55 protein-coding genes and 1 pseudogene (1 of these 56 running past the window's edge) are annotated in these 56006 nt (G+C 67.4%); 43 read left to right on the forward strand and 13 right to left on the reverse strand.

Annotated features, from left to right (window positions below):
- Positions 1–198: 198 nt before the first annotated feature.
- Together C6W92_RS11490 and C6W92_RS11495 are read right to left on the reverse strand one after the other, a co-directional pair.
- Positions 199–642 (reverse strand): MaoC family dehydratase, encoded by a 444-nt coding sequence (locus C6W92_RS11490; protein ID WP_129433240.1) that lies wholly within the window; start codon positions 640–642, stop codon positions 199–201.
- Positions 643–743: 101 nt separating this feature from the next.
- Positions 744–1616 (reverse strand): TIGR01459 family HAD-type hydrolase, encoded by an 873-nt coding sequence (locus C6W92_RS11495; protein WP_129433243.1) that lies wholly within the window; start codon positions 1614–1616, stop codon positions 744–746.
- Between the two features lie 99 nt (positions 1617–1715).
- Here C6W92_RS11495 and C6W92_RS11500 point away from each other — a divergent pair, with 99 nt between their 5' ends.
- Both C6W92_RS11500 and C6W92_RS11505 read left to right on the forward strand, forming a co-directional pair.
- Positions 1716–2345 (forward strand): DNA-3-methyladenine glycosylase, encoded by a 630-nt coding sequence (locus tag C6W92_RS11500; RefSeq protein WP_129433246.1) that lies wholly within the window; start codon positions 1716–1718, stop codon positions 2343–2345.
- The gene (locus C6W92_RS11505) at positions 2342–3007 is read left to right on the forward strand and encodes an alpha/beta fold hydrolase (RefSeq protein ID WP_129433249.1); all 666 of its coding nucleotides are present in this window, start codon (positions 2342–2344) and stop codon (positions 3005–3007) included. Before C6W92_RS11500 ends, C6W92_RS11505 begins: the two co-directional genes overlap by 4 nt.
- A 27-nt stretch (positions 3008–3034) precedes the next feature.
- Here the strand turns inward: C6W92_RS11505 and C6W92_RS11510 are convergent, their stop codons facing one another.
- Both C6W92_RS11510 and C6W92_RS11515 read right to left on the reverse strand, forming a co-directional pair.
- Complete coding sequence (locus C6W92_RS11510) at positions 3035–6826, reverse strand: efflux RND transporter permease subunit (protein WP_129433251.1); 3792 nt, start codon at positions 6824–6826, stop codon at positions 3035–3037.
- Positions 6823–8067 carry an efflux RND transporter periplasmic adaptor subunit gene (locus C6W92_RS11515; protein WP_129433254.1) on the reverse strand — a complete coding sequence of 415 codons (1245 nt, stop codon included), beginning with the start codon at positions 8065–8067 and terminating at the stop codon, positions 6823–6825. The genes C6W92_RS11510 and C6W92_RS11515 overlap by 4 nt, the downstream gene beginning before the upstream one ends.
- Positions 8068–8264: 197 nt before the next feature.
- Here C6W92_RS11515 and C6W92_RS11520 point away from each other — a divergent pair, with 197 nt between their 5' ends.
- From C6W92_RS11520 to der, 3 genes are read left to right on the forward strand one after another with little or no spacing between them, the layout of a single operon-like run.
- Positions 8265–8951 (forward strand): tetratricopeptide repeat protein, encoded by a 687-nt coding sequence (locus C6W92_RS11520; RefSeq protein ID WP_129433257.1) that lies wholly within the window; start codon positions 8265–8267, stop codon positions 8949–8951.
- 14 nt (positions 8952–8965) lie between these two features.
- The gene (locus tag C6W92_RS11525) at positions 8966–10321 is read left to right on the forward strand and encodes a PQQ-like beta-propeller repeat protein (RefSeq protein ID WP_241691145.1); all 1356 of its coding nucleotides are present in this window, start codon (positions 8966–8968) and stop codon (positions 10319–10321) included.
- A gap of 48 nt (positions 10322–10369) precedes the next feature.
- A complete protein-coding gene (gene der, locus C6W92_RS11530; protein ID WP_129433260.1) occupies positions 10370–11824 on the forward strand; it encodes a ribosome biogenesis GTPase Der in 1455 nt (484 codons plus the stop codon).
- A 28-nt stretch (positions 11825–11852) separates the two neighbouring features.
- On the opposite strand, the gene C6W92_RS11535 is transcribed toward der, so the two are convergent.
- The 3 genes from C6W92_RS11535 to moaA are packed head-to-tail and all read right to left on the reverse strand — an operon-like array spanning position 11853 to position 15227.
- Entirely contained in the window at positions 11853–12881 is a 1029-nt protein-coding gene (locus C6W92_RS11535; protein ID WP_129433263.1) for a glycosyltransferase family 4 protein, read from the reverse strand.
- 43 nt (positions 12882–12924) lie between these two features.
- The gene (locus C6W92_RS11540; protein ID WP_129433266.1) at positions 12925–14220 is read right to left on the reverse strand and encodes a 3-deoxy-D-manno-octulosonic acid transferase; all 1296 of its coding nucleotides are present in this window, start codon (positions 14218–14220) and stop codon (positions 12925–12927) included.
- Positions 14220–15227 (reverse strand): GTP 3',8-cyclase MoaA, encoded by a 1008-nt coding sequence (gene moaA, locus C6W92_RS11545; RefSeq protein WP_129433269.1) that lies wholly within the window; start codon positions 15225–15227, stop codon positions 14220–14222. The genes C6W92_RS11540 and moaA overlap by 1 nt, the downstream gene beginning before the upstream one ends.
- Before the next feature lie 83 nt (positions 15228–15310).
- On the opposite strand from moaA, the gene C6W92_RS11550 reads away from it, so the two are divergent.
- Positions 15311–15727: a hypothetical protein gene (locus tag C6W92_RS11550; RefSeq protein ID WP_129433272.1), complete on the forward strand. Its 417-nt coding sequence runs from the start codon at positions 15311–15313 to the stop codon at positions 15725–15727.
- 18 nt (positions 15728–15745) lie between these two features.
- Here the strand turns inward: C6W92_RS11550 and glmS are convergent, their stop codons facing one another.
- Together glmS and glmU are read right to left on the reverse strand one after the other, a co-directional pair.
- Positions 15746–17569, reverse strand: coding sequence for a glutamine--fructose-6-phosphate transaminase (isomerizing) (gene glmS, locus C6W92_RS11555; protein WP_129433275.1), 1824 nt, complete (start codon positions 17567–17569; stop codon positions 15746–15748).
- A complete protein-coding gene (gene glmU / locus C6W92_RS11560; protein ID WP_129433278.1) occupies positions 17569–18924 on the reverse strand; it encodes a bifunctional UDP-N-acetylglucosamine diphosphorylase/glucosamine-1-phosphate N-acetyltransferase GlmU in 1356 nt (451 codons plus the stop codon). The genes glmS and glmU overlap by 1 nt, the downstream gene beginning before the upstream one ends.
- A gap of 146 nt (positions 18925–19070) precedes the next feature.
- Here glmU and C6W92_RS11565 point away from each other — a divergent pair, with 146 nt between their 5' ends.
- The 4 genes from C6W92_RS11565 (at position 19071) to C6W92_RS11580 (ending at position 24024) form a co-directional block, all read left to right on the forward strand.
- Positions 19071–19736 (forward strand): HAD-IA family hydrolase, encoded by a 666-nt coding sequence (locus tag C6W92_RS11565; RefSeq protein WP_129433281.1) that lies wholly within the window; start codon positions 19071–19073, stop codon positions 19734–19736.
- An 81-nt stretch (positions 19737–19817) separates the two neighbouring features.
- On the forward strand, positions 19818–21017 hold the full coding sequence (locus tag C6W92_RS11570; RefSeq protein ID WP_129433284.1) for an aminotransferase class I/II-fold pyridoxal phosphate-dependent enzyme: 1200 nt from the start codon (positions 19818–19820) through the stop codon (positions 21015–21017).
- 163 nt (positions 21018–21180) lie between these two features.
- Complete coding sequence (locus C6W92_RS11575) at positions 21181–22344, forward strand: isovaleryl-CoA dehydrogenase (RefSeq protein ID WP_129433287.1); 1164 nt, start codon at positions 21181–21183, stop codon at positions 22342–22344.
- A 111-nt stretch (positions 22345–22455) separates the two neighbouring features.
- Complete coding sequence (locus tag C6W92_RS11580; RefSeq protein WP_129433290.1) at positions 22456–24024, forward strand: AMP-binding protein; 1569 nt, start codon at positions 22456–22458, stop codon at positions 24022–24024.
- A 68-nt stretch (positions 24025–24092) separates the two neighbouring features.
- Here C6W92_RS11580 and C6W92_RS11585 read toward each other — a convergent pair whose 3' ends face one another.
- Entirely contained in the window at positions 24093–24704 is a 612-nt protein-coding gene (locus C6W92_RS11585; RefSeq protein WP_104019169.1) for an OmpW family outer membrane protein, read from the reverse strand.
- 137 nt (positions 24705–24841) lie between these two features.
- On the opposite strand from C6W92_RS11585, the gene C6W92_RS11590 reads away from it, so the two are divergent.
- The 32 genes from C6W92_RS11590 (at position 24842) to C6W92_RS11745 (ending at position 53233) form a co-directional block, all read left to right on the forward strand.
- On the forward strand, positions 24842–26446 hold the full coding sequence (locus C6W92_RS11590; protein ID WP_129433293.1) for a carboxyl transferase domain-containing protein: 1605 nt from the start codon (positions 24842–24844) through the stop codon (positions 26444–26446).
- Between the two features lie 57 nt (positions 26447–26503).
- Entirely contained in the window at positions 26504–28441 is a 1938-nt protein-coding gene (locus C6W92_RS11595) for an acetyl/propionyl/methylcrotonyl-CoA carboxylase subunit alpha (RefSeq protein ID WP_129433296.1), read from the forward strand.
- Positions 28438–29097, forward strand: coding sequence for a glutathione S-transferase (locus C6W92_RS11600; RefSeq protein ID WP_129433298.1), 660 nt, complete (start codon positions 28438–28440; stop codon positions 29095–29097). The genes C6W92_RS11595 and C6W92_RS11600 overlap by 4 nt, the downstream gene beginning before the upstream one ends.
- Complete coding sequence (locus C6W92_RS11605) at positions 29097–29963, forward strand: hydroxymethylglutaryl-CoA lyase (protein ID WP_129433301.1); 867 nt, start codon at positions 29097–29099, stop codon at positions 29961–29963. The genes C6W92_RS11600 and C6W92_RS11605 overlap by 1 nt, the downstream gene beginning before the upstream one ends.
- 53 nt (positions 29964–30016) lie before the next feature.
- A complete protein-coding gene (locus tag C6W92_RS11610; RefSeq protein ID WP_129433304.1) occupies positions 30017–30802 on the forward strand; it encodes a crotonase/enoyl-CoA hydratase family protein in 786 nt (261 codons plus the stop codon).
- A gap of 217 nt (positions 30803–31019) precedes the next feature.
- A complete protein-coding gene (locus C6W92_RS11615) occupies positions 31020–31385 on the forward strand; it encodes an NADH-quinone oxidoreductase subunit A (protein ID WP_104018769.1) in 366 nt (121 codons plus the stop codon).
- Positions 31376–31996: an NADH-quinone oxidoreductase subunit B gene (locus C6W92_RS11620; RefSeq protein WP_241691146.1), complete on the forward strand. Its 621-nt coding sequence runs from the start codon at positions 31376–31378 to the stop codon at positions 31994–31996. The genes C6W92_RS11615 and C6W92_RS11620 overlap by 10 nt, the downstream gene beginning before the upstream one ends.
- Entirely contained in the window at positions 31993–32598 is a 606-nt protein-coding gene (locus C6W92_RS11625) for an NADH-quinone oxidoreductase subunit C (protein ID WP_129433306.1), read from the forward strand. The genes C6W92_RS11620 and C6W92_RS11625 overlap by 4 nt, the downstream gene beginning before the upstream one ends.
- The gene (locus tag C6W92_RS11630; protein ID WP_241691147.1) at positions 32595–32801 is read left to right on the forward strand and encodes a hypothetical protein; all 207 of its coding nucleotides are present in this window, start codon (positions 32595–32597) and stop codon (positions 32799–32801) included. The genes C6W92_RS11625 and C6W92_RS11630 overlap by 4 nt, the downstream gene beginning before the upstream one ends.
- Positions 32801–34021 (forward strand): NADH-quinone oxidoreductase subunit D, encoded by a 1221-nt coding sequence (locus C6W92_RS11635; RefSeq protein ID WP_129433309.1) that lies wholly within the window; start codon positions 32801–32803, stop codon positions 34019–34021. The genes C6W92_RS11630 and C6W92_RS11635 overlap by 1 nt, the downstream gene beginning before the upstream one ends.
- Positions 34018–34383, forward strand: a complete 366-nt coding sequence (locus tag C6W92_RS11640; protein WP_129433312.1) for a hypothetical protein — start codon at positions 34018–34020, stop codon at positions 34381–34383. The genes C6W92_RS11635 and C6W92_RS11640 overlap by 4 nt, the downstream gene beginning before the upstream one ends.
- The gene (locus tag C6W92_RS11645; RefSeq protein WP_129433315.1) at positions 34380–34664 is read left to right on the forward strand and encodes a hypothetical protein; all 285 of its coding nucleotides are present in this window, start codon (positions 34380–34382) and stop codon (positions 34662–34664) included. The genes C6W92_RS11640 and C6W92_RS11645 overlap by 4 nt, the downstream gene beginning before the upstream one ends.
- A gap of 1 nt (position 34665) precedes the next feature.
- Complete coding sequence (locus C6W92_RS11650; protein WP_129433318.1) at positions 34666–35832, forward strand: NADH-quinone oxidoreductase subunit E; 1167 nt, start codon at positions 34666–34668, stop codon at positions 35830–35832.
- 36 nt (positions 35833–35868) lie between these two features.
- Positions 35869–36588, forward strand: a complete 720-nt coding sequence (locus C6W92_RS11655) for an NADH:ubiquinone oxidoreductase (RefSeq protein ID WP_129433321.1) — start codon at positions 35869–35871, stop codon at positions 36586–36588.
- A 12-nt stretch (positions 36589–36600) separates the two neighbouring features.
- Positions 36601–36822 (forward strand): DUF5337 domain-containing protein, encoded by a 222-nt coding sequence (locus tag C6W92_RS11660; RefSeq protein WP_129433326.1) that lies wholly within the window; start codon positions 36601–36603, stop codon positions 36820–36822.
- Between the two features lie 4 nt (positions 36823–36826).
- Positions 36827–38125: an NADH-quinone oxidoreductase subunit NuoF gene (nuoF, locus tag C6W92_RS11665; RefSeq protein WP_129433330.1), complete on the forward strand. Its 1299-nt coding sequence runs from the start codon at positions 36827–36829 to the stop codon at positions 38123–38125.
- Entirely contained in the window at positions 38122–38475 is a 354-nt protein-coding gene (locus C6W92_RS11670; RefSeq protein ID WP_129433333.1) for a hypothetical protein, read from the forward strand. Before nuoF ends, C6W92_RS11670 begins: the two co-directional genes overlap by 4 nt.
- Before the next feature lie 125 nt (positions 38476–38600).
- Positions 38601–39005 (forward strand): DUF5333 domain-containing protein, encoded by a 405-nt coding sequence (locus tag C6W92_RS11675; RefSeq protein WP_129433336.1) that lies wholly within the window; start codon positions 38601–38603, stop codon positions 39003–39005.
- Between the two features lie 6 nt (positions 39006–39011).
- Positions 39012–41024 (forward strand): NADH-quinone oxidoreductase subunit NuoG, encoded by a 2013-nt coding sequence (gene nuoG, locus C6W92_RS11680; protein ID WP_129433338.1) that lies wholly within the window; start codon positions 39012–39014, stop codon positions 41022–41024.
- A 2-nt stretch (positions 41025–41026) separates the two neighbouring features.
- The gene (locus C6W92_RS11685) at positions 41027–41404 is read left to right on the forward strand and encodes a hypothetical protein (RefSeq protein ID WP_104018781.1); all 378 of its coding nucleotides are present in this window, start codon (positions 41027–41029) and stop codon (positions 41402–41404) included.
- 13 nt (positions 41405–41417) lie between these two features.
- Positions 41418–42455 (forward strand): NADH-quinone oxidoreductase subunit NuoH, encoded by a 1038-nt coding sequence (nuoH, locus tag C6W92_RS11690; protein WP_129433340.1) that lies wholly within the window; start codon positions 41418–41420, stop codon positions 42453–42455.
- 3 nt (positions 42456–42458) lie between these two features.
- The gene (nuoI, locus tag C6W92_RS11695; RefSeq protein ID WP_129433344.1) at positions 42459–42953 is read left to right on the forward strand and encodes an NADH-quinone oxidoreductase subunit NuoI; all 495 of its coding nucleotides are present in this window, start codon (positions 42459–42461) and stop codon (positions 42951–42953) included.
- Positions 42950–43363, forward strand: coding sequence for a carboxymuconolactone decarboxylase family protein (locus C6W92_RS11700; RefSeq protein ID WP_129433348.1), 414 nt, complete (start codon positions 42950–42952; stop codon positions 43361–43363). Before nuoI ends, C6W92_RS11700 begins: the two co-directional genes overlap by 4 nt.
- Positions 43360–43968 (forward strand): NADH-quinone oxidoreductase subunit J, encoded by a 609-nt coding sequence (locus C6W92_RS11705; RefSeq protein WP_129433351.1) that lies wholly within the window; start codon positions 43360–43362, stop codon positions 43966–43968. The genes C6W92_RS11700 and C6W92_RS11705 overlap by 4 nt, the downstream gene beginning before the upstream one ends.
- A gap of 89 nt (positions 43969–44057) precedes the next feature.
- A complete protein-coding gene (nuoK, locus tag C6W92_RS11710; protein WP_129433354.1) occupies positions 44058–44363 on the forward strand; it encodes an NADH-quinone oxidoreductase subunit NuoK in 306 nt (101 codons plus the stop codon).
- 8 nt (positions 44364–44371) lie between these two features.
- A complete protein-coding gene (gene nuoL, locus C6W92_RS11715; protein ID WP_129433410.1) occupies positions 44372–46456 on the forward strand; it encodes an NADH-quinone oxidoreductase subunit L in 2085 nt (694 codons plus the stop codon).
- Positions 46456–48003: an NADH-quinone oxidoreductase subunit M gene (locus C6W92_RS11720; protein ID WP_129433357.1), complete on the forward strand. Its 1548-nt coding sequence runs from the start codon at positions 46456–46458 to the stop codon at positions 48001–48003. The genes nuoL and C6W92_RS11720 overlap by 1 nt, the downstream gene beginning before the upstream one ends.
- Before the next feature lie 17 nt (positions 48004–48020).
- Positions 48021–49454 carry an NADH-quinone oxidoreductase subunit NuoN gene (gene nuoN / locus C6W92_RS11725; protein ID WP_129433360.1) on the forward strand — a complete coding sequence of 478 codons (1434 nt, stop codon included), beginning with the start codon at positions 48021–48023 and terminating at the stop codon, positions 49452–49454.
- Between the two features lie 37 nt (positions 49455–49491).
- Positions 49492–50250, forward strand: coding sequence for a biotin--[acetyl-CoA-carboxylase] ligase (locus C6W92_RS11730; RefSeq protein ID WP_129433363.1), 759 nt, complete (start codon positions 49492–49494; stop codon positions 50248–50250).
- Positions 50251–50264: 14 nt separating this feature from the next.
- Positions 50265–51035 (forward strand): type III pantothenate kinase, encoded by a 771-nt coding sequence (locus C6W92_RS11735; RefSeq protein ID WP_129433366.1) that lies wholly within the window; start codon positions 50265–50267, stop codon positions 51033–51035.
- A 6-nt stretch (positions 51036–51041) separates the two neighbouring features.
- Positions 51042–52709, forward strand: a complete 1668-nt coding sequence (locus C6W92_RS11740; RefSeq protein WP_129433369.1) for a ribonuclease J — start codon at positions 51042–51044, stop codon at positions 52707–52709.
- Positions 52710–52720: 11 nt separating this feature from the next.
- The gene (locus C6W92_RS11745; protein ID WP_129433372.1) at positions 52721–53233 is read left to right on the forward strand and encodes a DUF2478 domain-containing protein; all 513 of its coding nucleotides are present in this window, start codon (positions 52721–52723) and stop codon (positions 53231–53233) included.
- A 53-nt stretch (positions 53234–53286) separates the two neighbouring features.
- On the opposite strand, the gene C6W92_RS11750 is transcribed toward C6W92_RS11745, so the two are convergent.
- Together C6W92_RS11750 and C6W92_RS11755 are read right to left on the reverse strand one after the other, a co-directional pair.
- Positions 53287–54306: a fatty acid desaturase gene (locus C6W92_RS11750; protein ID WP_129433375.1), complete on the reverse strand. Its 1020-nt coding sequence runs from the start codon at positions 54304–54306 to the stop codon at positions 53287–53289.
- Between the two features lie 88 nt (positions 54307–54394).
- On the reverse strand, positions 54395–54805 hold the full coding sequence (locus C6W92_RS11755) for a SufE family protein (RefSeq protein WP_129433378.1): 411 nt from the start codon (positions 54803–54805) through the stop codon (positions 54395–54397).
- Between the two features lie 125 nt (positions 54806–54930).
- Here C6W92_RS11755 and C6W92_RS11760 point away from each other — a divergent pair, with 125 nt between their 5' ends.
- The gene (locus tag C6W92_RS11760) at positions 54931–55467 is read left to right on the forward strand and encodes a hypothetical protein (protein WP_129433381.1); all 537 of its coding nucleotides are present in this window, start codon (positions 54931–54933) and stop codon (positions 55465–55467) included.
- Between the two features lie 339 nt (positions 55468–55806).
- Here C6W92_RS11760 and C6W92_RS11765 read toward each other — a convergent pair.
- A pseudogene (locus C6W92_RS11765) lies at positions 55807–56006 on the reverse strand (hypothetical protein) (it continues 699 nt past the right edge of the window).

Raw genomic sequence — 56006 nt, forward strand, 5'->3', positions numbered from 1 at the left:
CAACGCTGCAAGTGGCGGAAATAGAAGAGGTATCTTGCACCATAAATCGCAGAGCGTAGCCGGGTTTGCGCCCACCCGGCGGTCGGGCGCTGCGCGGCTCATCGCTAAATGCCCAACGACCGCTCCAAGCCAATCGCACCCCTAACGACGCAACCAGCCTTAGCGGTTCCGTCCCACCCGGGCCGACCTCCGGCCCGCTCAGTCGAACTTGCGCGACGGTGCCAGCACGGTGGCCTCGCCGATCAGCACCTTCTTGCCCTCGACCAGACAACGGCAATCCAGTTGAACCCGGCGCTTGCCGTGGTCGATGCCGACCACTTCGACCTCGGCATGAACCATGTCGCCGGGGCGCACGGGGCCGAGGAATTTCAGCGTCTGCCCCATGTAGACGGTGCCGTGGCCGGGCAGTTGCTCGCCGATCACCGCCGAAATCAGCCCGGCGGTGAGCATCCCGTGGGCGATGCGCCCCTCAAAGATCGTGTCCTGCGCGTAATCATCATCCAGATGCACCGGGTTGCGGTCGGTCGAAACCTCGGCAAACATCTCGATATCGCGGTCGGTCACCACCTTTCGCAGATGGCGCGTCATGCCCATCTCGATATCCTCGATGCAGATCGTGCCGCGCGGCATGTTGTCCAACATTCGCCCCTCCGGGTGGTTTGGTGCGTAATTATGAGGCGAAGTCAGGCCCCGCTTTGGAATTTTATTACTTTGCGGGCGCAGAAAGATCAACCCCTAATCCATCACCTCAGATAGCCGATGGCATAGTTGGCATAGACATTTTCCTTTTCGAGGTATGCCTTTAGCGCTGCCTCATCGGGCTGCTGCGACGTTTTGGTCTCCTTCGCCGCGAGTCCGCCGGTGATGAAGAGGGAATCGATATCCTCGCCCATCGCGCCCAGGATGTCGGTCTGCGCCCCGTCGCCGATGGCGAGGATACGCGCGTTGTCGGAGTCGTGCCCGACCTCGGCGAGCCGTCGATGGGCGAGGTCGTAAATCGGCGGGTGTGGCTTGCCGAAATAGAGGCTTGTCCCACCCATCTCGGTATAGAGCCGCGCCAGCGCCCCCGCGCACCATTCGCGCACCTCGCCCCGGTCCACCACGATATCGGGGTTGGCGCAAAGCAGCTTGAGCCGCTTCTGCTTGGCATAGAGGAACGTCGGGCGCATCTCGGCGGGGTCGGCCATCGGGTCGAACGGGCCGGTGCAGACGATGCCCTCGGCTTCTTCCAGCGGCACCATCGTGACGTGCACCGGCGCGTCGACCACCCTGATCGGCTCGAAGAACAGCTCTTCATGCGGCTGGCCGATGAAATACACCCGTTCGCCCACCGCGCCCTCGAACATCGCCGCGCGGGCGCTGTCGCCGGAGGTGGCGATGGTGTCCCACGCGGCATCCGGCACGCCGAACGCGCGCATCTGCCGCTCCACGTCGCCGCGCGGGCGGGGCGAGTTGGTCAACAGCACCACCGCGCCCCCGGTTTCGCGATAGCGCACCAGCGCGGTGCAGGCATCGGGCAGGGCGCGCACCCCGTCATGGACACAGCCCCACAGATCGACGAACAGCGCGTCGTAGCGGGGGGCGATCTCCGAAAGGGCGGTGATGAGGCGGGTCATGGGCGTCTCCGTGCTTGGGTCGCGCGCAGATATGGCAGGGCCGCCACGCTTTGGCCAGCGCGCATGGCCAACCGCCGCGATGCGATCTATGCTCGCGCCATGACCGAACGGATCATCCACACCGAGGCCGATATCGCCGAGGGCGCGGCGCACCTCGCGGGGCTCTGCCCGCGCATGGCCCATGCCCGCGATCTGGTGGGCGAGGTGCCGCTCAGACGGCGCGAGGACGGGTTCGCGGCGCTCATGGGGGCCATTGTCAGCCAGCAGGTGAGCGTCGCCGCCGCCCGCGCGATCTGGGCGCGGCTGGAGGCGGCGGGACTGACCGCGCCGCAGGCCATCGCCGCAACGGACGAGGACGGGCTGCGCGCCGCCGGTCTCAGCCGGCAAAAGGCGCGCTACGTGCGCGCGTTGGCCGAGGCCGATCTCGATTACGCCGCGCTGCGCACGGCCCCCACCGACGAAGTGGTGACGAGACTCACCGAGGTGCCGGGAATCGGCGTCTGGACCGCCGAAATCTACGCCATGTTCAGCCTCGGGCGCGCCGATGTCTTTGCCCCCGGCGACCTCGCCTTGCAGGAATCGGCGCGGCTGCTCTACCGCCTGCCCGAGCGACCGAAGCCCGCGGCGCTGCGCGCGATGGCCGCGGACTGGTCGCCGTGGCGCGCGGTTGCGGCACGGCTCCTGTGGGCCTATTACCACGTCGCCAAGGACAGGGAAGGGATCGCATGACACGAGTTTTGCAGGCGGGCCGCAAGGACCCGCAATCGGGACAGGCGCGCTCGGCGGTGGTGTTCCTGCACGGCTACGGCGCCAATGGCGACGACCTCCTCGGCCTCGCCGATCCGCTGGCCGAGCATCTGCCCGACACTCTGTTCGTCGCCCCCGACGCGCCCGAGAGCATCCCCGGCATGCCCTTCGGCCTGCAATGGTTCCCGATCCCGTGGATCGACGGCTCAAGCGAGGAAGAGGCCGAGCGCGGCCTGATGGCCGCCGCCGCCGACCTCGACGCCTTTCTCGACGCGCTGATGGTGGACGAGGATCTGCTGCCCGAACAGGTGGTGCTGTTCGGCTTCAGCCAAGGCACGATGATGGCCCTCCACGTCGCCCCCCGCCGCGAGGACGAGGTGGCCGGGATCGTGGCCTTCTCGGGCCGCCTGCTGCGCCCCGACCTGCTGGCCGACGAGACCCGCAGCCGCCCGCCGGTCCTGCTGGTGCATGGCGATGCCGATGACGTGGTGCCGGTGCAGTCGCTGCCGCAGGCGGCCGAGGCCTTGCAGGAGGCGGGCTGGAAGGACGTCTATGCCCACGTGATGGAGGGCACCGGCCACGGCATCGCGCCCGACGGGCTGTCCGTGGCGCTGGCGTTCATGCGCGACAAGCTGGGGCTCTGAGCGGCGCGGGCCGTGCGGCGCGCGGGCTCACTCCGCCGCGCGCAGCGGTGAACGGCCGCTGGCGCGCAACACGTCCGACACGTCTTCGGGGCGCGGCGTGTCGGCTTCCTCGTTCTCGCCATAGCCCGCGTGGGCTGCGTCGCGCTCATCGGGCCAGACCAGCTCCGTTCCCCGCGCCCGCCGCGCCGCGCGCGCCAGCGCCCAGTCGCGTGCCGTCCTGCTCGTCCGGCCCAGCGACAGCACCGCCAGCCCCCGCGCGATCCACAGCACATAGGTCACCGCCCAGACCCGCAGCGCCAGCATCGCAGGCGTAAAGACCAGCGTCAGCACCGTCGCGATACCGAGGCCAAACACCACCGCCGTTGCCAACTGCTTCCACCAGAGCGCGGTGGGGCTGTTGAAGGCATAGCCACCGTTGATGAAATCGAGGCTGAGGCCGAACATCATCGGCGCGAGGCCGGCCATCGTCGTGATCGTGGTCAGAAGCACCGGGCGGATGCGGTCCTGCGCCGTGCGGGTGATCGCCGAAATGCGCGGCATGTAGCGGGAATAATCCTGGTAGGTGTCGATCAGCACGATATTGTTGTTCACCACGATACCGGCCAGCGCGACGATGCCGGTGCCGGTCATGATGATGGAAAACGGCTGGTTCATCACCAGCATCCCCACCAGCACCCCGGTTGTGGACAGCACCACCGCCAGCAACACCAGCACCGCGTTGTAGACGCTGTTGAACTGCGCCAGCAGGATGATGAACATGAGGCCAAGCGCCCCCGCGAACGCCTTTTGCAGGAACTCGCCCGATTCCTCCTGATCCTCGGCGTCGCCGGTCCATTCATAGCTGATGCCCGGCGGCAGCACGCCGCTCTCCAGCCACCCGGTCAGCCGCTCGATGCGCTCGTTGGCGGTGAGCGGCACCTCGCGCGTCTCGCCATCCGCGCCGGTCACCGCGGTGGTCAGCCCGTCGCGCACCGCCGCCTTTACGTCGAAGAAGCGGGTCTGGTCGATGCGGTCGATCTGCGCAAGCTGCTCGACCGGCCTGCGCGTGATGAAGGCCGACAGCGGCACGAGGCCGTTTTCCGTGCGGACCTTCAGCGTATCGAGGGTCGAGAGCACGCGGTCCTGCTCGGGCAGGCGCACGCGAATCTCGATCTCCTCGTCGCTGCTGTCCACGCGCATCGTGTCCAGGAGGATGCCGCGTGTCACTAGCTGCACCATCGCGCCCACGGTCGCCACGTCCGCGCCGAAACGGCCCGCGCGCTCCACGTCCACGTCCACCTGCCAGTCGATGCCCGGCAGCGGCAGCGTGTCCTCGATCTGGTAGAGGCCCTCGGTCTCTTCGAACCGCGCCCGCGCCTCCTTGGTAAAGCGTTGCAGCGCCGCCCAGTCGTCACCGCGGATTCGCAGGTGCACCGGCTTGGCCGAGGAGGGCCCGCGCGCCTGCGCGAGAATCTCGACCATGATGCCGGGGATGCGCTCCAGTTCCGCGGTCAGGTCGTCGATGATGCGGTCGCCGTCATACGCCGGATCGACCACGCTGCGCCGCACCTCGAAATCCAGGAACGGCACGGTGAACCACGCCTCGGTGGACTGCGGGCGGTCTTCCCACGGGATGGTCTCGAACTGCACCTGCCCGATCGTGTCGCGCGGCGGCTGCGCGCCGCCAGTATTGTTGTTCAGCCCGCCCTCGCCGGCAAAGGCAAAGGCGGTGGTGACGCCGGGATGGGCGCGCACGATCTCCTCGGCCTGCCGCACCAGGCTGTCCTTCTGGTCGAGCGACAGGTTGCCGCGCCCGCGCACGTAGACGATGGCCTGCTCCGGTTCGCTGTCCACGAAGAACTCGGTGCCGTTGTTGTTGTTGACGTAGAACATCAGCACCGAGCCGACGATCACGAACACCGCGCCAAAGGCCACCAGCGGCATCACCGGGTTGCCCACGATGGCGTGGATGACCCAGCCAAAGGCCGAGCGGCGATAGCCCGCGCGCACGCGGCCCCGCCTTTGCGGCAGCACCATGCGCCCCAGCGCCCGCACCCCGTTGCCAAGCCGCCGCGGGATGGCCAGAAGCCCCAGCAATAGCGCCGTCACCCCCGCGACCCCGGTAGCCATCAGCGCCACGGCGCCCAGCACCAGCCCGAACACGGTGGCCAGCACCGGGATGACCGAGCCGAGGATGTCGCCGCCATCCATCATCGCGAATTGCGCGCTCACCTGTTCGAGCACCATAGGCAGCGTCCGCCCCGCCAGCGCCGCCGCGCCCGCCGCCCCCGGCAGCAGCAGCAGGTGCCACAGCCAGAAACCGCCGGCGATTGCCGCGGTGCGCTGATCGAACCACCGCTCCAGCCGTCCGGTCACGCCGCCGAGCACCGGCAGGTAGACCAGCGCCACCAACAGCGAGGCCGACAGCACGAAGATGAGCGTCACCGGCAGCATCCCCATGAACTCGCCCGGGATGCCCGGCCAGAACAGCATCGGCAGGAACGCGCAGAGCGTGGTGGCGGTCGAGCTGACCACCGGCCAGAACATGCGCTTGGCGGCAGCCACATAGGCGTGCATCGGGCCCTCGCCATCGGCGATGCGCTTGTCTGCGTATTCCACCACCACGATAGCCCCGTCCACCAGCATCCCCACCGCGAGGATTAGGCCGAACATCACGATGTTCGACACCGCCACCCCCATCACGGCCAGCAGGGCAAAGCACAGCAGGAACGATGTCGGGATCGCGAATCCCACCAAGAGCGCGGGCCGGATGCCCAGCGCGGCCAGTGTCACGATCATCACCAGCGCGATCGCGGTCAGCACCGAGCCCTCGAGCTGGCTGACCATGGATTCCACCGTGCGCGACTGGTCGTTGGAGGTGCCCACGTTGACCGCGACCTGCAATTCCTCGGGCCAAGTCTTCTCCGCCTCGGCCACCTCCGCGCGCACCAGGTCGGCGGTCTCGATGATGTTGAAGCCCCGGCGCTTGACCACCTGCAACGCGACGCTGGTCTCGCCGTTGAACCGCGCGGTGCCGGTGCGGTCCTCGAAGGTGAGGTTGATCGTGGCCAGATCGCCCAGCGTCACCACCCGGTCGCCATTGGTCTTGATCGGCAGGTCGTAGATGTCGCGCGTCTCTTCGAACGACGACGGAATCTTGACCGCGAATGTCCCCTGCGCGGTATCGACCTCACCCGCGGCGATCAGTTGGTTGTTGTTCCGCACCACGTTGATCAACTCGAGCGCGGTGACGTTGTAGGCCTCGAGCCGCAGCGGGTCGATCACCACCTCCACCATCTCGTCACGGTTGCCGGCGATGCCCGCCTCGAGGATCGGCTCCATCGATTCGAGCCGGTCCTGAAGATCATTGGCCAGCCGCGACATGGTGCGCTCGGGCACCGGGCCCGAGAGGTTGACGATGATGATCGGGAACTCGCTGAAATTCACCTCGTTGAGGGTGTATTTCTCGAACCCGTCGGGAAACTCGGCCTCCGCCGTGTCCATTGCGTCGCGCACATCGGCGAGGATCTTGGTCTTGTCCCAGCCGAACTCGAATTCCAGCGCCACGCCGCCGTAATTCTCGGCCGCTGTGCCGGTCATCTTCTTCAGCCCGTCGAGATCGCTCAGCTCGCGCTCCATCGGCTTGACCAGCAGCTTCTCGCTGTCCTCGGCGGAAATGCCCGGGAACGGGACCGAGATGAACAGCGCGGGCACCTCGATATCCGGCTCACCCTCCTTGGGCAGGCCGATATAGGCGAACGTGCCGGCGAGGACCGACAGAACCACGAAGGCCAGCACCATCCGCGCGTGCGCGGCCGCCCAGTCGACGATCCCGGTCATTGACCCAGCTCCCGGTAGCTCGGCTTCACGCGCACGCCCGCGCGCACGTATTCCTGCCCGATCACGATGATGTCGGCGCGCTCGGGCAGCCCGGTCAGCCACACGCCCGCGGGCGTGTCGCGCATGAGCGTCACCTGGGCGAATCGCACGCTGTTTTCCTCGTCCACGAGCCGCAGTCCCAGTGTGCCCTCGTCATTGAGCGTCAGCGCCGATTGCGGCACCAGATGCGCGCGACGCCCCGCCGAGGCGATGGCGATCTCGGCGGTCTCGCCGTCGCGCAGCGTCAGGTCTGGGTTCGGCACGCGCACGTCCACGCGAAAGGTGCGGGTCGTCGGGTCCGCCGAGCGCGACACGAAGCTCACCTCGCCCGCCACCTCTTGGCCAGAGGCGGTGCGCGCGGTCGCGCGCGCGCCGGTCTCGACGCGCGCCACGTCGGTCTCCGACACGAACCCCACCAGCGTGATCGGATCGAGCTTCATCACCGTGGCGCAGAGCGCACCTGGCTGAAGCAGGCTGCCCAGCTCGGCGGTCTCGGTCTCCAGCACGCCGCCGAACGGGGCGTGAATCGTCAGCCGGTCGATCTCTTCCTCGGCGGCGGTCACGCCCGCACGGGCCGATTCGATGTTGGCGCGGGCGGATTCGAGCCCCGATGTGGCGCTCTCGACGCCCGACTCGGCAGCGCGTAGCGCGGCGCGGGTGGCGGCGACGCGGGTTTCCGAGGCGTATCCGTTTTTCACCAGGTTGCTTGCCGCGCGATAGTTGATCTGCGCTTCCTCCAGCGCCGCGCGCGCCTCCTCCAGCCGCGCCTGCGCCTCGGGCACGCGCGCCTGTGCCTCCTTGAGCCGCGCCCTGGCTTCCTCCAGCGTCGCCTGCCGCGCCGCCGGGTCTAGCCGACAGAGCACGTCACCCGCCTCGACAAACGCCCCCCGGCCCAGCGGCTCGGAAACCACCAGCCCGGATGTCTCGGCGCGCAGATCGACCTCCCGGTCGGCCTCGGTGCGCCCGCGCAACTTCACCGCGCTGTCCACCTCGCGCGCCTCCGAGCGCTGCACCACGACGCGCATCAGGCCCGGCTCGCCCGCCTCCGTGGCGTCGGCGGTGCCGGTCTCCTGTGCGGCCTCTGCTTCGGCCGCGTCCCCGGCGCCGGCGGGCAGCATCGCAACGAGCCGCTCACGCTCGAACACGAAGGTATAGATGGCCGCAGCGACCAGGAGGGCGATCAGAACTGGAAACAGGCGCATGTCATGTCTTTCGAACGGATTACTGCGGCACACAAGAAGGCCGCGCATTACGGCCTTACCGTCATACGCTGAACCGACCGGTTCAGATTAAACCTTTCCGCCGTCGCCGACAAGCGCGATCTCGCGCGCGTCCCGCGGCCCTTGGCAGCGCGGGGCCGACACGCTAAGAGGGGCGGAAATCCTGCAGGGGGTGCGGCGTGAGCGACACGGACAGTTTCATTGACGAGGTGACCGAGGAGGTGCGCCGCGACCGGCTGTTCCGGCTGATGCGCCGCTATGGCTGGATCGGTATTCTGGCGATCCTGCTGCTGGTGGGCGGCGCGGCATGGAACGAGTGGCGCAAGGCGCAGGCCGAGGCCGAGGCGCAGGCCTTCGGCGATGCGCTCCTCACGGCGCTGGCACAGGAGGACGCGGCCGAGCGCGCCGATGCGTTGCAGGCGATCCCGGCCCCCGGCCCGGGGGGCGCGGCGGTGGCGGGGCTGCTCGCCGCGGACGCACAGGCCCGGGGGGACGCCCCGGGCGCGGCGACCCGGCTGCTCGCATTGGCGGACCGGCCCGACGTGCCCGCCATCTACCGCCGTATCGCGACGCTCAAGGCGGTGGCGCTGCCGGATACGGGGCTCTCGGCCGAGGCACGCCGTGCCCGGCTCGTGCCACTGACCGACGCGCCGGGTCTTGTCCGGCTGCTGGCCGAGGAACAACTTGCCATGATCGACATCGAGACCGGCGCCCGCGCCGACGCGCTCGACCGGTTGGCGACGCTGGCGGTGGATGCCGAGGCGACAGAGGCCTTGCGCCGCCGCGTGGCACAGGTGATTGTGGCGCTGGGCGAGGATGTGCCCGAGATACCGGGCGCGCCCGGGCAGGCCGGGGTCGGACAATGACCGGGGGGCCGGGTATGACGCGACAGATGGGGGCAGGCGTGGTGACGGCGAAAACGGTTCTTCTCGCGATGGCGGCGGCCCTCGTTCTTGCAGGTTGCGAAAAGCGGGAGCCGATCCTGCCTGGCGAGCGCGAAAACATCCGCGAGGTGCTCCAGAGCGAGGCGCGGCGCGCACAGGCCGAGGAGACCCCGGTCAACCGCGCGGCCCCGATCTCGCTGCCCGCGGCGGTGACCAACGCCGCCTGGCCGCAACGCCCGGGCTCGCCCGCCACCCGCACCGCGCATCCCGCGCTTTCCGCTTCTCCCGCGCTGGCGTGGTCGGCGGGCATCGGCGCGGGCGATGGCCGCCGCGCGCGCATCACCGCTGATCCGGTGGTGGCGGCGGGCCGCGTCTTTACCCTCGACGCGCAGACCCGCGTCTCGGCGGTTTCCACGGCGGGCGAGGTGCTGTGGGCCACCGACCTCACACCGCCCAATGACAGCCCCGACAACGCCAGCGGCGGCGGGCTGGCCTATGGTGATGGGCGACTCTTCGTCACCTCGGCCTTCGGCATCGTCACCGCGCTCGACGCCGAAACCGGCGCGGTGCTCTGGCAGCAGGATGTCGACGCGCCGACCACCACCGCGCCCGCGGTCTACGATGGGCTGGTCTACGTGGTGGCGGGCGACGAGGTCGCCTGGGTGCTCGATTCCGAGACGGGGCGCGTGCGCTGGCAGCTCTCGGGCACGCCCGACATTCACAATGTGCTCGGTGGCCCCGCCCCGGCGATCACCGAGAAATACGCCGTCTTCGCCTTCGGCGCGGGCGAGGTGCAGGGCGCGTTCCGCAAGGGCGGGCTGCGGCTCTGGGACGCGCAGGTCGCGGGCGAGCGCCGCGGCGTGGCAAGTGCGCGTGTCCGCGACGTCACCGGCGATCCGCTGGTGGTAGGCGACCGCGTCTACGTGGGCACCCATTCGGGCCGCATGGTGGCGCTCAGCCTCGGCAGCGGCAAACGCCTCTGGACCGCGGGCGAGGGGCCGCTCAACCCGATCTGGCCCGCGGGCGGCTCGTTGTTCCTGGTGAGCGACCGAAACGAGCTGGTGCGCCTCTCGGCCGAGGATGGCAGCCGTATCTGGGGCCAGCCGCTGCCGCTCTTCACCGCGCGCAAGCCCAAGCGGCAGGCGGGCATCGTCGGCCATTACGGCCCGGTGCTGGCGGGCGGGCAACTCGTGCTCGCATCCGCCGACGAGAGGCTGCGCTTCTTCGATCCGGTCTCGGGGCGACTCACCCGCGAGACGGCGCTTCCCGGCGGGGCGGCGAGTAACCCGGTGGTCGCGGGCGGCACGCTCTACGTCGTGTCCAAGAAGGGTCAGCTTCTGGCTTTCCGTTGACGCCCCGATCCTGTATCACGCACGCTTGATCGACAGCGGAGCCGCGTCATGTCCTTTACCCTCGCCATCGTGGGTCGCCCCAATGTGGGCAAATCCACGCTGTTCAACCGCCTTGTCGGCAAGCGCCTCGCGCTGGTCGATGACACGCCCGGCGTGACCCGCGACCTGCGCGAGGGGGCGGCGCGGCTGGGCGACCTGCGCTTTACCGTGATCGACACCGCCGGGCTCGAGGACGCCACCGACGATAGCCTCGAAGGGCGGATGCGGCGGCTGACCGAGCGCGCGGTGGAGATGGCCGATGTCTGCCTGTTCGTGATCGACGCGCGCGCGGGCGTGACGCCGACCGACGAGATATTCGCCGATATCCTGCGCAAACGCTCGGGCCATGTGATCCTCGCCGCCAACAAGGCCGAGGGTGCCGCCGCCGAGCCGGGCGTCTACGAAGCCTACGGGCTGGGCCTTGGTGATCCGGTGCAGATTTCGGCCGAGCATGGCGAGGGGATGAACGAGCTTTACGCGCGGCTGATGCCGCTCTCGGACAGCTTCGACGCGCGGGCCGAGGCCGAGGCGCCCGAGACCGACGTGCCGCTCGACGACGAAGCCGACCCCGACGACGAGACCGTGCCCGCCTATCTCGCGCCGACGCCCGAGCGCCCCTTGCAGGTGGCCGTCGTGGGCCGCCCCAATGCCGGGAAATCCACGCTCATCAACACCATCCTCGGCGAGGAGCGGCTGCTCACCGGCCCCGAGGCCGGGATCACCCGCGACGCGATCTCGCTCACGCTCGACTGGGACGGGCTGCCGGTGCGCCTCTTCGATACGGCGGGTATGCGCAAGAAGGCGCGGGTGCAGGACAAGCTGGAAAAACTGTCGGTCTCCGACGGGCTGCGCGCGGTGAAATTCGCCGAGGTGGTGGTCGTGCTTCTGGATGCCGCCATCCCCTTCGAGCAACAGGACCTGCGCATCGCCGACCTGGCCGAGCGCGAGGGCCGCGCCGTGGTGGTGGCCGTCAACAAGTGGGACATCGAAGAGGACCGGCAGGGCAAGCTGCGCGAGTTGAAGGAGGCGTTCGACCGGCTCCTGCCGCAATTGCGCGGCGCACCCCTGGTCACCGTCTCGGCGCGGACGGGCAAGGGGCTCGACCGGCTGCGCGACGCGGTGCAAAAGGCCCACGAGGTCTGGAACCGCCGCATCCCCACGGCACAGCTCAACCGCTGGCTGGCGGGCATGGTCGAGCAGCACCCGCCCCCCGCGCCGGGCGGCCGCCGCATCAAGCTGCGCTACATGACCCAGGCCAAGACCCGCCCGCCGGGCTTCGTGGTGATGTGTTCGCATCCCGACAAGATGCCAGAGAGCTATCGCCGCTACCTCGTCGGCGGCCTGCGTACCGATTTCGACATGCCGGGCACGCCCATCCGCCTGCACCTGCGCAGCCAGTCCGACAAGAACCCCTACAAGACCCGGAAAAAGCCGGGCCCGTCGCGGCTGCGCAAGCACCTGTGATGCGGTCGGCGCCGGCGGCCCTTTCCGGCTAACGGCCCTCCGACCACAGCGCCTCGTACACCGCGCCGATCCCGTCGGCCTCGCGGGTGACGCTGTAATGGCCCGTGGCCACCTCGCGCGCCGCGCGCGCCATCGCCGCGTGGCGGGCCGGATCGTCGAGCAGCCCCGAGACCGCGCCCGCCGCATCCCCGGTCACGATCCCGGCGCGCCCCTGCGCCGAGAACTCGGCGTAATGCCCGGCATCGGCGGCCACGAACGGCACGCCGCAGGCCATGCCCTCCAGCGGCACCATGCCATACCCCTCGTAGCGCGGCAGTTGCACGATCAGGCTCAGCGCGGGCAGCAGCCCGCGCAAATCACCGGGCGCGATCTCGCCCACGAACAGCAACCGCCCGGCCAGCCCCGCCCCGGCGACCTGCGCCTTGAGCCGGTCGAGAAACGCCGCATCCGCCTTGGCCGCGCGCCCGATCACCAGCGCGGTGAGATCGGGATGGCGCGGCAGCACCTCCAGCATCGTGGCCACGAACCGGTCGGTGCCCTTCTCGGGGCGGATGCGCCCGATGGTGGCAATGCCCCGCGCACCGGGATAGCCGGTGGCCCGCCACGCCGCCGCGCGGTCGCGGGCGGGGGCAAAGCCATCGCAATCCACCCCGTGGGGCACCACCGCGTGCAGGTGCGGAACCAACTCGCCCGCCGCATCGGTGGTGGCGATCACCGCATCCATCCGCGAGATGAGCCAGCGCGGCAGCGCCGAGTGCCGGCGCTGCGCGGCGGAGGTAAAGACGATGCGGATGGGCAGCCGCAGCACGTCGCGCGCCCAGAGCGCGGCGCGCATCTCGCTGTTGCGGCGCACGTGCCAGATGGTGAACGGCCGTGCCCCCGGGCTCCGCGACAGCCGCCGCGCCTCGGCCCGGCTCACCGGCGCGGGGCAGCCGGGCAGGGCGACATCCGAGAGCGCCATGTCGTAGCGCTCTGCCTGCACCCGCACCACCCCCGCCGCCGTGGCCGAGACCCCGGTGAAGTTGCGGTTGAAATTGGTGACGATGAGCTCGGTCATGGGCGGCGGGATCCGGATATTTCCGGCAAGATGAAGCGAGGCGTCATGACGCGCCCTCCAGCCCCAGCGCGGCGGTCAGGTCGGCGGTGAGCGTGTCCAGCGCGCCCGCGTCCCCGGCGACGAACCCGCGCGCGGCGTCGCGCATCGCGTCGAGCCGGTCGGACGCGCCCAGGAGCCGCGAAAGCGACACCGCGAGCGCCGCCCCGTCCGCGACCTCTTCGCCCGCCCCGGCGGCATCGAGCGCGGGGTAGATTTCGGCGAAATTGGCATAGAGCGGCCCGTGCAGGATGGCCGAGCCGGCATGGGCGGGCTCATAGGGCGTGTGCCCCCCCACCGCCGTGAACGACCCGCACAGGCAGGTGACGGGGCAGAGCGCATACCAAAGCCCCATCTCGCCCAGCGTGTCGGCGAGATAGACCTGCGTCTCCGGCGCGGGCACGGCCCCGATGGCGCGGCGCGCGCCGGTGAACCCCCGCTCCGCGATCAGCACCTCCAGGTCCGGACCGCGCTCGGGGTGGCGCGGTGCGAGGATCAGCAATGCCTCGGGCAGATGGGCCAGCAGGCGGCGATGCGCGTCGAGCACGATCTCCTCCTCGCCCGGATGGGTCGAGGCGGCAAGCCAGACCGCGCGGTTGCCGATCTGCCCGGCCAGCGATGCGCGTGCCGTCTCGTCCACCGGGAGCGCGCCCGACAGCGCCTTGAGGTTCGGCCCCTGCCGCGCCCGATCGAGCCCGAGCGCGCGCAGGTTGGCCTCGGTGCGGGCGTCCTGGCAGTGGATCAGGCGGAAATGGCCCAACAGGTGGCGCGCGGTGCGCGCCGCGCGCGCCCACCCGCGCGCCGAGCGGTCCGACAACCGCGCGTTCACCAGCGCCAGCGGCACGCCAGCGCCCGCGCTCTCGCGCAGCATCTGCGGCCACAGCTCGCTTTCCACGAAAACGCCCGCATCGGGCCGCCAATGGCGCAGGAACCGGCGCAGCGCAGGTCGCGTGTCGAGCGGTGCGAACTGGTGCCGGCTGCGCGGCGGCAGGCGGCGGGCAAGCATCTCTGCCGAGGTGGCGGTGCCCGAGGTGATCAGGAATTCGGTCTCCGGCTGCGCGCGGCCCCATTGCGCGATAAGCGGCAGGATCGAGGCGCTCTCGCCAACCGAAGCGGCGTGGAACCAGACCAGCCGCCCCTCGGGCCGGGGCAGGGTGGCGTGACCCATCCGCTCGCGCCAGCGCGCCGGGTCGGTGCCGTGGGCTGCGAGCTTGCGCCGCACGCGGGCGTAGGCCACTGGCCCCATGAGGTCGGCCGCCGCGCCGTAGAGCCGCAGCGGCAGGGGCGCATTGCCGCGGCGCATCAGCCGCCGGTATGGCTCATGTGGCGCGACATGCGGCCCTCGACCGACTGGCGCGAATAGTCGAAATCGTGGCCCTTGGGCTTCATCGCGATGGCCGCGCGGATCGCCTCTTCCAGCGGCGCGTCATCGCCGGGATGGTTGCGCAGCGCCGGTCGCAGGTCGGCCATGTCTTCCTGGCCAAGGCACATGTAAAGCTCGCCGGTGCAGGTCAGCCGCACGCGGTTGCAGCTTTCGCAGAAATTATGGGTGAGCGGCGTGATGAAGCCGATCTTTTGCCCGGTTTCCTCCAGCCGCACGTAACGCGCCGGGCCGCCCGAGCGTTCGTCCAGATCGGTGAGCGTGTAGTCCTCGGCCAGCCGGGCGCGCAGGTCGCTCAGCTTCCAGTATTGGTCGAGCCGGTCCTCGTTGCCGATATCGCCCATCGGCATGACCTCGATAAAGGTCAGGTCCATGTCGCGGCTCTTGCACCACTCGACCAGCGTGAACAGCTCGTCCTCGTTAAAGCCCTTGAGCGCCACGGTGTTGATCTTGACGCGCAGCCCGGCGGCTTGCGCGGCGTCGATCCCCTTGAGCACCTGCGGCAGACGGCCCCAGCGGGTGATGTCGGCGAATTTCGTCTCGTCGAGCGTGTCGAGCGAGATGTTCACCCGCCGCACCCCCGCAGCATAAAGGTCATCCGCGAACCGCCCGAGCTGCGAGCCATTGGTGGTCAGCGTCAACTCCTTCAGCGCGCCGGTTTCCAGATGTCGGGTCATGGCGTTGAAGAAGGTCATGATCCCCTTGCGCACCAGCGGCTCGCCACCGGTGATGCGCAGCTTTTCGACGCCGAGGCGCACGAAGGTCGAGCACATGCGGTCAAGCTCTTCCAGCGTCAGCAGTTCCTTCTTGGGCAAGAAGGTCATGTTCTCCGACATGCAGTAGACGCAGCGAAAATCGCAGCGGTCGGTGACAGAGACGCGCAGGTAGGAGATGGCGCGCTGAAACGGATCTATCAGAGGAACGGTCATGTCGGGAAACTAGGCCCCGGCGCGACGCGGGGCAAGGGGCATCTTGCGTTGCGGTGCGCGGTTGCGGCGGTTACGCTGGCCTCATGTCGGGAATGGTGCGTGTCGTGCTGGTGTGTCTGCTTGCCGGGGGCTGTGCGCTCCTCGGGCCGATAGAGAGGTCCACGGACCCGCCGCCCGAAACGCCCGCCCCGCCGGTTGAAACCGAGAAGGACGAGGCCGCCACGCCCCAGGACGCGCCCGCCGCCCCCACGCTGCCCGCGACGACCGTCGCCTCACTCGGTGACGTGACCCGCCCGGGGCTGTGGATGCGCACCCCGCTCGTCACCTCCCCGATGCGCGGGCGGGTGAGCGACCCGCGCACCGGGCGCGCGGTGGTGCTCGATCTCATCCCGCTCGAGGCCGAGCCGGGGGCGGGAAGCCGGATGTCGCTCGCGGCTTACCAACAGCTTAACCTGCCGCTCACCGCGCTGCCGGAATTGCGCGTCGAACCTGCAGGTTGAGCGTTTGAACCGTGAGGTTCACTCCACCGTCACCGATTTTGCGAGGTTGCGGGGCTGGTCCACGTCGGTGCCCTTGGCGATCGCCGTGTGATAGGCGATGAGCTGCGCGGGCAGCGCATAGAGGATGGGCGCCAGCACCGGGTCGGTCACCGGCATGGTGATCGCGCGGAACGTGCCTTCGCCCGCCGCCGCGATCCCGGCGGCATCCGAGACCAGCACGATCCGCCCACCGCGCGCCATCACCTCCTGCATGTTCGACACGGTCTTGTCGAATAGCGCGTCGCAGGGTGCCATGACGATCACCGGCAGGCTCTCGTCGATGAGCGCGATAGGGCCGTGCTTGAGTTCGCCTGATGCATAAGCTTCGGCGTGTATGTAACTGATTTCCTTTAGTTTCAGCGCGCCTTCCAGCGCTAGCGGATACATTAGCCCGCGACCCAGGAACAGCGCGCTCTGCACCGCGGCCAGGTCGCGCGCCACGTCGCGAATGCGGTGGTCGATCTCCATCGCGGTGTTGAGCGTGGCAGGCAGGCCGCGCAGGGCCGACAGCAGGTCCGAAAGCCGCGCCGCGTCCATCCGTCCGCGCGCGCGCGCCGCGCGCAGGGCCAACAGCAACAGAACGGTGAGCTGGCAGGTGAACGCCTTGGTCGAGGCGACGCCGATCTCTGCCCCGGCATGGATCGGCAACGCCAGATCGCTCTCGCGCGCGATCGAGCTTTCCTCGACATTGACCACCGAGACGACCCCCTCGACCCGGTCCCGGCAATAGCGCAAGGCGGCCAGCGTGTCGGCGGTCTCGCCCGACTGGCTGACGAAAATGGCCAGCGTGCCGGGCACGATGGGCGGCTCGCGGTAGCGAAATTCCGACGCGATATCAACGTCTACGGGCAAACCCGCCAGTTGCTCGAACCAGTATTTCGCGGTGAGGCAGGCGTAATAGGCCGTGCCGCAGGCCACCAGCGTAAGCCGCTCGATACGCGCGAGATCGGGCAGCGCGTCGGGCAGGCGGATGTCGTCGCCGGCCTCTGTCAGGTAGTGGCGCAGGGCGTTGCCGATGACCATCGGCTGCTCGGCGATCTCCTTGGCCATGAAATGCCGATGTCCGCCCTTGTCCACCAGCGCGTGGTCGAGCGCAATGGTCTTGACGGGCCGGTTGGCGCGGCGTCCCTCGGCATCGGTGATGATCACCCCGGCACGGGTGACGACGGCGATATCGCCCTCTTCGAGATAGGTGATGCGGTCGGTCATCGGCGCGAGCGCGATGGCGTCCGAGCCCACGAACATCTCGCCCTTCCCGTGGCCGATGGCCAGCGGGCTGCCCTTGCGCGCGGCGATAAGCAGGTCGTCCTCGCCCTCGAACAGGAACAGCAGCGCATAGGCCCCGTCGAGCCGCGCGATGGTGGCGCGCGCGGCCTCTTCGGCGCTCATGCCCTCGTGCATGTAGCGGCAGGTGAGCAGCGCCACCGTCTCGGTATCGGTGTCGGTCTCGTGGCCGAACCCGGCCTCGGCCAACTCGGCGCGCAGCTCGCGGAAATTCTCGATGATGCCGTTATGCACCACCGCCACCGGTCCGGCGCGGTGGGGGTGGGCGTTCGTCTCGGTGGGCGCGCCGTGGGTGGCCCAGCGGGTATGGCCGATGCCCGCCTTGCCCGGCAGCGGCTGGTGCACCAGCAGATCGGAGAGGTTGACCAGCTTGCCTACTGCGCGGCGGCGGTCCAGGCCCCCGGCGTTGACGGTGGCAACCCCGGCACTGTCATAGCCGCGGTATTCCAGCCGCTTGAGCGCGTCGAGCAGCATTGGTGCCGCTTCGTGATTTCCCAGAACCCCGACGATCCCGCACATCAGCGTTCTCCCTCGTTGCGAGTGTCTTTCGCCGCGCGCAGCCGCGCGAAGAGCCGCGCGGCAAAGCCGGGCTTGACCTCTTGCCGCGCCCGCGCCACGGCGAGCGCGCCGGCTTCGACATCGCGGGTGATCACCGAGCCCGAGCCCGTCATCGCCCCGTCGCCCACGCGCACCGGCGCGACGAGCATCGTATCCGAGCCGATGAACACATCCGCGCCGATGGTGGTGCGATGCTTGCTCACCCCGTCGTAATTACAGGTGATCGTGCCCGCGCCGATATTGGTGTTCGCGCCGATCGCGGCATCGCCGATATAGCTCAGGTGGTTGACCTTGGCCCCCTCGTCGAGGATAGCGTTCTTGACCTCGACGAAATTGCCGATGCGCACGTCCTCGGCCAGTTCGGTGCCGGGGCGCAGACGGGCATAAGGCCCCACCACCGCGCCGCGCGAGACGTGACAGCCCTCGAGATGCGAGAACGCCCGTATATGCGCGCCGGACTCGACGGTAACGCCCGGGCCGAACACCACGTAAGGCTCGATCACCGTGTCGCGGCCCACCACGGTGTCGCGGGCGAAATGCACCGTCTCGGGCGCGGTGAGGGTGATGCCCGTCTCCAGCGCCTCGGCGCGGGCGCGCGCCTGAAAGGCGGCCTCGGCGGCGGCAAGCTCGGCGCGGGAGTTGACGCCCAGCGTCTCGGACTCGTCGCAGGTGACGGCGGTGGCCTTGAGGCCCCGCGCACGGGCGATGCCAACGATATCGGTGAGGTAGTATTCCCCGGCGGCGTTGTCCCGGCCCACTTCGGCGACCAGGTCGAAGAGCAGGCCCGCGGGCGCCATCACCACGCCGCTGTTGCACAGCCCGATGGCGCGCTCGCTGTCGCTGGCGTCCTTGAATTCGACGATGCGGATAAGGCTCTCGCCCTCCATCACCAACCGCCCGTAGCGGCCCGGCTCTTCGGGGGCAAAGCCCAGCACGACGACGTCGTGATGGCGCCGCGCCTCCATCATCCGCCCGAGCGTCTCGGGGCGGATAAAGGGCGTGTCGCCGTAGAGCACCAACGCGTCGCCGTCGAAATCGCCAAGCGTGTCCGCAGCCTGCGCCACCGCATGGGCCGTGCCGCGCTGTTCGGCCTGGATCACCACTTGCGCCACGCTGTCATGCGCGGCCAGCGCCGCGCGCACCGCGTCCGCGCCATGCCCTGCCACCACCACCGTGCGTGCAGGGCCAAGCGCCTCTCCTGCCGCGATGGCATGGACGAGCAGCGGCGCGCCCGCCACCTCGTGCAGAACCTTGGGCTGGTCCGAGTGCATTCTCGTGCCCTTTCCGGCGGCGAGAACGATCAGGGCAACGGACATGTTTCAATCTCTTTTCCGGTGACAACGTCTGCGTCGTTCTAGACATTCCGCAAAGTCGCGCAAGGGCGGGGCCAGTAAAACCTTGTGACCGTTCGGTGACAGCGCTAAGCGGTTTCCTGCCGGAACACGCACGATAAGGGGGCGCGATGCGCACCGTGGTTTTCGATCTCGACGGCACGCTGGCCGATACCAGCGGCGATCTCATCGCCGCCGCCAATGCCTGTTTTCGCGGAATGGGCGTGGCGGATTTGCTATGCCCCTCGCGCGACGTGGGGGTGGCGCTGCGCGGCGGGCGGGCGATGCTGCGACTGGGCATGGAGCGGCTCGGGCGCGGTGGAGACGAGGCCGAGATCGACCGGCAATATCCCCTGCTTCTGGCCGCATACGAGGGCGCGATCGACCGGCACACGCGGCTCTATCCCGGTGCGATGGCGGCGGTGGAGGGCTTGCGCGAAGCGGGCTACCGCGTGGCCATTTGCACCAACAAACCCGAGGCGCTGGCGCGGCTTCTGCTGGAGAGGATGGGCGTGCTCGACCGGTTTCACGCGCTTACCGGGGCCGATACGCTGTCGGTGCGCAAGCCCGACCCCGAGCACCTGCGCGAGACCGTGCGCCGCGCGGGCGGCGATCCGGTGCGTGCGCTTCTGGTGGGCGACAGTGACACCGACCGCGACACGGCGCGCGCCGCAGGCGTGCCGTCGGTGCTGGTGGGGTTCGGGCCGTCGGGTGCGGACATGGCCGCGCTCTCGCCCGAGGCCATCATCGGCCATTTCGACGAGCTTCCTGCCGCGGTGGCGCGGCTCATCGGCTGAGCGCGGGGCGCGGTTTCGGCTTTCGTGAAAGAGCGGCGGCGGGCCATTGACGCAAGGCCCGGCGCACGCCAAAACCAGTGTATGACCGAGGTATTCAAAGGCAGCTTCACCCAGCAGGAGCCGATTCCCGACGAGGGAATCGCGGCGGCGCTCGAGGTGATGCGGTCGGGGCGGCTGCACCGCTACAACCTCGCCCCCGGCGAGTCGGGCGAGGTGGCGATGCTGGAACGAGAGTTCGCCAATCATGTCGGCGCGCGCCACGCGCTTGCCGTCACCTCGGGGGGCTACGCGATGGCCACCGCGCTGCGGGCGCTGGGGGTGGGGTCCGGTGATCGGGTGCTCACCAATGCCTTTACCCTTGCGCCGGTGCCCGGTGCCATCGCAAGCGTCGGCGCGCAGCCGGTTTTCGTGGGCGTGACCGAGGGGCTGACCATCGACCTTGACGATCTCGCCGCCAAGGCGGGGCAGGCACGGGTGCTGATGCTCAGCCACATGCGCGGGCACCTGGCGGATATGGACCGGCTGATGGAGGTCTGCGATGCGCACGGCCTCGCCGTGATAGAGGATTGCGCGCACACGATGGGGGCGGCGTGGCGCGGTATCCCCTCCGGGCGCTGGGGCAAGGTGGGCTGTTTCTCGACCCAGACCTACAAGCACATGAATTCCGGCGAGGGCGGATTCCTCGTCACCGATGACGACGAGGTGATGGCGCGCGCGGTGATCCTGTCGGGATCCTACATGCTCTACGAGCGCCACGGCACGGTGCCGCCCGAGGAGGTGTTCGCGCGGGTGAAGTACGACACGCCCAATGTCTCGGGGCGGATGGACCACCTGCGCGCGGCGATCCTGCGCCCGCAACTGCGCATGCTGGAGGATCAGTGCGACCGCTGGAACGCGCGCTATCGCGTGGTGGAGGAGGGGCTGCGCGGCACGCCGGGCCTCACGCTGGTCGAGCGGCCCGAGGCCGAGCGCTATGTCGGTTCGTCGATCCAGTTCCTGCTGCTCGACTGGGAGGGCGGCGCCGTGGCCGAGGTAATCCGTCGTTGCGCCGCGCGCGGGGTCGAACTCAAGTGGTTCGGGGGCGCGGAGCCGGCGGGCTTTACCAGTCGCTACGACAGCTGGCGTTATGCGCCGTCGGCGCCCATGCCCGCCACCGACCGCATCCTGCGCGGCATCCTCGACATGCGCCTGCCGTTGACTTTCAGCCTCGACGACTGCGCGCAGATCGCCCGCATCATCCGCGCCGAGGTGGGCGCGGTCTGGCAGAACCGCGCGGCCTGACCTGACCGGCCCCATGGCACCGGCCGAAGGGGGCGCTGCCCCACCGCCGCGGCGACTCTCCCGGAGTATTTTGCCAGGAAGAAGCCGCTGCGCGCGGGATTGACGGGGTGTGCGGTTTGCGGCTATAAATGAACAAGTGTTCAATAAATGCCGGAGACCGGGGATGTTCAACGCGGTGATGAGCTTTGATCTGGGCGAGGATGTGAACGCCCTGCGCGAGATGGTGCATCGCTGGGCGCAGGAGCGCATCAAGCCGATGGCGGCGGAGATAGACCGCGAAAACACCTTTCCGGGCGCGCTCTGGCGCGAGATGGGCGACCTGGGTCTGCTGGGCATCACCGTGCGGGAGGAATATGGCGGCGCGGGGATGGGCTATCTCGCCCATGTCGTCGCCGTGGAGGAGATCGCCCGCGCCTCGGCCTCGGTGTCGCTCAGCTATGGCGCGCATTCCAACCTCTGCGTCAACCAGATCAAGCTCAACGGCAGCGAGGAGCAGAAGGCGAAATATCTGCCCGGCCTCATTAGTGGCGAGCATGTCGGCGCGCTCGCCATGTCCGAGGCGGGGGCGGGCAGCGACGTGGTGTCGATGAAGCTGCGCGCCGAGCGGCGCAACGATCACTACCGGCTGAATGGCAACAAGTACTGGATCACCAACGGCCCCGATGCCGATACGCTGGTGGTCTATGCCAAGACCGATCCCGATGCCGGATCGAAGGGCATTACCGCCTTCCTGATCGAGAAGACGATGACAGGCTTCAGCACCTCGCCGCATTTCGACAAGCTGGGGATGCGTGGGTCGAACACCGCCGAACTCATTTTCGAGAATGTCGAGGTGCCGTTCGAGAACGTGCTGGGCGAGGAGGGGCGCGGCGTGCGCGTGCTCATGTCCGGCCTCGACTACGAGCGCGTGGTGCTGGCGGGGATCGGCACCGGGATCATGGCGGCGTGCCTCGACGAGATCATGCCCTACATGGCCGAGCGCCGCCAGTTTGGCCAGCCGATCGGCTCGTTCCAGCTCATGCAGGGCAAGATGGCGGACATGTACACCGCGATGAACTCGGCGCGCGCCTATGTCTACGAGGTGGCCAAGGCCTGCGACCGGGGCGACGTGACCCGCCAGGACGCCGCGGCCTGCTGTCTCTATGCCTCCGAGCAGGCGATGGTGCAGGCGCACCAGGCGGTGCAGGCCATGGGCGGGGCGGGCTTTCTCAACGACTCTCCTGTGGCACGCATCTTCCGCGACGCCAAGCTCATGGAGATCGGCGCGGGAACCAGCGAGATCCGCCGGATGCTGGTAGGCCGCGAGATGATGGGGGCGATGGGGTGAGCCGATGCCGTGTCGTCTGATCCATCTGCCGGTGGTGGCCCGTGCGGGGCACGAATATTTCGTCGATAGCTTTGGCCGAGTGGTGGACGTGGCGCGACCGGGGGTGGCGTCATGAGCAAGATGCGACCCCTCCTCCGCCGCGCGTCCTACGAGGCGCTCTGTGACGGGTTTCGCTGGGACATCCCGGCGCGGCTCAACATGGCGGCGCAGGTTTGCGACGACTGGGCAGCGCGGGAGTCGGACCGGCTGGCGATCCGCGATCTGTCGGGCGAGGGCCCGCACGAGGTGAGCTATGGCGCGCTGCGGCGTATGGCCGACGGGCTGGCGCAGGCGCTGGTGGCGCGGGGCGTGGTGCGCGGCGACCGGGTGGGCGTGTTGCGCAGCCAGGGCGCGTGGTGCGCGGCGGCGCATATCGCGATCTGGAAAATCGGCGCGATTTCAATCCCCTTGTTCAAGCTCTTCAGGCAGGATGCGCTGACGAGCCGGGTGGGTGATGCGGGCGCGCAGGTGGTTATCACAGATGCCGAGGGCGTGGACATGTTGGCCGCGCTGGACGGCGTGACTGCCCTCGTTCCGGAAAAGACCACTCTGCCGGACGGCCGGTTCGACACGGCAGAGACCGGGCCCGAAGAGCCGGCGGTGCTGATCTACACCAGCGGCACAACGAGCAGCCCCAAGGGCGCGCTGCACGGCCACCGGGTTCTGACCGGCCACCTGCCGGGGGTCGAGATGAGCCATGATTTTCTGGGTCAGGAGGGCGATTGCCTGTGGACGCCCGCGGACTGGGCCTGGATCGGCGGGCTGTTTGACGTGCTGATGCCGGGGCTGGCCATCGGCGTGCCGGTGGTGGCCGCGCGGATGGCGCGATTCGATGTCGATCAGTGCTTGAGGATCATCCGCGAAGGCGCTGTCAAAAATATCTTTTTCCCACCGACCGCGCTTCGGATGTTGCGCGCGGAGGAGGCCCACCTAGACGGGTTGCGCAGCGTCGCGAGCGGTGGCGAGCCGCTGGGGCCGGAGATGCTCGACTGGGGGCGGCAGGCGTTCGGCCTGACGATCAACGAGTTCTACGGGCAGACCGAGTGCAACATGGTGGCCAGCTCTTGTGCCGCGCTGTTTGCGCCGCGTCCCGGTGCGCTGGGCCGTGCGGTGCCCGGGCATGCGGTGGCTGTGATCGACGCCGAGGGGCGCGAGACGGCGGGCGAGGGCGACATCGCGATCGCGCGAGGATCCGCCTCCATGATGCTGGAATATATCAACAAACCGAGTGAGACGACAGAAAAGTTCCGGGGCGACTGGATGCTGACCGGAGATCGGGGCGTGGTCGTCGATGGGTATATCCGGTTCGTTGGCCGCGAGGATGACGTCATCACTTCGGCGGGCTATCGAATCGGGCCTGCGGAGATCGAGGATTGTCTGCTCACGCATCCGGCGGTGGCAACTGCCGGCGTGGTGGGCAAGCCCGACCCGCTGCGCACCGAGATCGTCAAGGCCTACGTGGTGTTGCGCCCCGCCGCCGAGGTTGGCGCCGAGGAACTTCAGGCATGGGTTAAGGAGCGGCTTTCAAGACATTCTTACCCAAGGGAAATATCTTTTATTGATGCGTTGCCGATGACCGTCACGGGCAAGGTGATTCGCAAGGAGCTGAAGGCGCGTGCGGCGCGGGAGGCGGGGCAATGAGGGTGCACCACGAAAGAGGGGCCGGCGCGATGGCCGACCCCGTCATTCCGATCCTGTGCGGGAGGGGATCAGAATTTCATCACATAGGCCGCGTTGATCACCCAAGGGTCGATCTTGACGGTGCCGATGGGCGCGCCGCCCACCTTCACGTCGGTCTCGATGTCGATGTAGCGCACGTCGAAGCGGAACGCCGATTTCTCGTTGATCGCCACGTCCACACCCGCGTGCAGCGCAAGGCCCCAGGAATCGTCGAGGCTGACCGGCACGCCCGCGAGCGCGCCCTTGCCCGTGTCGTCGAAGAAGTAGGTGTAGTTGATGCCAGCGCCGACAAAGGGAGTGACGCCGCTCTTGTTGGTGAAGTGGTATTGCAGCGACAGGGTGGGCGGCAGGTGCTTGGTCTCGGCCACCTTGCCGGCACCCGCGAGGTTGATGTCGTGCTGGAACGGCCACGACGCGAGCAGTTCGACACCGATATTGTCGGCGACAAAATATTCCACCGTGAGCGTCGGGCGCAGGTTGCCATCGACATCAATGCTGCCAGCCGCGGTGGTGGAACTGCGCGTGGGCTCGACCCAGCCGAGGCCGAGGCCGAGGGTGAAATCGCCCTGCGATTGCGCGAGCGCCGGGGCGGCGGGCGCGCTCATGAGGGCGGCGAGGGTGAGGGCGGTGATCTTTTTCATGGTCTGTCCACTCTTGTTTTGACGCCGCTCGGTATGGACCGGCCGCGGCCCGGTCACATTGACGTGAATCAAATTCGCCCCGTCCTGCCGCACTGCGGCATAATTGCAACACGCGACCTGACACAGGAGGTGCAGCCATGCGTCTGACATCATCGGCGCTGCCGTCATCCGAGGCGTTCCGGGCCAACCGTGACGCCCATCTCGAGGCGCTGCGCGAGGTCGAAGAGGCCGCCGTGGCCGCGGCCGAGGGGGGCGGCCAGGCGGCGCGCGAGCGGCACAAGGCGCGCGGCAAGATGTCCCCCCGCGCGCGGGTCGCGGGTCTGCTCGATCCCGGCAGCCCGTTCCTGGAGGTCGGGGCCACCGCGGCGCACGGTCTTTATGACGGGGTCGCGCCCTGCGCGGGCGTGATTGCCGGGGTGGGCCGCGTGCAGGGGCGTGACTGCATGATCGTGTGCAACGACGCCACGGTGAAGGGCGGCACCTATTACCCGATGACGGTCAAGAAACACCTGCGCGCGCAGGAGATCGCCGAGGAATGTCACCTGCCATGCATCTACCTGGTCGATTCGGGTGGCGCGAACCTGCCCAACCAGGACGAGGTGTTCCCCGACCGCGACCATTTCGGGCGCATCTTCTACAACCAGGCGCAGATGAGCGCCAAGGGGATCGCGCAGATCGCCGTGGTGATGGGAAGCTGCACCGCCGGAGGGGCCTATGTGCCCGCGATGTCCGATGTCACGATCATCGTGCGCGATCAGGGCACGATCTTTCTGGCCGGTCCGCCCCTGGTCAAGGCGGCGACAGGCGAGGTCGTGACAGCCGAGGACCTGGGCGGTGGTGACGTACACACGCGGCTGTCGGGTGTGGCGGATTACCTGGCCGAGGACGACGCGCACGCGCTGGCGCTGGCGCGGCGCGCCGTGGGCAATCTGGGCGGTGGGCTGGCCCCCGTCCGGGGGTGGCAGACGCCCGAGGAGCCCGCCTACGATCCAGAGGAAATCCTCGGCGTGGTGCCGGCCGATTTGCGCACGCCCTACGATATCCGCGAGGTCATCGCGCGGCTGGTCGACGGCTCGTATTTCGACGAGTTCAAGGCCCGCTTTGGCGAGACGCTGGTTTGCGGCTTTGCCCATGTGAAGGGATGCCCGGTGGGGATCGTCGCCAACAATGGCGTGCTGTTCTCCGAATCGGCCTCCAAGGGCGCGCATTTCGTCGAACTGTGCAGCCAGCGGCGCACGCCCCTGGTGTTCCTGCAGAATATCACCGGCTTCATGGTCGGGCGCAAATACGAGAACGAGGGCATCGCCCGGCACGGGGCCAAGATGGTGACGGCGGTGGCGACAACCTCTGTGCCGAAGATCACCATGCTGGTGGGGGGCTCTTTCGGCGCGGGCAATTACGGCATGGCGGGGCGGGCCTATCAGCCGCGCTTCCTGTGGACCTGGCCCAATTCCCGCATCTCGGTAATGGGCGGCGCTCAGGCGGCGGGGGTTCTGGCCACGGTCAAGCGCGACGCGATGGAAAAGCGCGGCGAGCATTGGTCGGCGGAGGACGAAGAGGCGTTCAAGCGCCCGACGGTGGAGATGTTCGAGCGGCAGGCGCACCCGCTCTATGCCTCGGCGCGGCTGTGGGATGACGGGATCATCGACCCGCGCAAGAGCCGGGATGTGCTCGGGCTATCCCTGCGCGCGGCGCTGAATGCCCCGGTGGAGGAGACGCGCTTCGGCGTGTTCCGGATGTGAGGGTGGTGATGTCGGAATCTGGATATTTTTGGCAAGATGAAGCAAGGGGCGCGGGCCATGTTTGAACGTATCCTGATCGCCAACCGGGGCGAGATCGCATGCCGGGTGACGCGCACGGCACAGGCGATGGGCGTCGAGGTGGTGGCGGTCTATTCCGATGCCGACCGCGCCGCCGCGCATGTGGCGATGGCGGACCGGGCGGTGCATATCGGCGGGTCGGCGCCTGCCGACAGCTATCTCAAGGGCGATGCGATCATCGCGGCAGCGCTGGAGACGGGGGCCGAGGCGATCCATCCCGGATATGGCTTCCTGAGCGAGAACCCCGATTTCGTCGAGGGGGTGGAGGCGGCGGGGCTGACCTTCATCGGCCCATCGGCGCAGGCAATCCGGGCGATGGGGCTCAAGGACGCCGCCAAGACCCTGATGGAGGAGGCGGGCGTGCCGGTGGTGCCGGGCTATCACGGCAGCAATCAGGACCCCGAGCGTCTGGCGGGGGCGGCCGAGGCCATCGGCTACCCGGTGCTCATCAAGGCCGTCGCGGGCGGCGGCGGCAAGGGGATGCGGCTGGTGGAGCGCGCCGGGGATTTCACCGATGCGCTGGACAGCGCGCGGGGCGAGGCACGCACCGCCTTTGGCAACGCCGACGTTCTGATCGAGAAGTTCGTGGAAAAGCCGCGCCATATCGAGGTGCAGGTGTTCGGCGACGGCAGACGCGCGGTGCATCTTTTCGAGCGCGACTGCTCGCTTCAGCGGCGCCATCAAAAGGTGATCGAGGAGGCCCCCGCGCCGGGCATGACACCCGAGATGCGCGCGGCGATGGGGCAGGCCGCCGTGCGCGCCGCCGAGGCCATCGGCTACACGGGGGCGGGCACCGTGGAGTTCATCGTCGATGGCTCGGACGGGCTGCGCCCCGACGGGTTCTGGTTCATGGAGATGAACACGCGCCTGCAGGTCGAGCATCCGGTAACCGAGGCGATCACCGGTGTGGACCTCGTCGAATGGCAGTTGCGCGTGGCGGCGGGCGAGGGGCTGCCCGCGCGACAGGAGGATCTGACGATCACCGGCCATGCCTTCGAGGCGCGGCTCTATGCCGAGGATGTGCCAAAGGGGTTCCTGCCCGCGACGGGGCGGCTGACGCACCTCGCGTTTCCGGACGGGGCCCGCGCCGATAGCGGCGTGCGGGCGGGCGACGAGATCAGCCCGTTCTACGACCCGATGATCGCCAAGCTGGTCGCCCACGGCCCGAGCCGCGCGGTCGCGCTGCGTCGGATGGCGCGCGCGCTGGAGCGCACCGAGGTGGCAGGCACGGTGACCAACCTTGCCTTTCTCGGCGCGCTCGCGCGGCATGCGGGGTTCGCGGCGGGAGACGTGGATACCGGGCTGATCGCACGGGATATCGACGCGCTGGTCGTGCCGCCCGCACCGGGCCCGCGCGAGATCGCGCTGGCGGCGGTGGCGGGGCTGGGCCTCATGCACGAGGCGCCACCGGAGGCCGGGTTCGCCCTGTGGCAGCCGCTGGAACGCACGGTAACGCTACTCCACGCGGGCGAGGAAATCGTGCTGCGCCTCGCGACGCTGTCGGCGGAGGCCCATGACGTGACGGTGGGCGGAGTCTGCGTTGCGGTGCGGCGCGTGGAGGGGCAATGGCAGCTTGAAGGTTCGTTCGCGCCGCAGGCGGCCGTGGACGGCGCGCGGATCACCGTCTTTGCGCAGTACGGGCTGCGCTTCGAATTGGTCGATCCGCTGGCGCGCGAGGGCGCGGCGGGGGGCGATGCCGCGCTCGTCGAGGCGCCGATGCCGGGGCTGGTGAAGGCGGTGCTGGCGCGGGCCGGGCAGACCGTCAACAAAGGCGACCGGCTGGCGGTGCTGGAGGCGATGAAGATGGAGCACAGCCTGCTGGCTGCGCGCGATGGCGTGGTGGGCGAGGTCCTGGTGGCCGCGGGCGACCAGGTGTCGGCGGGCGCGGCGCTGATCCGGCTGGAGGAAGAGGCATGATCCGCCTGCACCATGTGCCGCTGGCGCGCTCGCTGCGGGTGATGTGGCTGCTGGAGGAGCTGGGGCTCGGCTACGAAGTGGCGTATTACTCGATCCGCGACGGCTCGTTGCGCGCGCCCGACTTCCTCGCGCTGTCGCCCGCCGGGCGGGTGCCGGTGCTGGAGCATCATGGTGCGGTCTGGGTCGAGAGCGGGGCCATCGTGCAGATGCTGTGCGAGACCTACAGCGAGGCAGGGCTGATGCCACCGCCGGGACATGCCGAGCGCGCGCGGTTTCTGGAGGTGCTGAGCCTGTCCGAGACGGTGGGATGCCTGTTGGAGAATCTCAACCTCAATCAGGTGTTCCTGCGCCCACCCGCGCGCCCCTCGGCCACGGTGGTGAAGCTGCTCAATGCCCGGCTGCGGGCGGCCCTGGCAGCGATGGAGGCGCGGATGGAGGGCGATCACCTGTTGCCCTCGGGTTTCTCGGCGGCGGATATCATGTTCGCCTACGGGTTCGAGCTGGCGCGCTATTACGTCGATCTGGACCAATACCCGCGCCTGATGGCCTATTGGGATGGCTTGCGCGCGCGCCCCGCCTATCAGAGGGCTAAGGCGCGGGACGGCGAGCAGGACATCTACGCGCAGGAGTTCTATCCCGTGCCGGAGGAGGGGTGATGGCCGAGAGTGTTGAAATCTTCGAAGTCGGTCCGCGCGACGGGCTGCAGAACGAGGCCGCCCGGATCGCCACGCGCGACAAGATCGCGCTGGTGGATTGCCTGAGCGAGGCGGGCTTTGCCCGGATCGAGGTGGCGAGTTTCGTCAGCCCCAAATGGGTGCCGCAGATGGCCGATTCCGGCGAGGTGCTGCGCGGCATCCGGCGGGCACCGGGGGTGCGCTATGCCGCGCTCACACCCAATATGCGGGGGCTCTCGGATGCGCTCGAGGCGGGGGCCGACGAGGTGGCGATCTTCGGCTCGGCATCCGAGGGGTTCTCGAAGGCCAATATCAACGCCACCATCGAGGAAAGCCTCGCACGCTTTGCCCCCGTCACCGAGGCGGCGGGGGCCGAGGGGCTGCGCGTGCGCGGTTATGTCTCCTGCGTGGTGGAATGCCCCTATGACGGGCCGGTTGACCCCGCGCAGGTGGCGCAGGTGGCAGAGAGCCTGTGGCAGATGGGCTGCTATGAGATCAGCCTCGGCGACACCATCGGGCGGGGCACGCCCGAGGCGGTGGACGCGATGCTCGCGGCGGTGATGGACGTGGTGCCGGTGGATCGGCTCGCCGGGCATTTCCACGACACCTCGGGCCGCGCGCTCGACAATATCGAGGCGGCGCTGGCGCGCGGGGTGCGGGTGTTCGACGCCGCCGTCGGGGGCCTGGGTGGCTGTCCCTATGCGCCCGGTGCGGCGGGCAACGTGGCCACAGAGGCGGTGCAGGAGCGGCTGGCGGCCCTGGGTTACCAGACCGGGCTCGACCGCGAGGTGCTGGTGCGCGCCGCCGCGATGGCGCGGGCGCTGCGGGGCGAGGGGCAAAAATCTTGAAAAGATTTCTCCCAAATTCCTTTTGAAGAGATTTGGCGCAAGAAGGAGAGGGCATGACCGAGACCATCACCATCGATGCTGACACGCGCGGCGTGGCCACGCTCTGGCTCGACCGGGCCGAGAAGCACAACGCCATGTCGGCGCAGATGATCGCCGAGTTGCACAGGGCGGCGCGGGACCTCGGCGCCGATGACGGCGTGCGGGCCGTGGTGCTGGCAGCAAGGGGCCGCACGTTCTGCGCCGGTGGCGATTTGGGCTGGATGCGGGCACAGTTCGACTCCGAGCCGGAGCCCCGGTCGAAAGAGGCCGCGAAGCTGGCGCACATGCTTCAGGCGCTCAATACCCTGCCCAAGCCCCTGATCGGGCGGGTGCATGGCAATGCCTTTGGCGGTGGTATCGGGCTGATGAGCGTGTGCGACGTGGTGATCGGGGTAGAGGGCGCGCAGTTCGCGCTTACCGAGACGCGGCTGGGGCTTATCCCGGCCACCATTGGGCCATACGTGGCCGCGCGCATGGGCGAGGCAAAGGCCCGGCGCGTTTTCATGTCGGGCCGCCGGTTCGACGCGGACGAGGCGGTGGCGCTCGGCCTCTTGGCGCGGGCGGTGTCCGAGAGTGACCTCGATGCGGCCGTCGAGCAAGAGGTCGCGCCCTACCTCTCCTGCGCGCCGGGGGCCGTGGCGCGGGCCAAGGCGCTGCTGCGCGGCTTCGGGCCGCGCATCAACGACGCGGTGATCGAGGGCACCATCGCGGCCCTGGCCGAGACGTGGGCCGGGGACGAGGCCCCCGAGGGCATCGCCGCCTTTTTCGAGCGCCGCACACCGGGCTGGCAGCAGGAGTGAGTCGCGGCCCTTGCCGCGGCGCGGCAAGGCGCGGTCCGGTTTTCGGACCAATTGCGGCACAAAGCCGCATACCATCGCATACAAACCCCAAGATTCCACCTCCCCGGGCTTGCAAACCGGCGCGGCTTCGGTTGACCGGGCAGAGGGGCACGTTTAAACCCGGAGCATATGCAGCCAACTTGATGCGCGCGGGGCCGCGCATGAAAGGAGCCATCCCGTGGAAGAGATGCTGAGGGAATATCTCCCGATCCTGGTCCTTCTCGCGGTCGCCATCGGCCTGGGGCTCGTCCTGATCCTCGCCGCCGTGGTGCTCGCCGTACGCCATCCCGATCCCGAGAAGGTGAGCGCCTATGAATGCGGTTTCAACGCCTTTGACGATGCGCGGATGAAGTTCGACGTACGGTTCTATCTCGTGTCGATCCTGTTCATCATATTTGACCTTGAGATTGCCATGCTATTTCCTTGGGCAGTCGCGTTTCAGGACCTCAGCATGGCGGCCTTCTGGTCGATGATGGTGTTCCTGGCGGTCCTGACCGCAGGCTTTGCCTATGAATGGCGCAAAGGAGCGATGGAATGGCAGTAAAAGATCGTGACGACGCGCTCGTGACAGAGACCCAGGGGCTGGGCGAACAGAGCCCCCGGATCAAATCCGGGCCGTCGAGCCTCGCACCGGCCGAAGCGTATGATGCCGGCAAGGAGCTCGACCCTGCCTCGCAGGCGCTCAATGCCGAATTGCAGGACAAGGGATTCCTCGTCACCTCGACCGAGGATATCATCAACTGGGCGCGTACCGGCAGCCTGCACTGGATGACCTTTGGTCTGGCCTGCTGCGCGGTGGAGATGATGCACTCCTCCATGCCGCGCTATGACCTCGAGCGCTACGGCACCGCGCCGCGCGCCAGCCCGCGGCAGTCCGATCTCATGATCGTGGCCGGGACGCTGACCAACAAGATGGCGCCCGCGCTGCGCAAGGTCTATGACCAGATGCCCGAGCCGCGCTATGTCATCTCGATGGGATCGTGTGCCAATGGCGGCGGCTACTACCACTACAGCTACAGCGTCGTGCGCGGCTGTGACCGGATCGTGCCGGTGGATATCTACGTGCCCGGCTGCCCGCCCACGGCAGAGGCGCTGGTCTACGGGATCATGCAGTTGCAGCGCAAAATCCGCCGGACGGGGACGATCGTGAGATGAGCAAGCAACTCAAGGAACTGGGCGAGTATATCGAGACCAAGCGCGCCGATTGCGTGCTGGGCTGGCAGATCGCGCATGGCGAGATCACCGTCGATGTGGCCCCCTCGAACATCGCCGGGCTGGCGGAGTTTCTTAAGACCGATCAGAACTGCGCCTTTTCCACGCTGGTGGACATCACCGCCGTGGACTGGCCCGAGCGGCCCAAGCGGTTCGACGTGGTCTATCACCTGCTCAGCATGTACCAGAACCACCGCATCCGCCTGCGCGTGGCGGTCCGCGAAGAGGACATGATCCGCTCGCTCTGCGGGGTCTATCCGGCGGCCAACTGGTTCGAGCGCGAGGTGTTCGACATGTTTGGCATCATCTTTACCGGCCACCCCGACCTGCGCCGCATCCTTACCGACTACGGCTTTCGCGGCTACCCGTTGCGCAAGGATTTCCCGACCACGGGCTATACCGAGGTGCGCTATGACGAGGTGCAAAAGCGCGTCGTCTACGAGCCGGTCAGACTGGTGCAGGAATACCGGCAATTCGATTTCATGTCGCCCTGGGAGGGCGCCGACTACATCCTTCCCGGCGACGAGAAGGAGGATGCGTCATGATGGGCGGAGGCTATGGAATGGGTGGCGGCGGTTTGATCTTCATGCTGATCTTCGCGGTGCTCGTCGTGGTGCCCTTCTGGCGGCTGCTGCCGAAATTCGGCATCCCCAACTGGGTGTCGGTGGCGGCGATCATCCCGCTGGGGGCGCTGATCCTGCTGTGGGTGATGGCATTCCGCGACAAGCTTGACGGAGGGCGCAAGTAATGGACGGCTCCAAAGGCTTCGAAGACGCCCTCACGGGCGAGCAGAAGATCCGCAACTTCAACATCAACTTCGGCCCGCAACACCCTGCTGCGCATGGCGTTCTGCGGCTTGTGCTAGAGCTTGACGGCGAGCTGGTCGAGCGTTGCGACCCGCATATCGGCCTGCTACATCGCGGCACTGAAAAGCTGATGGAGAGCCGCACCTACCTCCAGAACCTGCCCTATTTCGACCGGCTCGACTATGTCGCGCCGATGAACCAGGAACATGCCTGGTGTCTCGCCATCGAACGTCTCACCGGCGTCGAGGTGCCGCGCCGCGCGAGCCTCATTCGCGTGCTCTATTCTGAGATCGGGCGCATCCTAAACCACCTCCTGAACGTCACCACACAGGCGATGGACGTGGGCGCGCTCACCCCGCCGCTCTGGGGCTTCGAAGAGCGCGAAAAGCTGATGATCTTCTACGAGCGGGCCTGTGGCGCGCGGCTGCACGCGGCCTATTTCCGCCCCGGCGGTGTCCACCAGGACCTGCCGCCGGAATTGCTCGACGATATCGAGACCTGGGCCAACGAGTTCCCCAAGGTGATCGACGATATCGACGGCCTGCTCACCGAGAACCGCATCTTCAAGCAGCGCAACGTCGATATCGGCGTCGTCAGCCAGCAGGAGGCGCTCGACTGGGGTTTTTCCGGCGTGATGGTGCGCGGCAGCGGCATGGCGTGGGATCTGCGCCGCGCGCAGCCCTACGAATGCTATGACGAGTTCGACTTCCTCGTGCCGGTGGGCAAGAACGGCGATTGCTTCGACCGCTACCTCGTGCGGATGGAAGAGATGCGCCAGAGCCTGCGGATCATACACCAGTCCATCGAGAAGCTTCGCGCCCCCGAAGGGCAGGGTGACATCCTCGCCCGGGGCAAGGTGACCCCGCCCAAGCGCGGCGAGATGAAGCGCTCGATGGAGGCGCTGATCCATCACTTCAAGCTCTATACCGAAGGATTCCACGTGCCCGAAGGCGAGGTTTATGCCGCGGTCGAGGCGCCCAAGGGCGAATTTGGCGTCTACCTCGTGGCCGACGGCACCAACCGGCCCTATCGGGCAAAGCTGCGCGCACCGGGCTTTCTGCACCTGCAGGCGATGGACCATGTCGCCAAGGGGCACCAGCTGGCCGACGTGGCGGCATTGATCGGCACGCTGGACATCGTGTTCGGGGAGGTCGACAGGTGATCGAGCTGGGCCGTCTGAGCGCGGGGCTGGCCGGGGTCGGGGGAGTCTCGCTCGCGGTACTTGGCCTTTCCGTCCTGCGCGATCCGGCCTCGGGTTTGCGGCTGGCCGGTCACCGCGCCGAAAACCTGCCGCAGGTCATGGCCAATCGCTACCTCGCTCTTGCCGTGCTGGCGGTTCTGGCAATGCTGCATGGCGACGCGGGCGTGATTGCCGCGCTGTTCGGGGTGCTGGGCCTGATGGGCCTGCACGACGCCACGATCTATGCCCGCGCCGGGCATGGCTGGGGCCGCCACGCGGCGGCCGGTTGCGCGGCGTTTGCCGTGGCGGGGCTTGCGTGGCTCGCCCGGGCCGGGGGGATATGAGGGTGCTGCGCCCCGCGATCCCGCTCTGCGCGCTCGGCGTGCTTGTGGCCTGCGCCGCGCCGCCGCCGGGCACCACGCAGGAGGATGCGGCGCGTTTTGACGCCTCGGCCGGGAGCCTTGGCTGCACCCTGCGCGACGAGGGCGATTACCTGGCCATGGAGATCCAGACCGGGCTGGCGCGCCAGCAGCTTCTGGACCTCGCGGCCTATCGACTGTCCACCGGGGGCGCCGAGCGGCTGCCCGACGGGGGCGTGAAACTGACCACAGGAGCCTGTGCCTGAGATGCTACGCCGTCTTTACCATGAGCAGCCCGAGAGCTTTGCCTTCACCCCGGCCAATCAGGCTTGGGCCGAGGCGCAGATCACCAAGTATCCCTCAGGGCGACAGGCGAGCGCGATCATCCCGCTGCTGTGGCGCGCACAAGAGCAGGAGGGTTGGCTGAGCCGTCCGGCGATCGAGCACATTGCCGCAATGCTGGACATGGCCTATATCCGCGCGCTCGAGGTGGCGACCTTCTACTTCATGTTCCACCTGCATCCCGTCGGTGCGGTCGCGCATTTCCAGATTTGCGGCACCACGCCCTGCATGCTGTGCGGCTCCGAAGACCTTATCGCCGTGTGCCGCGACAAGATCGCCCCGGAGCCGTTCCAGCTCTCGGAGGATGGCAAATTCTCGTGGGAAGAGGTCGAATGCCTGGGCGCGTGTTCCAACGCGCCGATGGCGCAGGTCGGCAAGGATTACTACGAGGATCTCACGCCCGAGGGCTTTGCCGGGCTGATCGACGCCATGTCGGCGGGCGAGGTGCCGCTGCCGGGCCCGCAGAACGGGCGCTATGCGAGCGAGCCGGCATCCGGCCTCACCAGCCTCAAGGAATTTGAGAGCGGACGCGCGCAATTCAATGCCAGCGTCCAGCTTGCCGCCGATCAACGCGACACGATCAAACGCATCGACGGCAGCGAGGTGCCGCTCACCGCGCCGTGGCACGACCTCGGGGCCAATCACGCGCCGGCGCCGTCGTCGGTGGCGCTCAACGAGGAACCGGTGAAGATCACCGCGAAGGGGGCAACGCCCAAGGCCGCCGCGCCCAAGCCGGAGCTAAAGGCCGCCGCCCCCAAGCCCGCAGAGCCCGCGCCAGCGAAAACCGAGACCGCGCCCGAGGCGGGCACACGCCCCGAGGCGCTCGATGCCCCGCGCGACGGCAAGGCCGACGATCTCAAGAAGATCAAGGGCGTGGGGCCCAAGCTGGAAACGCTGTGCAACGAGATGGGCTTCTACCATTTCGACCAGATCGCGAACTGGACCGAGGCCGAGGTCGCCTGGGTCGATGACAATCTCAAGGGGTTCAAGGGCCGCGTGAGCCGCGACGCTTGGGTCGAGCAGGCCAAATTGCTGGCCGAGGGCAAGGAGACGGAGTTCTCCACCCGGGTCAAGAAGGGCGAGGTCTACTGACCGCGTCTTAATTGATAACCAACGGGGGAAACGCACATGTCCGATACGTCCAAACTGAGCACTTGCCAGATCGTCTGCTGGGGTCTTTCGGGCCTCGTCGGCCTCATTGTTCTGTGGGCGGCGACCGGCGCGGTCGGCTTCCTCGCGGCGCTGCTTCTGGCGATCGCCTTGGCGGCGTTGCTGGGGCTGGCCTCCACGCGGCTGGTCTGCACCGGCGACAAGGCGTCCGTTGCCGAGGCGGACGCGGCCCCCACACCCGAACCGGCCCCCAGACCCGAACCCGCCCCCGCCCCCGAACCGGCCCCCGCCGCCGAACCGACGGCGAGCGCGGCCACGGCCGAGCCGCCGGCGCAGCCCGAGGCCCCCGCCACGGCGGTGCGCTCGGGTACGACGCTCTCGGGCGAAGAGGAACTGGCGTCGCGCAAGGGCGAATGGCGCTACGAGGGTGGAGCCGCGGCACAGTCCGATGCCGCCCGCCCCGAGGCGCTCGACGCACCGCGCGATGGCAAGGCCGATGATCTCAAGAAGATCAAGGGCGTGGGGCCCAAGCTGGAAAAGGTCTGCAACGAGCTGGGTTTCTACCATTTCGACCAGATCGCGAACTGGACCGAGGCCGAGGTCGCCTGGGTCGATGACAATCTCAAGGGGTTCAAGGGCCGCGTGAGCCGCGATAACTGGGTGGAACAGGCGAAAACCCTTGCCGCGGGGGGCGAGACCGAGTTCTCGACCCGGGTGGGCAAGGGCGATGTTTACTGAGCATGAGGAAAGATGCCGCAGCAGGATGCAGAAATCGCGCGCAAGGGGCGGCTGGCCGCGCTGGTGATCGCGGGCACGGGGATCTTCTGGATCCTCGCCACGCTCATCGGCGGCGGGTTGGGGCTCGACCAACGGGTGCGCGCGCTGTTCGACCTGATGGCGCTGGGCGGCTTCGTCTTCGCGCTCGTGCTCATCTATCAACTCTGGCGGATGCGTCAGGGCAACCGGAGGTAACGGGATGCTGAAAGACGAAGACCGTATCTTTACCAATCTCTACGGGATGCACGATCGCAGCCTCAAGGGCGCGATGGCCCGTGGCCATTGGGATGGAACGGCAAAAATCCTTCAGAACGGACGGCAATGGATCGTCGATCAGATGAAGGCGAGCGGGCTGCGCGGGCGCGGCGGCGCGGGCTTTCCAACCGGGCTCAAGTGGTCCTTCATGCCCAAGGAAAGCGACGGGCGCCCGGCCTATCTGGTGGTCAATGCCGACGAATCCGAGCCCGGCACCTGCAAGGACCGCGAGATCATGCGCCATGATCCGCACACGCTGATCGAGGGCTGCCTGATCGCGAGCTTCGCGATGAACGCCCATGCCTGCTATATCTACATCCGCGGTGAATATATCCGCGAGCGCGAGGCGCTTCAGGTCGCCATCGACGAGGCCTACGAGGCCGGGCTCATCGGTCGTAACGCGTGTAAATCAGGCTGGGATTTCGACCTCTACCTGCATCATGGCGCGGGCGCCTATATCTGCGGCGAGGAAACGGCGCTGCTGGAATCTCTGGAGGGCAAGAAGGGGATGCCCCGGATGAAGCCGCCCTTTCCGGCGATGGCCGGGGTCTATGGCTGCCCAACCACCGTCAACAACGTCGAATCCATCGCCGTCGCGCCCACCATCCTGCGGCGCGGCCCGGAATGGTTCGCGGGCTTCGGGCGGGCCAACAATGCCGGCACCAAGATTTTTGCGATCTCGGGGCATGTGAACCACCCCTGCGTCGTCGAGGAGGAGATGTCGATTTCCTTCGAGGAACTGATCGACCGCCATTGCGGCGGTATCCGCGGCGGCTGGGACAACCTCAAGGCGGTGATCCCCGGCGGCTCGTCGGTGCCGTGCGTGCGCGGCGAGCACATGCGCGATGCGATCATGGATTTCGACCACCTGCAGAAAGAGCTGAAATCCGGCCTCGGCACGGCGGCAGTGATCGTGATGGACCAGTCCACCGACATCATCAAGGCGATCTGGCGGCTGGCGAAGTTCTACAAGCACGAAAGCTGCGGGCAATGCACGCCGTGCCGCGAGGGCACCGGCTGGATGATGCGGGTGATGGACCGGCTGGTGCGCGGCGAGGCGGGTGTCGAAGAGATCGACATGCTGTTCGAGGTGTCCAAGCAGGTCGAGGGTCACACGATCTGTGCGCTGGGCGATGCTGCGGCTTGGCCCATCCAGGGCCTTATCCGCAACTTCCGCGACGAAATCGAGGATCGCATCCGCGCCCGCGAGCGTGGTCGCACATCGGCGGTGGCGGCGGAATGAGGCACGCGGGCAAATACCGGCTTGGGGCCGTGGCGCTGCTTGCGCTTGCTCTCGTGGCAGGGTGTACCGAGCGCAAGGAGCGTGTGCTCTTCGATGGCAATTACTACCCTGGCAAGGCACGTGGCGAGCGGGAAGATCGCCGCGATTTCACCGCCACGGTGCGCCGCGCCGGGCGCGGCATCGAGGGCGCGCAAAAGGCCGCGGTTCATGAGGCGACGCGCTATTGTATCGAGAATTTCGGCACGTCCGAGATCGTCTGGTCCGGTGTAGCCGAGGGGCAGGAGGGGCCGGTCTATGCCCGCTCCGGGGATCGTCTGTCGGTATCGGGGCGCTGTATCATATGGAAGTAATCCGTTGCATACCCGCGGCCCCGCGCGCCTGTTATTGCATGACCGGCCGCCGCGCACCCATCTGTGGGGCATACGGGCGGGCCTTCACGGTCCGTGCCCGCCGGACAGGCGAAAGGAGACAGGCCATGCGCATGACAGGTACGGGACTGGCCGCGCTCGCGGTGGCGGCAATGGTGCCCGCGGCGAGCGCGGCGTCGCTGGCGCAGGAGACGGACATCAACGATGCGCTGTTCGAGATCGCGGTCGCCAACGAGATCCGCAAGGAATGCGACAGCATCAGCCCGCGCATCTTTACCGCGATCGGGCGGATGAACGCGCTCAAGGCCGAGGCACGGCGGCGCGGCTATTCGAACGCCGAGATCGACGCCTACGTGAACGACAAGGCCGAGAAGCAAAAGATGCGCGCGCGGCGCAACGAATATATCCGGGCGCAGGGCGCGGTCCCCGATGACGGGCCGAGCCTGTGCGCGCTGGGCGAGAGCGAAATCTCGAAGCAGAGCCGGATCGGCGCGCTTCTGGTAGCAAGGTAAGGACTGATGGCTGACCTACGCAAGATCATCATCGACGGGCAGGAAGTCGAGGTCGAGGGCGCGATGACCCTCATCCAGGCTTGCGAGCAGGTGGGGGTGGAAATTCCGCGCTTCTGCTACCACGAGCGGCTGTCGATCGCCGGCAACTGCCGGATGTGCCTCGTCGAGGTACAGCCCGGCCCACCGAAACCGGCCGCAAGCTGCGCGATGCAGGTCAAGGACATGCGCCCCTTCCCCGATGGCAGCCCGCCGCAGGTCTTGACCAAATCGCCGATGGTGAAAAAGGCGCGCGAGGGGGTGATGGAGTTCCTGCTCATCAACCATCCGCTCGATTGCCCGATCTGCGATCAGGGCGGCGAATGCGATCTTCAGGATCAGGCAGTGGCCTATGGAGTCGATTTCTCGCGCTTCCGCGAGCCCAAGCGCGCCACCGAGGATCTCGACCTCGGTCCGCTGGTCGAGACGCACATGACGCGCTGCATCTCCTGCACCCGCTGCGTGCGCTTCACCACCGAGGTGGCGGGCCTGCATGTCATGGGCCAGACGGGTCGCGGTGAGGATGCGGAGATCACGGCCTACCTGGGCGAGACGCTGGACAGCAACCTTCAGGGCAACATCATCGACCTGTGCCCGGTGGGCGCGCTGGTGTCCAAGCCCTATGCCTTTACCGCGCGGCCGTGGGAGCTGACCAAGACCGAGACCATCGACGTGATGGACGCGCTGTGCAGTAGTATCCGCGTCGATACCAAGGGCCGCGAAGTCATGCGCATCCTGCCGCGCAACCACGACGGCGTGAACGAGGAATGGATTTCCGACAAGACGCGCTTCGTCTGGGACGGGCTGCGCCGTCAGCGGCTCGACAAGCCCTACATCCGCGAGGATGGTCGACTGCGTCCCGCCACCTGGCCCGAGGCGCTGGGCGCGGCCGCCAAGGCGATCAAGGGGGCGTCGAAGCTCACCGGCCTGGTGGGCGATCTGGCCCCGGTCGAGGCCGCGTTCTCGCTCAAGTCGCTGGTCGAGGGGCGCGGCGGCGTGGTCGAGTGCCGCACCGACGACGCGCAACTGCCCGCCGGAAACCGCTCCGGCTATGCCGGCACCGCGCGGATCGAGGAAATCGACACGGCGAAGCACATCACCCTCATCGGCACGGACCCCTGCACAGAGGCGCCGGTTCTGGGCGCGCGTATCCGCAAGGCGTGGCTCGCCGGGGCCGAGGTGATCCATGTCGGCCAACCGGCAGACCTGACCTTCGAGGCCACGCAGATGGGCGCGCGCAACAAGTTCCTCGCGCGGCTCGTCAAGGACGCGACCCCGACCGAGGGCGCGCTGGTCATCGTCGGACAGGGCGCGCTGCGCGGGCCGGGCGGCGCGGCGGCGCTCAGCCATGCCATGCAACTGGCCGAGACGCAGGGCGCGGGCCTGCTGGTGCTGCATACGGCGGCGGGCCGGGTCGGCGCGATGGACGTGGATGCCACCTGCGAGGGCGGGATCGACGCGGCGCTCGACGGCGCCGACGTGGTCTACAACCTCGGTGCCGACGAGATCGACATTCCCGCCGGGGCCTTTGCCATCTACCAGGGCAGCCACGGTGACCGCGGCGCGCACCGCGCCGACGTGATCCTGCCGGCGGCGGCCTGGACCGAGGAGCAGGGCCTCTTCGTCAACACCGAAGGCCGCCCGCAGCTTGCCCTGCGCTCCGGCCACCCGCCGGGCGATGCCAAGGAGAACTGGGCGATCCTGCGCGCGCTCTCGGGCGAGCTGGACAGCACCCTGCCGTGGGACAGCCTCGCGCAGCTTCGTCAGGCGCTGGTGGCAGAGGTGCCGCACCTTTCGCGCATCGACCAGGTGCCGGAAAACGACTGGCAGCCGGTTCCTGCCGCCGAACTCGGGGCAGGGCAACTGGAGGCCGCGATCGCGGATTTCTACCTGACCAACCCGATCGCGCGCGCCAGCGAACTGATGGCGGAGTTGAGCGCCAATGCCAAGGCGCGCCGCGAGCGACCGGTGGCGGCGGAGTGAGAATGGCGGCGGTGCTCATATCCGCGCTGGCCCTGTCGGGCTGTGCCGAGGGCGACGCCGAGCCCGTCTTCGCGCCCGTCTATGACGGAATCGAGACGGGGCTTCTGGATGGTGACCTCGTGAATTTCCGGGTCGCCATGCGCGGGGCGCGCGACGAGGCCGATGTCGAGCGCTATGCCGAGTGCGCCGCCGCGCAATACGCGCTCATCCGCGGCTACGGTTTTGCGCGCCATGTGCGTACCCTCGTGACCGAAGAGGGTGGAATCTGGCGCGGCGATGCGATTTACACGATCTCGGCGGCGCTGCCGCGCGGATTGAGGACGATCGACGCCCAAGTGACAGCCGCCAATTGCGCGGAAAACGGAATACCGATGGTGTGAGGACAAGGACCCAATGGCTGAATTCTTGACAACCCCGTTCGGCACCTTCGTGCTGATCCTCGCGCAGTGCCTTGCCGTGGTCGGCTTCGTCATGGTGTCGCTGCTGTTCCTCGTCTACGGCGATCGCAAGATCTGGGCGGCGGTGCAGATGCGGCGGGGGCCCAACGTGGTGGGCGTGTTCGGTCTGCTTCAGACGGTCGCCGACGCGCTCAAATACGTGGTCAAGGAAGTGGTCGTGCCCGCCGGTGCCGACAAGACGGTGTTCATGCTGGCGCCGCTTACCTCCTTCGTGCTGGCGGTACTCGCCTGGGCGGTGATCCCGCTCAACGAGGGCTGGGTGCTGTCCGACATCAACGTGGCGATCCTCTTTGTCTTCGCCGTCTCGTCGTTGGAGGTCTACGGCGTCATCATGGGCGGCTGGGCCTCGAACTCCAAGTATCCGTTCCTCGGCAGCCTGCGTTCGGCGGCGCAGATGATCTCTTACGAGGTGTCGCTCGGGCTCATCATCATCGGCGTCATCATCTCGACTGGCTCGTTGAATTTCGGCGCCATCGTGGCGGCGCAGGATACCGCCTACGGCTTCTTTGGGTGGTACTGGCTGCCGCACCTGCCGATGGTGTTCCTGTTCTTCATCTCCGCGCTGGCCGAAACCAACCGGCCGCCCTTTGATTTGCCCGAGGCCGAATCCGAGCTGGTGGCGGGCTATCAGGTGGAATATTCCGCGACGCCCTTCCTTTTGTTCATGGCCGGTGAATACATCGCCATCTTCCTGATGTGCGCGCTCACTTCGCTCTTGTTCTTCGGTGGCTGGCTGTCGCCGATTCCGGGCCTGCCCGACGGGGTTGTGTGGATGATCGCCAAGATGGCGTTCTTCTTCTTCCTCTTCGCGATGGTCAAGGCGATCACCCCGCGCTACCGCTACGATCAGCTCATGCGCATCGGCTGGAAGGTGTTCCTGCCGCTGTCGCTCGGCTGGGTCGTGATCGTGGCGTTCCTCGCGAAATTCGAAGTGTTCGGCGGGTTCTGGGCCCGCTGGGCGATTGGAGGCTGATCCATGACGCAGATCGACTATAACCGCGCCGCCGGGTACTTCCTGCTCAAGGATTTCTTCGTGGGCTTCAAGCTGGGCTTGAAATACTTCTTCGCGCCCAAGGCGACGCTCAACTACCCGCATGAGAAGGGGCCGCTCTCGCCCCGGTTCCGTGGCGAGCACGCGCTGCGCCGCTACCCTAACGGCGAGGAGCGGTGCATCGCCTGCAAGCTGTGCGAGGCGATCTGCCCCGCGCAGGCGATCACCATCGATGCCGAGCCGCGCGACGACGGCAGCCGCCGCACCACGCGCTATGACATCGACATGACGAAATGCATCTATTGCGGCTTCTGCCAGGAGGCGTGCCCGGTGGATGCCATCGTCGAGGGCCCGAATTTCGAATTCGCCACCGAGACCCGCGAAGAGCTGTTCTACGACAAGGCAAAGCTGCTTGCGAACGGCGACCGCTGGGAGGCCGAAATCGCCCGCAACCTCGAACTGGATGCACCCTACCGATGAGCGATTCCAGCAACCCCTTCGAGATGATGATGCGGCAGGCGCAGGAGATGGCCAAGGCCGTGAATCCCGCGCTCGAGAGCTTTTCGCCCAAGGGGTTCGAGAAGCTGTGGCCGACCATGCCCAAGGAATTCATGGAGATGAGTTTCGGTCGGGGCCTCAGCAAGGAGGGGCTTGACGCCAAGACGCGGCTGCTGCTCACGCTCGCGGGGCTGACCATGCTGGGCGCACAGAGCGACACGCAGATCCGCCTCACCGTGCGCCACGCGCTCGAGGCGGGCGCGACCAAGGAAGAGATCGCCGAGACCATCGCCCAGATGGCGATGTTTGCCGGCGTGCCCTCGATGACCCGGGCGATGGATTTCGCCCGCGAGGTGATGGACGAGGACGACGAGAAAGGATCGGAAAAATGACGATTGCGGCGATGTCCTTTTATCTCTTCGCCACGGCGCTGCTTGCCGGGGGGCTGTTGACCGTCATCAGCCGCAACCCCGTGCATTCGGTGCTGTGGCTGATCCTGTCGTTCATCAGCGCGGCGGGGCTCTTCGTGCTTCTGGGCGCGGAATTCGTGGCGATGCTGCTCATCATCGTCTACGTCGGCGCAGTGGCGGTGTTGTTCCTCTTCGTGGTGATGATGCTCGACGTGGATTTTGCCGAGTTGAAGGCGGAGATGGCGAAATATATGCCGCTGGCGCTGCTGATCGGGGTGATCTTGCTGATGCAGCTCGGGCTGGTCTTCGGCAACTGGCAGATGGCCGATGGCGCGATGGACGCGCGCGCGGCGGTGACACCCGATGGCGTGCAGAACACGGCGGCGCTCGGGATGCTGCTCTACGACACGTATTTCATCCTGTTCCAGCTCGCCGGGCTGATCCTGCTGGTGGCGATGATCGGCGCGATCGTGCTGACGCTGCGCCACCGCGAAGGGGTCAAGCGGCAGGACGTGCTGACGCAGATGTACCGCGACCCCGCCAAGGCGATGGAGTTGAAGGACGTGCGACCGGGGCAGGGCCTCTGACCGCCGCGTGAGCGGATAGATACCATGCGGGGCGCACATGCCTTGCGGGACCAAAGACGACAATCGGGCAATGGCCCGGGGGGACAGACATGATCGGACTTGAACATTACCTGACGGTGGCCGCCGCGCTCTTCGTCATCGGCATCTTCGGCCTCTTTCTCAACCGAAAGAACGTGATCGTGCTGCTGATGTCGATCGAGCTGATGCTGCTGTCGGTCAACGTCAACCTCGTCGCCTTCTCCGCCCACCTGGGCGATCTGGTGGGGCAGGTCTTCACCCTCTTCGTGCTGACCGTCGCCGCCGCCGAGGCGGCCATTGGCCTCGCGATCCTCGTGTGCTTCTTCCGCAACCGCGGGACCATCGCCGTCGAAGACGTCAACGTGATGAAAGGCTGATCCCGATGATCTACAAGATAATCCTCTTCGCGCCGCTCATCGGGGCGATCATCGCGGGTTTCGGCTGGCGGATCATCGGCGACAAGGGAGCGCAATGGCTGACCACCGGCCTGCTGTTCCTCGCCATGGTCCTGAGCTGGGTGGTGTTCCTCCAAGGCGCATCCGAGGCGCAGGCGGTGCATGTCCTGGACTGGGTGCAGTCGGGCACGCTCTATGCCGACTGGTCGATCCGGGTGGATCGGCTCACCACGATCATGCTGATCGTGGTCACCACCGTCTCGGCGCTCGTGCATCTCTACTCGGTGGGCTACATGGCCCATGACGCGAATTTCCGCGAGGGCGAGAGCTATCGCCCGCGTTTCTTCGCCTACCTGTCGTTCTTCACCTTCGCGATGCTGATGCTGGTGACCTCCGACAACCTCGTGCAGATGTTCTTCGGCTGGGAGGGCGTGGGCGTCGCCTCTTACCTGCTGATCGGCTTCTATTTCCGCAAGCCGTCCGCCAATGCCGCCGCGATCAAGGCTTTCGTGGTCAACCGCGTCGGCGATTTCGGATTCGCGCTGGGGATCATGGCGCTCTATTTCCTGACCGACTCGGTGCGCTTTGACGACATCTTCGCCGCAGCCCCCATGCTGGCCGAGACGCAGCTCACCTTCCTGTGGACAGAGTGGAACGCCGCCAACCTGATCGCCTTCCTGCTGTTCGTCGGCGCGATGGGCAAATCGGCGCAGCTTTTTCTGCACACCTGGCTGCCCGACGCGATGGAGGGCCCGACACCAGTCTCGGCGCTGATCCACGCCGCGACGATGGTGACGGCGGGGGTGTTCCTCGTCTGCCGCATGTCGCCGCTGATGGAATACGCCCCGCAAGCGATGAATTTCGTGGTGTTCATCGGGGCGTCGACGGCGTTTTTCGCCGCCACCGTGGGCCTCGTGCAGAACGACATCAAGCGCGTGATCGCCTATTCGACCTGTAGCCAGCTTGGCTACATGTTCGTGGCCGCGGGCGTCGGCGTCTACTCGGTGGCGATGTTCCACCTCTTCACCCACGCCTTCTTCAAGGCGATGCTGTTTCTCGGGGCAGGCTCGGTCATCCACGGGATGCATCACGAGCAGGACATGCGCCACTATGGCGGCCTGCGCAAGAAGCTGCCCTACACGTTCTGGGCGATGATGATCGGCACGCTGGCCATCACCGGCGTGGGCATCCCGCTCACCCATATCGGCTTTGCCGGCTTCCTCAGCAAGGACGCGGTGATCGAGAGCGCGTGGGCGGGCACCGGCGGCGGCTATGCCTTCTGGATGCTGGTGATCGCGGCGCTGTTCACCTCGTTCTATAGCTGGCGGCTGATGTTCCTCACCTTCTTCGGCGAGGCGCGCGGCGACCGGCACACGCATGAGCACGCGCACGAGTCGCCCATGGTCATGGTCGCCCCTCTGGGCGTGCTGGCGCTGGGCGCGGTGTTCGCGGGGATGATCTGGTATGGCAGCTTCTTTGGCAGCCACGAGCAGGTGAACCGCTTCTTCGGGATCGAGGCCCATGCCGAGGCGAGTGCTGATCATGGCGAGGCGGCGGCGACGGAAGAGGCCGCCAAGGACCACGCGGCCCCCGCCACGGCCCCCGAGGCCCCCGCCACGGCCCCCGAGGGCGCGATCTTCATGGCAGAGGACAACCATGTCCTGGATGACGCGCACCACGCACCGGCATGGGTCAAGATCAGCCCGTTCATCGCCATGCTGATCGGTCTTGTCACGGCGCTCTGGTTCTATGTCTGGGATCCCTCGATGCCCAAACGCGTGGCCGAGACGAACCGCCCGCTTTACCTCTTCCTGCTCAACAAGTGGTATTTCGACGAGATCTTCGATTTTCTCTTGGTCCGCCCCGCCAAGGCGCTTGGGCAACTGCTGTGGAGGCGCGGCGACGGTGACGTGATCGACGGTTCGATCAACGGCGTGGCGATGGGGCTAATTCCGCGGCTGACGCGGGCCGCCGGGCGGGCGCAATCGGGCTACATCTTTACCTATGCCTTCGCGATGGTGATCGGGATCGCGGTCCTTGTCACCTGGATGACCATGTTCGGGGGGGCCAACTGATGGACAACCTGCTTTCCATTGTGACCTTCATTCCCGCGGTGGCGGCGGCGATCCTCGCCGTGTTCCTGCGCGGCGAGGACGCGGCGGCGCAACGCAACGCCAAATGGGTGGCGATGATCGCGACCACGCTGACCTTCGTCGTGTCGCTGTTCATCCTCTTTGACTTCGACCCGTCGGATACCGGGTTTCAGTTCGTGGAAGAGCGCGAATGGCTGCTGGGGCTGAAATACAAGATGGGCGTGGACGGCATCAGCGTCCTGTTCGTGATGCTCACCACCTTCATCATGCCGCTGACCATCGCCGCGTCGTGGAACGTGACAGCCCGCGTCAAGGAATACATGATCGCCTTCCTGATTCTCGAAACGCTCATGCTCGGCGTGTTCATGGCGCTCGACCTGGTGCTGTTCTACCTGTTCTTCGAGGCGGGGCTCATCCCGATGTTCCTGATCATCGGCATCTGGGGCGGCAAGCAGCGCATCTACGCCTCGTTCAAGTTCTTCCTCTACACCTTCCTCGGCTCGGTTCTGATGCTGGTCGCGATGGTGGCGATGTTCACCGATGCAGGTACCACCGACATTCCCACGCTGATGCGCCACGAATTCGCCTCCGACGGCTTCTCGCTTCTGGGTCTCCACGTCGTCGGCGGCATGCAGACGTTGATGTTCATCGCCTTCTTCGCCTCGTTCGCTGTCAAGATGCCGATGTGGCCGGTGCACACATGGCTGCCCGATGCCCACGTTCAGGCGCCCACCGCCGGGTCGGTGGTGCTGGCCGCGATCCTGCTGAAGATGGGCGGCTACGGCTTCCTGCGGTTCAGCCTGCCGATGTTCCCGGTCGGGGCCGAGGTGCTGACGCCGCTCATCCTGTGGCTGTCGGCCATCGCCATTGTCTATACCTCGCTGGTGGCACTGGCGCAGGAGGATATGAAGAAGCTCATCGCCTATTCGTCGGTGGCGCATATGGGGTATGTCACGATGGGCATCTTCGCGGTCAATCAGCAAGGGCTGGACGGCGCGATCTTCCAGATGATCTCGCACGGGTTCATCTCCGGCGCGTTGTTTCTGTGCGTGGGCGTGATCTATGACCGGATGCACACGCGCGAGATCGACGCCTATGGCGGTCTGGTGAACCGGATGCCGGCCTATGCGCTGATCTTCATGTTCTTTACCATGGCCAATGTGGGCCTGCCGGGCACCAGCGGGTTCATCGGCGAATTCCTGACGCTGGTCGGCATCTTCCAGGTCAACACATGGGTGGCGGCTGTGGCCACGTCGGGGGTGATCCTGTCGGCGGCCTACGCGCTCTGGCTCTATCGCCGGGTGGTGTTCGGCGATCTCATCAAGGAAAGCCTGCGCACCATCTCCGACATGGGGACGCGCGAGCGCGCGATCTTTGCCCCCCTGGTGGCAATGACGCTGCTGCTTGGCGTTTATCCCCGTCTCGTCACCGATATCACCGGCCCCTCCGTCGAGGCGCTGATTTCCAATGTCGAACTGGCCCAGTCGGTCGCGCACGCCGCGACCGCGGTGGCGCAGGTCGCACACTGAACCGGAGGCCCTGAACCATGCAGGCTGATCTCAACGTCATCCTCCCGGAAATCGTGCTCGCGGTCTATGCGATGGCGGCACTCCTGGGGGCGGTCTATACCGGGCGCGACCGGGTCGCGGTGCCGCTCGTCTGGGCGACGGCCGGGCTGATGGCGCTGCTTGCCATCTGGATCGGGATGGGCGGCGCGGGCACGCGCACGGCCTTTGGCGGCATGATCAACGATGACGGTTTCGCCCGTTTCGCCAAGGTGACGATCCTGCTGGCGGCGGCGGCGGTGCTGGTACTGGGACAGGATTACATGGCCCGCCGCGGTATCCTGCGGTTCGAGTATCCGCTGCTGATCGCGCTCTCGGTCGTGGGCATGATGGTGATGGTGAGCGCGGGCGACCTGATGGCGCTCTACATGGGGCTGGAGCTGCAATCGCTGGCGCTCTACGTGGTGGCGTCGATGCGGCGCGACAGCATCAAGTCCACCGAGGCGGGGCTCAAGTATTTCGTGCTGGGCGCGCTGTCGTCGGGTCTGCTGCTGTTCGGCGCGTCCCTGACTTACGGCTTTGCCGGAACGACGCTGTTTTCCGGCATCCTCGCCGCGGCGGACGGGCAGGCGCCCGTGGGTCTGCTCATCGGGCTGGTGCTGGTGATCTCGGGGCTGGCGTTCAAGGTCTCGGCGGTGCCGTTCCACATGTGGACGCCCGACGTCTACGAGGGTGCGCCGACGCCGATCACCGCCTTCTTTGCCACCGCTCCGAAGGTGGCGGCACTGGGTCTCTTCGCCCGCGTGGTGCACGACGCGTTCGGCGGCGTGGTGGGCGACTGGCAACAGGTGCTGGCGGCGCTCAGCCTCCTGTCGATGTTCCTCGGCGCGGTGGCGGCAATCGGGCAGACCGACATCAAGCGGCTGATGGCCTATTCCTCGATCGCGCATATGGGCTATGCGCTGATGGGGCTGGCCTCGGGCACGGCGTTCGGCGTCCAGGCGATGCTGGTCTACGCGGCCATCTACGTGGCGATGAATGTCGGCACCTTTGCCTTCATCCTCAGCATGGAGCGCGGCGGCCAGCCGGTGACCGATATCCGCAGCCTCAACATGTATACGCGGGCCGAGCCGGGCCGGGCGCTGGCGATGCTGATCCTCCTGTTCAGCCTCGCGGGCGTGCCACCGTTGCTGGGCTTCTTCGGCAAGCTCTACGTGCTGCGCGCGGCCTACGAGGGCGGGCTCGCCTGGCTCGCGGTTGCGGGCGTGGTCGCCAGCGTCATCGGCGCCTTCTACTACCTGCGCATCGTGTTCTACATGTATTTCGGCGAGGAGGGCGAGGCGCTCGAGACCGGGCGCTCGCCGGTGCAATGGGGATTCCTCATGGCCTCGGCGGCGGTGATGGTTTTCGGCATCGTCAACATGTTCGGCATCGAGACGATGGCGCAGGCGGCGGCGGCGACCCTTGTGCACTAGGCAAAGCGATGCCTCCGGCGGGGATATTTCGGGCAAGATGAAGCCGGGGGCGGGCTGGCCCGAGGGCTATGGACGGCGCGTGCTGGAACGGGTGGACAGCACCAATGCCGAGGCCGCGCGCCGCGCCGCCACGCTTGCCGGGCCGGAATGGATCCTCGCGCTGGAACAGACGGCGGCACGCGGACGGCGGGGCCGGGCGTGGGCGAACCCGCCGGGCAATTTCGCGGCGACGCTGGCGATGCGCCCGTCCGAGAGCCCCGACCGCGTGGCGCTGCGCTCTTTCGTGGCGGCGCTCGCGCTCTACGACGCGCTGGCGGCGGCGACCGGGCGGGTGGACGGACTGGCGCTCAAATGGCCCAATGACGTGCTGCTGAACGGCGGCAAGCTGGCGGGTATCCTGCTGGAGAGCGCGGGGGCAGGGGGAGGGCTCAGCCATTTCGCCATCGGCATCGGCGTGAACCTCGTGGCCGCACCCGGTATGGCAGAGGTCGAGCCCGGCGCGGCGCGGCCCGTGTCGCTCTTGTCCGAGACGGGGGTGGCGATCGACCCGGAGGCGTTTCTCGACCTGCTCGCGCCTGCCTATGCGCGCCATGAGGCGCAATTCGTTACCTACGGATTTGCCCCCATTCGAACGGCCTGGCTTGCGCGGGCGGCAAAACTGGGCGAAACCATCGTGGCGCGCACGACGCGCGACACCCATGAGGGGCGGTTCGAGACTGTGGACGAGGCCGGAAATCTCGTTCTCGTCACCGCAAAGGGCCGCACCAGCATCGCCGCGGCCGAGGTGTTTTTCTGAACAGAGGGATCGGGATGCTTCTGGCGATAGATTGCGGCAATACCAACACGGTGTTTTCCATCTGGGACGGCACGCGGTTCCTGTGCACGCTGCGCACCGCCACCGAGCATCAGCGCACCGCCGATCAGTACTTCGTCTGGTTCTCCACCCTGCTCGGGCATCACGGCATCCGCGCGGACATCACCGATGTCATCATCTCGTCGACCGTGCCGCGGGTGGTGTTCAACCTGCGGGTCTTTTCCGACCGCTATTTCGGCTGCCGCCCGCTGGTCGTGGGCAAGCCCGAGTGCCGCCTGCCGGTTGACGTGCGCGTCGATCCCGGCACGCAGGTGGGCCCCGATCGGCTGGTCAACACGGTGGCGGGCCATGACCTCTACGGCGGCGACCTCATCATCGTGGATTTCGGCACCGCCACCACCTTCGACGTGGTGGCGCGCGACGGCGCCTATATAGGCGGCGTGATCGCGCCGGGGGTAAACCTGTCGCTGCAGGCGCTGCACGAGGCGGCGGCGGCGCTGCCGCATATCGACGTGACCAAGCCCGAACGGGTGATCGGGACCAACACCGTCGACTGCATGCAATCTGGTATCTTCTGGGGTTATGTCGGCCTCATAAACGGGATATGCGAGCGCATAAAGGCCGAGCGCGGCCGCGCCATGAAGGTGATCGGAACCGGGGGGCTGGCCTCGCTTTTCCAGCAAGGTGATGCCGCGTTCGACGGCGTCGAGGATGATTTGACGATGCACGGGCTGACCGTGATACACAGCTACAACAAGGAGGGCTGACGGCCCATGAGCAGCGAAAGACTTATTTACCTGCCCCTCGGGGGGGCGGGCGAGATTGGTATGAACGCCTATGTCTACGGCTACGGCAAACCGGGCAAGGAGCGCCTGATTCTCGTCGATCTGGGCCTGACCTTTCCGGACATGGATACCACGCCCGGTGTCGACCTGATCCTGCCGGACATCACCTGGCTGGCCGAGCGGCGCGACCGGCTGGAGGCGGTGTTCATCACCCATGCCCACGAGGATCACGTCGGCGCGGTGGCGCATTACTACGAGCGGCTCGGCGCGCCCATCCATGCCCGCGCCTTCACCGCCAACATCGCGCGCGCCAAGATGGCCGAGTATGGCCACCCCGACAAGGCGGTGCGCGTGGTCTCGCCCTGGCCCGAGACGGTGACGGCGGGGCCGTTTACCGTCGGTTTCGCCCCGATCTCGCATTCCATCCCCGAAAGCTCGGGGCTGGTGATCGACACGCCCGAGGGGCGGCTGGTGCATACCGGCGATTTCAAGATCGACCTCGACCCGGTGGTGGGCGAACCCTTCGACCGCGCGATGTGGGAAGACATCGGCGCGGATGGGATCAAGGCGCTGATCTGCGACTCGACCAACGTCCTGAGCGATCATGCCGGGCGCTCGGAGAGCAGCGTTGGCGACCCGATCACAGAGCTTGTCGAGGGCAGCAAGGGCATGGTCGTGGCCACCACCTTCGCCAGCAATGTGGCGCGGGTAAAGACGCTCGCCGAGGCGGGCATCCGCGCCGGGCGCTCGGTCTGCCTGATGGGCCGCGCGATGAACCGCATGGTCGAGGCGGGCAAGGAGACCGGCGTACTCACCGGCTTTCCCGCCACCATCCCGCCAGAGGAGGCGAGCAAGCTCCCCCGCGAGAGCGTGATGCTGATCGTCACCGGCAGCCAGGGCGAACGCCGCGCCGCCAGCGCGCAGCTCGCCAACGGCAAGTATAACGGCATCACCATGAAGGAGGGCGACACGTTCCTGTTCTCCTCCAAGACCATCCCCGGCAACGAGCGTGGCGTGATCCGCATCATCAACCAGTTCTCCGAGCAGGGCGTGGATGTGATCGAGGGCGACGACCGCTACCACGTCTCGGGTCATGCCAACCGGCCCGATCTCGACGCGATGCACAAGATCCTCAAGCCGCAAATCCTGATCCCCATGCATGGCGAACATCGCCACCTGCGCGAGCATGTGAAGCTCGCCAAATCCAACCGGATCAAGGGGGTGGTAGCCGTTAACGGCATGATGATCGACCTTGGCGGCAATGCCCCCAAGGTTGCCGAATATGTCGAGACCGGGCGCACCTATCTCGATGGCACGGTCAAGATCGGGGCGATGGACGGCATCGTGCGCGACCGCATTCGCATGGCGCTCAACGGCCACGTCATGATCAACGTCATCATCGACGAGGACGACGCGCCGCTGGGCGATCCCTGGGTCGAGATCATGGGCCTCCCCGAGACCGGGCGTTCGCGCGCGCCGCTCGTCGATGTGCTGGAGGAGGACCTCGCGCAGTTCATGGGACGCGCGGGCGACAAGACGCTGGCCGATGACGACAAGCTCGAGCAGGGGCTGCGCCGCGTCGCCCGGCAAAGCGCGCAGACCGAGATCGGCAAGCGCCCCGAGGTGACGGTGGTCATCAGCCGCCTGACCGAGTGAGGAGGGGGCCGATGCGAATCGCCTGCATCATGACCGAGGGGGCCGGCCACACCGACCGGCTGCTCCATGATTTCGCGACCCGCGCGGCGGCGCGGGGGCTGCGGCTCTGCGGCACCGTTCAGGTCAACACCGATTGCGGGCCTGACCGACCCTGCGACATGGATGTGCGCGTGCTGCCCGACGGGCCGGTGATCCGCATCTCGCAAAGCCTCGGCGCAGGTGCGCGCGGCTGCCGGCTCGACCCCGAGGCGCTGGAACAGGCGGTGACGGCGGCCGAGGCGCGTCTGGCCGCGGGGGCCGATCTGGTGATCGTCAACAAGTTCGGCAAGCACGAGGCCGATGGCCGTGGCTTTCGCGCACTCATCGCCGAGGCGGTGGCGGCAGGCGTGCCGGTCATCATGGGCGTCAACGCCCTCAACGCGCCCCGCCTGGCCGAATTTCTGGGCACCGACCCCGACCGGCTCGACCCTGCGCCCGCCGCGCTCGACGCGTGGCTGGAGCAGGGCAGCGCCGACAAGAGGTGACGTCGCAGCCCTGAACGGATCTGCAAGATCGCACGCCGCGTGTGAAGGCGGCGCTATCTGGCCGCCATAGTCTCTGCCGACGCCGCGTGCGCGCTTGGGAACGGCACCAGCCGCCCCCGCTCCTCGTCCCACAGCTTGAGCGTGAAGCTGCGCAGCGCTTCGCGCCAGCGGATCGGTGCGTGGCTTTGCAGGTGCGCGGGCAGGTCGCGCTGGCAGCGGCGCAGGTTGTAAGAGGGGATCGCGGGGTTGTAGTGGTGCAGGTCGTGATAGGCGATGTTTCCGGTTCCCAGATCCCACCACCAGCCCAGGTCGAGCGAGCTTGAGCCCACCAGCGTGGCCTTGCGGAAATCGAGATCGGGTTTACGGTCCCAGTAGGTTTCCTCGAAATTGTGCTGGAGATAGACAAGGAACACGCCGATCATGCCCCCCAGCATCGAGGCGGCGAACCACACCGCCACCCCCGCGATGCCCAGCCCCGCCCAGATCGCCAGCAGCAGCCCGGCGATCATCAGGTTGTGCACGATCACCCCCGCAGCCCCCACGTCAGAGGTGTTGCGCGGCCAGCGATAGGCGATGAAATAGGTGAGAAACGCGCCCGCCGGCAGCATCAGCGCCGGGTTGCGGTAAAGCCGGTAGCGCAGCCGGGTCCAGCGGTCGGCCTCGGTCCACTCGCGCAGGGTCATGGTGTGGATCTCGGTGGTCTCGCGGTGGTCGAGATTGCCGAGATAGGCGTGGTGCATGTCGTGATTGTATTGCATCACCCGGTAGGGCGTGAAGGAAAATACCGACAGCAGATAACCGGCGAGATCGTTGACGCCCCGCGTGGCAAAAAGCGAACGGTGCCCGCAATCGTGCTGCAACACGTAGAGCCGCACCGAGGCAAAGGCGAGCACGATCACCGCCGCGACGGTCGCCAGCCACATCCCCGCGCCCCACGCCCACGCCCCGGCCACCAGCGCCGCGCCATAGGTGGCGAGCGTGGCCAGCAGCGACAGCGCGCCGCGCACATCGCTCTTCTTCGTGTAGGGCTTGAGAAAGGCGCGCATCTCTGCGGTCAGGTCTGTCGCGGTCATGGTCCCCTCCGTTCGCGGCGACACTAGCGAATTTGTCCTCGTCCCAAAATTGAACTTCCCGTGACGAAAAGCAAGACGCGCCCGGTGATCAGGCCGCTTCGGTGGCGACGCCGCGGATGCGCCCGACCATCGCGCGCACACCGTTGGAGCGCTGCGCCGAGAGGTGCTCATCGAGCCCCAGCCGCGCCAGCTCGGCTTGTGCATCGACCCGCGCCACCTCGTCGACCGGCAGCCCGTTATAGAGCGCGCGCAGCACCGCGATGAGGCCACGCACGATCATCGCGTCGCTGTCGCCGTCAAAACGGAATTGCCTCTCCTCGATCTGCGGGTGCAGCCAGACCTGGCTCGCGCAGCCATCGACCTTGGTCGCGGGCACCTTGAGCGCATCGTCGAGCGGCTCCATCCGGCGCCCGTAATCGATGACATAGCGATACCGGTCTTCCCAGTCCTCCAGGAAGTCGAAATCGCTCACGATCTCTTCGAATGCCTCGGTGGCCATGTGTGTCTCCTGTTCTCAACCTAGAGGTAGGCGCGCGCGTGGCAGAGGTCCAGCCCCCGCTTGCACCTTTTCAAGTCCGGCGCGATAGGGTAGGCGTGGGGCGGATTTTGACAGGGGTATCGGGCATGGAACGGCGGGTTTTCCTTGGTTTGGCGGCGGCTGGCTTGCTGGCGGGCTGTGGCGGCTTTCGCGAGTCGCGGATCAACCCGCGCAACTGGTTCGGGCGCAGCCGGTCGCGTCGCCGCGAGGCCGCCACGGCCGAACCCGGCACCAACCCGCTCATCCCGGAAAAGGAAGAGAGCGGCCTGTTTGACAGCCTCCGCAAGCGTGGAAAGGACGTCCCCTACGCCGGCACGCCCGTGGCCGAGATCAGCGCGCTTGTGGTCGAGCGCGCGACCGGCGGGGCGATCGTTCGGGTGCGCGGGCTCGCCGCGCAGCAGGATATCTACGATGTCCGCCTCATTCCCGGCTCCCCCGACGCAGAGCCGGTGGACGGCATTCTCGGCTACGAGCTGCGGGCGGTGCACCCGCCCCTGTCCACCGCCACCGAGCTCCGCCCGCGCGAGGTGCAGGCGGCGGTCTTCGTTTCCGACAAGACGCTGGAAAGCGTGCGCGAAATCCGCGTGCGGGGGTTGCGCAACGAGCGCCTGAGCCGCCGCTGAATTGTTGTATCGCCTGGCGCGGGGCAACAGGATCCAGCACGCGGGCAGGCCCGGGCGCCGTTCGGAAAAGCCGGATAAGAGGTTCTCTGTTGCCTCTGAGCGGATCTTCCGGTCTTGGCCCACTTGCGCGGAATCAAGGCGCGGAACGCGCCGCCGCGCAGCGCCCGACCGCCCCCTCGGGCGGGCGCTTCTCGTCGTTGCAAGTAGCTGTGATTGCAGAAGTATTTTGCACCATAAATCGCAGAGCGTAATCGAGTTTGCGCCCACCCGGCGGTCAGGCGCTGCGCAGCTCCTCAACCGTTGTAAGGAACGACCGCTCCAGGCCAGTTCCCCACGCCCTCAGAGCGTGGCGCGCATCAGCTGCAGCGACAGTGCCGCGATGACCAGCCCGGCCCCGATCTCCAGCGCCGTCAGCGCGCGGCCAAGCCCGCGCCCCTCCGCCGAGGCGAGCCGCGCCAGCGCGCCCTCGCGCAGAGTGACCGAGGCGAGCGCCACCGCCACCGTCACGCTCGCGGTCCCCAGCCCCATCACCAGGGTGC

Origin of the sequence: Roseovarius sp. A46, from assembly GCF_004126395.1 — a bacterium.
GTDB classification, from domain to species: Bacteria; Pseudomonadota; Alphaproteobacteria; order Rhodobacterales; family Rhodobacteraceae; genus Roseovarius; species Roseovarius nitratireducens.

Coding starts and splice junctions, on each gene's coding strand:
- C6W92_RS11575 (WP_129433287.1), top strand. CDS start 21,181: ATGTTCAACGCGGTGATGAGCTTTGATCTGGGCGAGGATGTGAACGCC.
- C6W92_RS11490 (WP_129433240.1), bottom strand. CDS start 642: ATGTTGGACAACATGCCGCGCGGCACGATCTGCATCGAGGATATCGAG.
- C6W92_RS11740 (WP_129433369.1), top strand. CDS start 51,042: ATGAGCAGCGAAAGACTTATTTACCTGCCCCTCGGGGGGGCGGGCGAG.
- C6W92_RS11525 (WP_241691145.1), top strand. CDS start 8,966: ATGACGCGACAGATGGGGGCAGGCGTGGTGACGGCGAAAACGGTTCTT.
- nuoH (WP_129433340.1), top strand. CDS start 41,418: ATGGCTGAATTCTTGACAACCCCGTTCGGCACCTTCGTGCTGATCCTC.
- C6W92_RS11620 (WP_241691146.1), top strand. CDS start 31,376: ATGGCAGTAAAAGATCGTGACGACGCGCTCGTGACAGAGACCCAGGGG.
- C6W92_RS11675 (WP_129433336.1), top strand. CDS start 38,601: ATGCGCATGACAGGTACGGGACTGGCCGCGCTCGCGGTGGCGGCAATG.
- C6W92_RS11635 (WP_129433309.1), top strand. CDS start 32,801: ATGGACGGCTCCAAAGGCTTCGAAGACGCCCTCACGGGCGAGCAGAAG.
- C6W92_RS11705 (WP_129433351.1), top strand. CDS start 43,360: ATGACGATTGCGGCGATGTCCTTTTATCTCTTCGCCACGGCGCTGCTT.
- C6W92_RS11515 (WP_129433254.1), bottom strand. CDS start 8,067: ATGCGCCTGTTTCCAGTTCTGATCGCCCTCCTGGTCGCTGCGGCCATC.
- C6W92_RS11500 (WP_129433246.1), top strand. CDS start 1,716: ATGACCGAACGGATCATCCACACCGAGGCCGATATCGCCGAGGGCGCG.
- nuoI (WP_129433344.1), top strand. CDS start 42,459: ATGACGCAGATCGACTATAACCGCGCCGCCGGGTACTTCCTGCTCAAG.
- nuoK (WP_129433354.1), top strand. CDS start 44,058: ATGATCGGACTTGAACATTACCTGACGGTGGCCGCCGCGCTCTTCGTC.
- C6W92_RS11670 (WP_129433333.1), top strand. CDS start 38,122: ATGAGGCACGCGGGCAAATACCGGCTTGGGGCCGTGGCGCTGCTTGCG.
- der (WP_129433260.1), top strand. CDS start 10,370: ATGTCCTTTACCCTCGCCATCGTGGGTCGCCCCAATGTGGGCAAATCC.
- C6W92_RS11580 (WP_129433290.1), top strand. CDS start 22,456: ATGAGCAAGATGCGACCCCTCCTCCGCCGCGCGTCCTACGAGGCGCTC.
- C6W92_RS11605 (WP_129433301.1), top strand. CDS start 29,097: ATGGCCGAGAGTGTTGAAATCTTCGAAGTCGGTCCGCGCGACGGGCTG.
- C6W92_RS11570 (WP_129433284.1), top strand. CDS start 19,818: ATGACCGAGGTATTCAAAGGCAGCTTCACCCAGCAGGAGCCGATTCCC.
- nuoG (WP_129433338.1), top strand. CDS start 39,012: ATGGCTGACCTACGCAAGATCATCATCGACGGGCAGGAAGTCGAGGTC.
- nuoN (WP_129433360.1), top strand. CDS start 48,021: ATGCAGGCTGATCTCAACGTCATCCTCCCGGAAATCGTGCTCGCGGTC.
- C6W92_RS11505 (WP_129433249.1), top strand. CDS start 2,342: ATGACACGAGTTTTGCAGGCGGGCCGCAAGGACCCGCAATCGGGACAG.
- C6W92_RS11550 (WP_129433272.1), top strand. CDS start 15,311: ATGTCGGGAATGGTGCGTGTCGTGCTGGTGTGTCTGCTTGCCGGGGGC.
- C6W92_RS11610 (WP_129433304.1), top strand. CDS start 30,017: ATGACCGAGACCATCACCATCGATGCTGACACGCGCGGCGTGGCCACG.
- C6W92_RS11660 (WP_129433326.1), top strand. CDS start 36,601: ATGCCGCAGCAGGATGCAGAAATCGCGCGCAAGGGGCGGCTGGCCGCG.
- C6W92_RS11510 (WP_129433251.1), bottom strand. CDS start 6,826: ATGACCGGGATCGTCGACTGGGCGGCCGCGCACGCGCGGATGGTGCTG.
- C6W92_RS11745 (WP_129433372.1), top strand. CDS start 52,721: ATGCGAATCGCCTGCATCATGACCGAGGGGGCCGGCCACACCGACCGG.
- nuoF (WP_129433330.1), top strand. CDS start 36,827: ATGCTGAAAGACGAAGACCGTATCTTTACCAATCTCTACGGGATGCAC.
- C6W92_RS11685 (WP_104018781.1), top strand. CDS start 41,027: ATGGCGGCGGTGCTCATATCCGCGCTGGCCCTGTCGGGCTGTGCCGAG.
- C6W92_RS11720 (WP_129433357.1), top strand. CDS start 46,456: ATGGACAACCTGCTTTCCATTGTGACCTTCATTCCCGCGGTGGCGGCG.
- C6W92_RS11600 (WP_129433298.1), top strand. CDS start 28,438: ATGATCCGCCTGCACCATGTGCCGCTGGCGCGCTCGCTGCGGGTGATG.
- C6W92_RS11540 (WP_129433266.1), bottom strand. CDS start 14,220: ATGCGCCGCGGCAATGCGCCCCTGCCGCTGCGGCTCTACGGCGCGGCG.
- moaA (WP_129433269.1), bottom strand. CDS start 15,227: ATGACCGTTCCTCTGATAGATCCGTTTCAGCGCGCCATCTCCTACCTG.
- C6W92_RS11535 (WP_129433263.1), bottom strand. CDS start 12,881: ATGACCGAGCTCATCGTCACCAATTTCAACCGCAACTTCACCGGGGTC.
- C6W92_RS11750 (WP_129433375.1), bottom strand. CDS start 54,306: ATGACCGCGACAGACCTGACCGCAGAGATGCGCGCCTTTCTCAAGCCC.
- C6W92_RS11650 (WP_129433318.1), top strand. CDS start 34,666: ATGCTACGCCGTCTTTACCATGAGCAGCCCGAGAGCTTTGCCTTCACC.
- glmU (WP_129433278.1), bottom strand. CDS start 18,924: ATGTCCGTTGCCCTGATCGTTCTCGCCGCCGGAAAGGGCACGAGAATG.
- C6W92_RS11655 (WP_129433321.1), top strand. CDS start 35,869: ATGTCCGATACGTCCAAACTGAGCACTTGCCAGATCGTCTGCTGGGGT.
- C6W92_RS11595 (WP_129433296.1), top strand. CDS start 26,504: ATGTTTGAACGTATCCTGATCGCCAACCGGGGCGAGATCGCATGCCGG.
- C6W92_RS11735 (WP_129433366.1), top strand. CDS start 50,265: ATGCTTCTGGCGATAGATTGCGGCAATACCAACACGGTGTTTTCCATC.
- C6W92_RS11700 (WP_129433348.1), top strand. CDS start 42,950: ATGAGCGATTCCAGCAACCCCTTCGAGATGATGATGCGGCAGGCGCAG.
- glmS (WP_129433275.1), bottom strand. CDS start 17,569: ATGTGCGGGATCGTCGGGGTTCTGGGAAATCACGAAGCGGCACCAATG.
- C6W92_RS11585 (WP_104019169.1), bottom strand. CDS start 24,704: ATGAAAAAGATCACCGCCCTCACCCTCGCCGCCCTCATGAGCGCGCCC.
- C6W92_RS11590 (WP_129433293.1), top strand. CDS start 24,842: ATGCGTCTGACATCATCGGCGCTGCCGTCATCCGAGGCGTTCCGGGCC.
- C6W92_RS11730 (WP_129433363.1), top strand. CDS start 49,492: ATGAAGCCGGGGGCGGGCTGGCCCGAGGGCTATGGACGGCGCGTGCTG.
- C6W92_RS11495 (WP_129433243.1), bottom strand. CDS start 1,616: ATGACCCGCCTCATCACCGCCCTTTCGGAGATCGCCCCCCGCTACGAC.
- C6W92_RS11630 (WP_241691147.1), top strand. CDS start 32,595: ATGATGGGCGGAGGCTATGGAATGGGTGGCGGCGGTTTGATCTTCATG.
- C6W92_RS11565 (WP_129433281.1), top strand. CDS start 19,071: ATGCGCACCGTGGTTTTCGATCTCGACGGCACGCTGGCCGATACCAGC.
- C6W92_RS11645 (WP_129433315.1), top strand. CDS start 34,380: ATGAGGGTGCTGCGCCCCGCGATCCCGCTCTGCGCGCTCGGCGTGCTT.
- C6W92_RS11760 (WP_129433381.1), top strand. CDS start 54,931: ATGGAACGGCGGGTTTTCCTTGGTTTGGCGGCGGCTGGCTTGCTGGCG.
- C6W92_RS11625 (WP_129433306.1), top strand. CDS start 31,993: ATGAGCAAGCAACTCAAGGAACTGGGCGAGTATATCGAGACCAAGCGC.
- C6W92_RS11755 (WP_129433378.1), bottom strand. CDS start 54,805: ATGGCCACCGAGGCATTCGAAGAGATCGTGAGCGATTTCGACTTCCTG.